43 protein-coding genes and 1 tRNA gene (1 of these 44 running past the window's edge) are annotated in these 57,671 nt (G+C 61.8%); 22 read left to right on the top strand and 22 right to left on the bottom strand.

The features are described from left to right. The 3 genes in view from VKT51_07285 to VKT51_07275 are tightly spaced (each overlapping or abutting the next) and all read right to left on the bottom strand, a layout consistent with a single transcriptional unit that may run on beyond the window. Nucleotides 1-1,269, bottom strand: partial view of a TonB-dependent receptor gene (locus VKT51_07285; protein HLJ83953.1) — the 5' end (the start) only. It extends 2,388 nt beyond the left edge of the window; 1,269 of the gene's 3,657 nt are visible here — the first part of the coding sequence; its start codon is at nt 1,267-1,269; its stop codon lies off the left edge, out of view. Beyond that, a complete protein-coding gene (locus VKT51_07280; protein ID HLJ83952.1) occupies nt 1,270-3,711 on the bottom strand; it encodes an MFS transporter in 2,442 nt (813 codons plus the stop codon). It abuts the gene before it with no gap. Next, nucleotides 3,708-6,761 (bottom strand): efflux RND transporter permease subunit, encoded by a 3,054-nt coding sequence (locus VKT51_07275; GenBank protein HLJ83951.1) that lies wholly within the window; start codon nt 6,759-6,761, stop codon nt 3,708-3,710. The genes VKT51_07280 and VKT51_07275 overlap by 4 nt, the downstream gene beginning before the upstream one ends. A 149-nt stretch (nt 6,762-6,910) precedes the next feature. On the opposite strand from VKT51_07275, the gene VKT51_07270 reads away from it, so the two are divergent. From VKT51_07270 to VKT51_07250, 5 genes are all read left to right on the top strand, one after another. After that, on the top strand, nt 6,911-7,855 hold the full coding sequence (locus tag VKT51_07270) for an aldo/keto reductase (GenBank protein HLJ83950.1): 945 nt from the start codon (nt 6,911-6,913) through the stop codon (nt 7,853-7,855). 4 nt (nt 7,856-7,859) lie between these two features. Then, entirely contained in the window at nt 7,860-9,287 is a 1,428-nt protein-coding gene (locus VKT51_07265) for a pyridoxal-dependent decarboxylase (GenBank protein ID HLJ83949.1), read from the top strand. A 158-nt stretch (nt 9,288-9,445) separates the two neighbouring features. Continuing rightward, nucleotides 9,446-10,117: a metal-dependent transcriptional regulator gene (locus VKT51_07260; protein HLJ83948.1), complete on the top strand. Its 672-nt coding sequence runs from the start codon at nt 9,446-9,448 to the stop codon at nt 10,115-10,117. A gap of 8 nt (nt 10,118-10,125) precedes the next feature. Beyond that, on the top strand, nt 10,126-11,451 hold the full coding sequence (locus tag VKT51_07255) for a divalent metal cation transporter (protein HLJ83947.1): 1,326 nt from the start codon (nt 10,126-10,128) through the stop codon (nt 11,449-11,451). Continuing rightward, nucleotides 11,448-11,585 carry a hypothetical protein gene (locus VKT51_07250; protein ID HLJ83946.1) on the top strand — a complete coding sequence of 46 codons (138 nt, stop codon included), beginning with the start codon at nt 11,448-11,450 and terminating at the stop codon, nt 11,583-11,585. The genes VKT51_07255 and VKT51_07250 overlap by 4 nt, the downstream gene beginning before the upstream one ends. An 11-nt stretch (nt 11,586-11,596) precedes the next feature. On the opposite strand, the gene VKT51_07245 is transcribed toward VKT51_07250, so the two are convergent. After that, nucleotides 11,597-12,364: an SDR family oxidoreductase gene (locus VKT51_07245; GenBank protein ID HLJ83945.1), complete on the bottom strand. Its 768-nt coding sequence runs from the start codon at nt 12,362-12,364 to the stop codon at nt 11,597-11,599. A 170-nt stretch (nt 12,365-12,534) separates the two neighbouring features. On the opposite strand from VKT51_07245, the gene VKT51_07240 reads away from it, so the two are divergent. Both VKT51_07240 and VKT51_07235 read left to right on the top strand, forming a co-directional pair. Beyond that, nucleotides 12,535-15,813 carry an EAL domain-containing protein gene (locus VKT51_07240; GenBank protein HLJ83944.1) on the top strand — a complete coding sequence of 1,093 codons (3,279 nt, stop codon included), beginning with the start codon at nt 12,535-12,537 and terminating at the stop codon, nt 15,811-15,813. Nucleotides 15,814-15,883: 70 nt separating this feature from the next. Continuing rightward, nucleotides 15,884-17,005: a multicopper oxidase family protein gene (locus VKT51_07235; GenBank protein ID HLJ83943.1), complete on the top strand. Its 1,122-nt coding sequence runs from the start codon at nt 15,884-15,886 to the stop codon at nt 17,003-17,005. 478 nt (nt 17,006-17,483) lie between these two features. On the opposite strand, the gene VKT51_07230 is transcribed toward VKT51_07235, so the two are convergent. The 3 genes from VKT51_07230 to VKT51_07220 form a co-directional block, all read right to left on the bottom strand. Next, complete coding sequence (locus tag VKT51_07230; GenBank protein ID HLJ83942.1) at nt 17,484-18,695, bottom strand: hypothetical protein; 1,212 nt, start codon at nt 18,693-18,695, stop codon at nt 17,484-17,486. Nucleotides 18,696-18,770: 75 nt separating this feature from the next. Further along, nucleotides 18,771-20,438 carry a S53 family peptidase gene (locus VKT51_07225; GenBank protein HLJ83941.1) on the bottom strand — a complete coding sequence of 556 codons (1,668 nt, stop codon included), beginning with the start codon at nt 20,436-20,438 and terminating at the stop codon, nt 18,771-18,773. Between the two features lie 118 nt (nt 20,439-20,556). Continuing rightward, nucleotides 20,557-23,352: an adenylate/guanylate cyclase domain-containing protein gene (locus tag VKT51_07220; protein HLJ83940.1), complete on the bottom strand. Its 2,796-nt coding sequence runs from the start codon at nt 23,350-23,352 to the stop codon at nt 20,557-20,559. An 87-nt stretch (nt 23,353-23,439) separates the two neighbouring features. On the opposite strand from VKT51_07220, the gene VKT51_07215 reads away from it, so the two are divergent. Both VKT51_07215 and VKT51_07210 read left to right on the top strand, forming a co-directional pair. Beyond that, a complete protein-coding gene (locus tag VKT51_07215) occupies nt 23,440-23,817 on the top strand; it encodes a VOC family protein (protein ID HLJ83939.1) in 378 nt (125 codons plus the stop codon). Between the two features lie 118 nt (nt 23,818-23,935). Continuing rightward, entirely contained in the window at nt 23,936-25,057 is a 1,122-nt protein-coding gene (locus tag VKT51_07210) for a hypothetical protein (GenBank protein ID HLJ83938.1), read from the top strand. Nucleotides 25,058-25,181: 124 nt separating this feature from the next. Here the strand turns inward: VKT51_07210 and VKT51_07205 are convergent, their stop codons facing one another. The 3 genes from VKT51_07205 to VKT51_07195 form a co-directional block, all read right to left on the bottom strand. Then, on the bottom strand, nt 25,182-28,982 hold the full coding sequence (locus tag VKT51_07205) for a TonB-dependent receptor (GenBank protein ID HLJ83937.1): 3,801 nt from the start codon (nt 28,980-28,982) through the stop codon (nt 25,182-25,184). A 144-nt stretch (nt 28,983-29,126) separates the two neighbouring features. Then, nucleotides 29,127-31,892 (bottom strand): adenylate/guanylate cyclase domain-containing protein, encoded by a 2,766-nt coding sequence (locus tag VKT51_07200; GenBank protein ID HLJ83936.1) that lies wholly within the window; start codon nt 31,890-31,892, stop codon nt 29,127-29,129. An 83-nt stretch (nt 31,893-31,975) separates the two neighbouring features. Continuing rightward, on the bottom strand, nt 31,976-33,202 hold the full coding sequence (locus VKT51_07195; protein ID HLJ83935.1) for an MFS transporter: 1,227 nt from the start codon (nt 33,200-33,202) through the stop codon (nt 31,976-31,978). A gap of 80 nt (nt 33,203-33,282) precedes the next feature. Between VKT51_07195 and VKT51_07190 the strand changes: the two genes are divergently transcribed. The 3 genes from VKT51_07190 (at nt 33,283) to VKT51_07180 (ending at nt 35,583) form a co-directional block, all read left to right on the top strand. Next, nucleotides 33,283-33,960: a helix-turn-helix domain-containing protein gene (locus tag VKT51_07190; GenBank protein ID HLJ83934.1), complete on the top strand. Its 678-nt coding sequence runs from the start codon at nt 33,283-33,285 to the stop codon at nt 33,958-33,960. An 83-nt stretch (nt 33,961-34,043) separates the two neighbouring features. Continuing rightward, entirely contained in the window at nt 34,044-34,787 is a 744-nt protein-coding gene (locus VKT51_07185) for a hypothetical protein (GenBank protein ID HLJ83933.1), read from the top strand. After that, nucleotides 34,780-35,583 (top strand): hypothetical protein, encoded by an 804-nt coding sequence (locus VKT51_07180; protein HLJ83932.1) that lies wholly within the window; start codon nt 34,780-34,782, stop codon nt 35,581-35,583. Before VKT51_07185 ends, VKT51_07180 begins: the two co-directional genes overlap by 8 nt. Here VKT51_07180 and VKT51_07175 read toward each other — a convergent pair. Together VKT51_07175 and VKT51_07170 are read right to left on the bottom strand one after the other, a co-directional pair. Next, the gene (locus tag VKT51_07175) at nt 35,548-35,976 is read right to left on the bottom strand and encodes a VOC family protein (GenBank protein HLJ83931.1); all 429 of its coding nucleotides are present in this window, start codon (nt 35,974-35,976) and stop codon (nt 35,548-35,550) included. The two genes, VKT51_07180 and VKT51_07175, sit on opposite strands and share 36 nt — an antisense overlap. A gap of 22 nt (nt 35,977-35,998) precedes the next feature. Next, nucleotides 35,999-37,012, bottom strand: a complete 1,014-nt coding sequence (locus VKT51_07170) for a beta-propeller fold lactonase family protein (GenBank protein ID HLJ83930.1) — start codon at nt 37,010-37,012, stop codon at nt 35,999-36,001. A gap of 387 nt (nt 37,013-37,399) precedes the next feature. Between VKT51_07170 and VKT51_07165 the strand changes: the two genes are divergently transcribed. Further along, nucleotides 37,400-37,789, top strand: coding sequence for a VOC family protein (locus VKT51_07165; GenBank protein ID HLJ83929.1), 390 nt, complete (start codon nt 37,400-37,402; stop codon nt 37,787-37,789). 185 nt (nt 37,790-37,974) lie between these two features. On the opposite strand, the gene VKT51_07160 is transcribed toward VKT51_07165, so the two are convergent. Next, nucleotides 37,975-38,406 carry a hypothetical protein gene (locus VKT51_07160; GenBank protein HLJ83928.1) on the bottom strand — a complete coding sequence of 144 codons (432 nt, stop codon included), beginning with the start codon at nt 38,404-38,406 and terminating at the stop codon, nt 37,975-37,977. A 105-nt stretch (nt 38,407-38,511) separates the two neighbouring features. Further along, nucleotides 38,512-38,585 (bottom strand) — tRNA-Met (locus VKT51_07155). A gap of 42 nt (nt 38,586-38,627) precedes the next feature. Between VKT51_07155 and add the strand changes: the two genes are divergently transcribed. Further along, a complete protein-coding gene (gene add / locus VKT51_07150; protein ID HLJ83927.1) occupies nt 38,628-39,680 on the top strand; it encodes an adenosine deaminase in 1,053 nt (350 codons plus the stop codon). Here the strand turns inward: add and VKT51_07145 are convergent. The 3 genes from VKT51_07145 to VKT51_07135 form a co-directional block, all read right to left on the bottom strand. After that, the gene (locus tag VKT51_07145; GenBank protein ID HLJ83926.1) at nt 39,666-40,052 is read right to left on the bottom strand and encodes a hypothetical protein; all 387 of its coding nucleotides are present in this window, start codon (nt 40,050-40,052) and stop codon (nt 39,666-39,668) included. The genes add and VKT51_07145 overlap by 15 nt on opposite strands. A gap of 11 nt (nt 40,053-40,063) precedes the next feature. Next, nucleotides 40,064-40,561, bottom strand: a complete 498-nt coding sequence (locus tag VKT51_07140; protein HLJ83925.1) for a hypothetical protein — start codon at nt 40,559-40,561, stop codon at nt 40,064-40,066. A gap of 99 nt (nt 40,562-40,660) precedes the next feature. Further along, nucleotides 40,661-41,206, bottom strand: a complete 546-nt coding sequence (locus tag VKT51_07135) for a hypothetical protein (GenBank protein HLJ83924.1) — start codon at nt 41,204-41,206, stop codon at nt 40,661-40,663. A gap of 228 nt (nt 41,207-41,434) precedes the next feature. Between VKT51_07135 and VKT51_07130 the strand changes: the two genes are divergently transcribed. Then, nucleotides 41,435-42,580 carry a hypothetical protein gene (locus tag VKT51_07130; GenBank protein HLJ83923.1) on the top strand — a complete coding sequence of 382 codons (1,146 nt, stop codon included), beginning with the start codon at nt 41,435-41,437 and terminating at the stop codon, nt 42,578-42,580. A 66-nt stretch (nt 42,581-42,646) separates the two neighbouring features. Here the strand turns inward: VKT51_07130 and VKT51_07125 are convergent, their stop codons facing one another. The 3 genes from VKT51_07125 to VKT51_07115 form a co-directional block, all read right to left on the bottom strand. Next, nucleotides 42,647-44,713 (bottom strand): hypothetical protein, encoded by a 2,067-nt coding sequence (locus VKT51_07125; GenBank protein ID HLJ83922.1) that lies wholly within the window; start codon nt 44,711-44,713, stop codon nt 42,647-42,649. A gap of 265 nt (nt 44,714-44,978) precedes the next feature. Further along, a complete protein-coding gene (locus VKT51_07120) occupies nt 44,979-45,173 on the bottom strand; it encodes a hypothetical protein (GenBank protein ID HLJ83921.1) in 195 nt (64 codons plus the stop codon). Between the two features lie 160 nt (nt 45,174-45,333). After that, on the bottom strand, nt 45,334-45,465 hold the full coding sequence (locus tag VKT51_07115) for a hypothetical protein (GenBank protein ID HLJ83920.1): 132 nt from the start codon (nt 45,463-45,465) through the stop codon (nt 45,334-45,336). A 53-nt stretch (nt 45,466-45,518) separates the two neighbouring features. On the opposite strand from VKT51_07115, the gene VKT51_07110 reads away from it, so the two are divergent. After that, complete coding sequence (locus tag VKT51_07110; GenBank protein ID HLJ83919.1) at nt 45,519-48,290, top strand: LuxR C-terminal-related transcriptional regulator; 2,772 nt, start codon at nt 45,519-45,521, stop codon at nt 48,288-48,290. An 11-nt stretch (nt 48,291-48,301) separates the two neighbouring features. Here the strand turns inward: VKT51_07110 and VKT51_07105 are convergent, their stop codons facing one another. Continuing rightward, a complete protein-coding gene (locus VKT51_07105) occupies nt 48,302-49,021 on the bottom strand; it encodes an HD domain-containing protein (protein HLJ83918.1) in 720 nt (239 codons plus the stop codon). Between the two features lie 60 nt (nt 49,022-49,081). Here VKT51_07105 and VKT51_07100 point away from each other — a divergent pair, with 60 nt between their 5' ends. The 3 genes from VKT51_07100 to VKT51_07090 all read left to right on the top strand — a co-directional run bounded on the left by VKT51_07100 (nt 49,082) and on the right by VKT51_07090 (nt 52,331). Beyond that, nucleotides 49,082-49,654, top strand: coding sequence for a methylated-DNA--[protein]-cysteine S-methyltransferase (locus VKT51_07100; protein ID HLJ83917.1), 573 nt, complete (start codon nt 49,082-49,084; stop codon nt 49,652-49,654). Nucleotides 49,655-49,722: 68 nt separating this feature from the next. After that, on the top strand, nt 49,723-50,457 hold the full coding sequence (locus VKT51_07095) for a metal-dependent transcriptional regulator (GenBank protein ID HLJ83916.1): 735 nt from the start codon (nt 49,723-49,725) through the stop codon (nt 50,455-50,457). Then, a complete protein-coding gene (locus VKT51_07090) occupies nt 50,454-52,331 on the top strand; it encodes a multicopper oxidase domain-containing protein (GenBank protein HLJ83915.1) in 1,878 nt (625 codons plus the stop codon). Before VKT51_07095 ends, VKT51_07090 begins: the two co-directional genes overlap by 4 nt. Before the next feature lie 56 nt (nt 52,332-52,387). Here VKT51_07090 and acs read toward each other — a convergent pair whose 3' ends face one another. After that, a complete protein-coding gene (gene acs, locus VKT51_07085; GenBank protein ID HLJ83914.1) occupies nt 52,388-54,364 on the bottom strand; it encodes an acetate--CoA ligase in 1,977 nt (658 codons plus the stop codon). Between the two features lie 315 nt (nt 54,365-54,679). Between acs and VKT51_07080 the strand changes: the two genes are divergently transcribed. The 3 genes from VKT51_07080 to VKT51_07070 all read left to right on the top strand — a co-directional run. After that, nucleotides 54,680-54,862: a hypothetical protein gene (locus tag VKT51_07080; protein ID HLJ83913.1), complete on the top strand. Its 183-nt coding sequence runs from the start codon at nt 54,680-54,682 to the stop codon at nt 54,860-54,862. Beyond that, nucleotides 54,855-56,252, top strand: a complete 1,398-nt coding sequence (locus tag VKT51_07075) for an amidase (GenBank protein HLJ83912.1) — start codon at nt 54,855-54,857, stop codon at nt 56,250-56,252. Before VKT51_07080 ends, VKT51_07075 begins: the two co-directional genes overlap by 8 nt. A gap of 139 nt (nt 56,253-56,391) precedes the next feature. Beyond that, a partial coding sequence (locus tag VKT51_07070) for a M48 family metalloprotease (protein ID HLJ83911.1) occupies nt 56,392-57,671 on the top strand: 1,280 nt, incomplete at its 3' end.

Here is a 57,671-nt window from a genome sequence, read left to right as displayed (position 1 = left end):
TCCGCCCCAATCAAGAAACGACGAGTAGGTATCGGTGTAGAGCTCTGACGTGTCGTAGAGCAATTGAAAATCGTCCATGCGGCCGTTCGCACGCGGAATGCCGAAGTGGAGATTTGCGATGTTCTCGCGGTCCGCGATGTTCGAGTTGTGGCCCATGACGTAGGGCCCGAGAACGTATCCGCCTGGGCCCGCGGGAAGCGCAGCGAAGAACGCCCGATTGGCGTAGCACCCCGTGAAGTTCGATCCGTTCGGAAGACCGCAGCCTGGCGGACCGACTCCGGTGATCGGGCCGAGCGCTGCGAATTGCAAATCGAACGGTGCGCCGAATTGCGAGGAGAAATCTGCGCCGTTCTGCTCATCTCGATATCTGAAATCTTGGTTGATGATGCTCGTTCCGACGTAGTACGTGAAACGTTTATCGGGCGTGGCTCCGCCGATTTCCAGATTAGCTTTGTTGTACAACGCGGGGTCGCCGATGCCAAGATCGAGGGTTGCCGTTCCGGGATAGGTGCCTTGCTTGACGACCTGATTGATGTAGCCGGAGAGGCCGTTCGATTCGGCCTCCGCCGGCGCACCGCCGGTGTAGACTTGCAGCTCTTGCTGGCCGAGCGACGAGAGATTGGTCGTCGGGATGTGGTCATAGGATCGGTTGAGCGGCACGCCGTCGAGTTCGTAGCCGACTTCGGTGAAATCGCCGCCCCGCAGGAACACCGGCTGGTTCCAGCCTGTCTGGCTCGGAGGAACGAACGCGCCAGGAACCGCGGTGATCGCCGAATACGCGTTATCCAATCCGCCGCCGCCGCCGAGCGATGCGACCTTCGATTGTTGAGATGCGCTGATCGTGTACACGTCGCTAGCGACTCCCGACCGAACCAGACCGCTCGGCGCGTAAACCGTCTCGCCATCGAGAACCTTTAATGGCGGGCCCAGAACGAAACTTATCGATCGAATGTTGTCGGCGGATACGTCGACGCCAAATGCCCGCGCTTCCTCGTACCCAACCTTGTCCACAAATACAAAGTAGCTATCGGGGGCTAGTGACGCAATCGTAAATCGGCCCTGGGCGTCGGTCCGAGCGGTCTCGACCTGCGACGGCGAAGTCGCGGTAACAAGGGCATCTGCAACGGGTCCGCCCTTCGAATCCGTCACGATACCGACGAGCGAGCCAGTGGTTCCCGCGTCCGCTCGCGGCGCCAAGAGTAAGAGCGGCAATGACAATAAAGCGGCTGCGATGATAGCACGAAGCAACGAAATGCGAGGGTTCGTCATTTAACTTCCTTCCCTGACAATCGGTAGGACGTGCGTTGCGGCGCGCCGGGAAACCTCCCCGGCTTCGCGCCGGTTGTCGAGCGTTTGAAGCGCGGCAATCGTTTCTGCAAATTGGTTGGCTTGATGCGCGAGGATGTCTGGCGCGAGCGGGAATTGGGGATGTGTGCGAACGCCGGTCAGCGCATACGTTTCGTCGCGCTGGGCAAGCGATGCTTGCCCTACTACGGATGCTTGTGACGGCTCGAGAATGCCGAGACGAGTCAGCCCGGCAAACGCAGCGCGGACCATCCGGTCCGGCGCCTGCGACAGTTCCGGATCGACAAAAGCGCCGGTAGGCACTGTTTGCAAGCGCACGCGAACGTCGCGGATCGCAGACTCTAGCGACATATCCGACGGTACGTCGGCCAGCCACGCGGCGATCAACTGGCTTGTCGTGATCGGCCGTGCAGCGGCCATGGACGACGCCAGATCGTCGTCTGCGGCAGGCCGCGCGATCCGGAAAAGCACCGACAGCCGCCTGCCGACGAACGGGTCATAGCTGACAGACGATAGATAGACGGTCGCGAGCGGCTTCAGACGCCAGAGCGTGGTGCGCAGGCGGCTCAAGCGTCCGTCTCGCGAATAGCGCCCTTCCGGTGTCAGAAAAAATGTCACACCGCGTCTCATCGTCTGCTCGATGCGCTGCAGATCGGCTTCAAGATCGGCGCGCGTCTGCGCGACGATCTCGTCGCGGTACGGTGCGCGAACATCTTCGATCCTAGCAAGGACGTCGCGGCCGACCGAATAGAGCGATGGATCGCCGAGATCCGAAACTCGTAGTTCCGCCGCCCCCTCACCGAGCGCGACGAGCGCCGAACCTTGGAAGACGTCTCCGAGCAGCAGATCGCCGTGACGGCGCTCGATCGCCGCCGCCAATGCGGCGATGGTGCGCGTACGCAACTCGTTTTCGATCGGCAGACAGCCAAGCGCGCTGAAGAGCCCAGCCCAGTTCGCGGAGCGCAGCACCTTGCGTAACCAGCGCGTGCGCGCCCCCATGAAACCCGGCTCGAACATGCGCCGCGACCCGGCTGCATAGATCGGCTCGTACCAGGGCCCATCGATGATGAGCTGGGCGATGACCGCCGTCGTGTCCAAGTCGTGCTGATGGTTGCAGAGCACGAGCGTCGGACCGCGATCGCGGGGAAGCCGGCCATAATGCCTGATGCGATATGCAAGGCGGAAGTACAGCATCGCAAGGCCGAGCGCGACGAACTGAAAACAGATGCCGAAGCGCTTGCGTTCGCCCACGGCAAGCACGAAGATCGAACCGAGCGCGAAGCTCATGCCGGCCGCGATGAAAAGCGCTTTGTACCCGATCACGGGCACCGCGAATTGGGCGAGCAGCCAGCCGCCGGCCGCTGGGGCTACCACGGCCGGTAGATTCGATGCGATACCCCACACGCCGAGATCGCGGGCCACGTCACGCAGCTGCGGCACGGAATCGATGGCGAGCGCCCAGCCGGTGGAGACGAACGCGCCGTACCCAAGTCCGAACAAGAGCGCGAATGCCATGATCCATTGCACGTTCGGAAAGAGCGCGAAGCCGACAGCCGCGAGCGTCATGGGAATGCCGGCGAGCGCGACGACGTATTTTCGCTTGACGCGATCGGAGAGGATGCCCATCGCCACGCTCGAGACGATCGCGCCGACGAGCGCCATCCCGCCGACGATGCCCGTGCCGGCGGACGGATTCGAATACTTCAGCACGTCGCGAAAGAAGTAGAGCACGAACGTCATGAGGAGCGAGAGGCCGAGTATCGTCCAGCTCCGCGACCAGAACGCGACGATGAAGTCGTACCAGTTCCCGATGCGCGCATGTTCCCCATCGTCGGCGTGCCAGCGTCCTTCGGGTGTCCAAAGAACCGCCGCCACCCCTAAGATCAGCACGAGGGCAGAACCGAGAAACGTCCGCGCTGGATCGGTCAGGCTTGCAAGCGCGAGCCCTGCGACCGACCCTATAAGAGAGGCGGCCCCTTGGAAGCCGCTCGCCAATCCCCAATCATCGCGCGAGACCACTTCGGGTATGAGCGCCTGATATGCAGCGAGGCTGATGCTCTGTCCGAGAACGCCGAGCAGCAGCGCCGCAGTGAATGTCTCGATGGATCCGTGCTGCATCATCCAGATGAGGGCCGCAGCGTTGAGCGCGGCGCCCCCGACGATGAGCGGCTTGCGCGTCGCGCCTCCGCGCCGCAGTCGATCGCTCAACGCGCCGGCGAACGGCGGCACGATCATCGCCATGAACGCGACCAACGTCGCGAGCAGCGCGAGCAACCGCGTATGGTCGCCGGGGTACTGCAAAAGCGCCGCCGGCACGGCGATCGCCATAAGCGCGGTGGTCTGGAGATTGAGCGGGATCCAATAGAAGTTGAGGACGGCCTGCCGCCCGGCGTGCCGTCCGATCACGCGCTGCGCTTCCGATCCCGTCCGAACGCGGCGTAGATGACCGGGATGACGACGAGCGTGAGCAGCAGGGAGCTGGTCAAGCCGCCGATGACGACGATGCCCAAACCTCGGCGCGACGTCACCGCGGGATCAAGGCCGAGCGCGAGCGGCAGCATGCCGAAGATCATCGCGACCGTCGTCATCACGATCGGCCGGAAACGCGTGCGCGCGCTCTCGACGATCGCCGCAATCCGATCCGCGCCGGCAGCGCGCCTCTGATTGGCATAGTCAACGAGCAAGATGCCGTTCTTCGTGACGAGTCCGATGAGCAAGACGGTTCCGATCAGGGAAAATGCGTTGAGCGTCTCATGCGCGAGCGCGAGCGCGCCGATCGCGCCGACAACCGCGAGCGGAACTGCGAGCATGATATAGAGCGGAGCGACGAAACTATCGTAGAGCGATACCATGAGAAGAAAGACGAGCGCCATCCCGAGTCCCAGCGCGAGCCCGAGGCCGAGCACCGTATCGGAGAGATTCTGCTGCGTGCCGACGGAGTTCGGCACGACCGTCACGTTTGACGGCAGATGCAGCGCCGTCAAGTTCTGCGCGAACGCCGCCTCGACGATGGAAAGTGCGAATCCCGGCGCGGTGTTGGCGCTCACGTGGACGACGTCGTGGCGGTCGACTCGATCGATCGTGCGCGGCGCATTCACGTAGCGCATGTCGGAGATCGCGCCGATCGTGGTCGTCGTACCCGCGGCAGTCCGTACCGCGACCGCCTTCAGCCGAGCCAGATCGCGCTGCGCATTTTGGGGATACGTCACGATGACGTCGATCGGGCCGTTCGGCGTCGGGACTTGCGCGGCGCGGAGTCCGCCAAAGGCAGCCCGGATCGCGCCGGCGGCGGCCGCAGCAGGCACAGCGCCTGCGGCTGTGTGGTCGTGCGTGAACGTCACGTCGAGTTGCGGCGACTGGCTGCCGGCAGAGCTGAAAACGTTCGAAGCACCGGACGTGCGAGCAAGCGCGTCGGCCACACGCGGCGCATAAAGCGTCGGATCTTGATCACCGGCGGAGACGAGATAATCGAGCGGCTGCGTATTCCCGGAGTGAGAGTTCGTCACCGGAATGATGACCGGATGTCCCTCGGGTACGGCGCGCAGCGCAGCGGTGCGGAGGAATCCGGCCCAGTCATCGGTCGAATTCATCCGCTTGTCGCGAAGGTGGATGTCGATCTGCCCGACCGCGTCGTCGAATATGCGCTCGCCCGTCGGCGATTGTGCGGTGCCGGCGAGCGATACTTCGGAGCGCAGATCGGATATCTTATCCACCGCGCGCTCGATGCGTCGGACGGCGGCGCTCGTCGTGGCAAGCGGTGTGCCGCCGGCGAAGCGCAGTTGGACGAAGATCTCGCCGCTGTCTTGCGGCGGATCGAAATCGAATCCGACGACGCCCAGGGGTATGAGCGCGAGAGCACCCGCAAGCGTTGCGACTGCGATGAAGACCACGATCCATGGATGCGCGAGCGCGCCAGGCAGCGCCCGGTCGGCATACCAATCGCGGATGCTCTGGAACATGCGCGTGAAGGCGCCGATCGCGCCGCCGAAGCGAGTCTTCGTGTGCAGCGCCCAGTTGCCGGCTAGCGCCGGCGTGATGGTGAATGAGACAAGGAGCGACGACATCGTTGCGACGACGACCACCACCGCGAACTCCGTCAAAAACTTACCCACGATCCCCGGTAAGAATGCGATCGGCAAGAAGACGACGACGTCGACGAGCGTGATGACGATCGCGGCTAAGCCGATTTCTAAACGACCGGTGATCGCCGCTTCGATCGGCGGTTGCCCCAGTTCGCGATGACGCTCGGTATTTTCCAAGACGACGATCGAGTCGTCTACGAGAATGCCGGTGATGAGCGTCATGGCGAGCAGCGACACGGTGTCCAGAGTGAAGTTCATGATCCGCATGACGATGAGGGTCACGCAGAGCGAGGTGGGGATGGCGATGAGAACCGCCACGGCGTTGCGCCACGTCCGCAAGAAGAAGATCATGACGATCGCGACGAGCACGATGCCCTCGACGAGCGTGCGCGCAACGCCCGCGAGCGCGTGCGCGGTGTAGGCCGAGCTGTCGTCGATGACGTGCAGCGTGACGCCAGGGAACTGCTGTTCGAGAGCCGGGATCGCTTGGATCACGCCGTGCGCAGCATCCACCTCGCTCGTCCCTTCGGCCTTGGCGACGCCCAGGACGAAGCTGGGCTTGCCGCCGACGTACGCGAAAACCCGTTGCGGCTCATCGGCATTGCTGACGCGAGCGACATCTCCGATCGTCACGCCCACGCCGGGGATGGGCAGCGAACGTACCGACGCCGGATCAGAAAGATCGCTGCGGATGTTGATGCCGGTCTCGCGGCCCGCCTGAACGAGCGTGCCGCCGGGGGCGCTGACGGCGTTTCCAGCGATGACGTTCGTGATATCGAGCAGCGTGAGCCCCTGCTTTTCGAGCTTCGCCGGATCGACTTCGACACGAACCGATGGGGAGAGCAGACCGTCGGCTAGGACTGTGCTGACGCCTTGGATTTGTTCGATCGCAGGGATGACTTTATTGGTGAGGAGTGCCGAAAGCGCGCCGGGGTCAAGCGCCGTCGATGTCGCGGAGAGCGTCACGACCGGCGCATGACTGGGATCGAAGAGCACAACGCGCGGTTCGGGCACGTCGGCGGGGAGGTTCGGCATCGCCGCTTGCAGCCGGCGCTGGACTTCTGCCAGATCGTCGTCCGCTTTGGATTTAAGGCTAAATACCGCCGTGATCGAGGCGACGCCTTGCTGCGCCGACGACTGGAGATGCTGCAAGCTCGGCGCTCCGGCAAGCTGATCTTCGATCGGCCGGACGATCGTGTCGCGCATCTCGGCCGGGGTTGCCGCGGAATAGTAGACGATGATGGTGGCGGCCGGCAAATCGACGTTCGGCAGTTCTTGCTCGCGCAAGCCGAACGCCGCAATCGTCCCTCCGATCAACGCCAAGAACGCGACGACGGCTGCCAACGTGGGTCGCGTGACGAATAACCGGGTCATCAAAGCGCCGGCGCACCTCTATAGCGCCGCGCGGACTGTTCGCGGACCCTGCGACTCGGTCCCGCGCCCGATGCGAGGAGGTCGCCGACGGCATCGGCAAGTCCACATCCATGATGAAACGACGAATACTAGGAAAGCGCGCCTTGGTCGTGTCGTCGATCGGGCTCGGCTGCATGGGGATGTCCGAATTTTACGGCAGTTCGAACGACGCGGAGTCCATCGCCACGATTCATCGAGCGCTCGAACTGGGGTGCAACTTCCTTGATACGGCCGACATGTACGGACCGTTCACCAACGAACGCCTCGTCGGCCGCGCGATCGCCGATCGGCGCGACAAGGTCGTCCTCGCCACGAAGTTCGGAAACGAACGTAGCGAAGACGGTTCGTGGATCGGCATCAACGGCAAACCCGACTACGTGCGCAAGGCCTGCGATGCGTCTCTGCAACGACTGGGCGTAGACCACATCGATCTCTACTATCAACACCGCGTGGACGCGACCGTGCCGATCGAAGAGACCGTGGGAGCGATGGCGAGCCTTGTCAAAGATGGCAAAGTGCGGCATCTCGGCCTGAGCGAGGCAGCGCCTGCCACCATCCGGCGTGCGCACGCCGTCCATCCGATCACGGCGTTGCAGACGGAATACTCGCTCTTCGCGCGCGACGTCGAAGCGGAAATACTTCCCACCGTTCGGCAGCTCGGCATCGGCTTCGTCGCGTACTCGCCGTTGGGCCGCGGCCTGCTCACGGGCGCGATCAAAGATCCGAAGCAATTCGAAGAAGGCGACTTCCGGGGCAATCATCCGCGCTTTCAAGACGAGAATTTCCGACGCAACATGAGTCTGGTCGCGGCGTTGGAGAGCATCGCGAAACAAAAGGGCGTCACCGCGAGCCAACTGGCGCTGAGCTGGCTCTTGTGTCGCGGCGACGACGTCGTTCCGATACCGGGCACGAGACGGCGCGCGCGGCTCGAAGAGAATTGTGCGGCGGCGGATGTGACGTTGACCAATGCGGAACTCGCCGAAATCGAGGCCGTCGCGCCGGTCGGTGCCGGTGCCGGGGCGCGCTACGCCGACATGAGCCGCGTAAATCTCTAGCGCGGTGCCCCCGCGGCGCAACGACGCGACGCTCGATCTGTCGCCCGACGAGATGCGCGAGCTCGGTCGCGAAGTGATGGAGTGGGCGGTTTCCTATCGCCTGGCGTTGGCCGGCTTGCCCGCCTTACGCCGCTCGCCGCACGACGATATAACGGCCAAATTCTGCGAATCGCTGCCGGCCGGACCGAGCGATCCGCGTGTCGTCATGCGTCGCGTTATCGACGGCGCGCTGCCGTTCATGGGCCGCGCCGATCATCCGCGGTATTTCGCATTCGTGCCGGGTCCGGCGAACTTTGTCGGTATCGCCGCCGACATGCTCGTAGCGGCCGCCAACGTCTTCGCCGGTACGTGGCTCGAGGGGTCGGGGCCGGGAGCTATCGAGCTGCAGACAATATCGTGGTTGGCTCAGCTCGCCGGGATGCCGCCGACGGCCGGCGGCCTTTTCGCGAGTGGCGGATCGATGGCAAATCTCACGGCGCTGCACGCCGCGCGCGACTGCAAGCTCAGCGTGGCGGACCGGCAACGCGCGGTCATTTATTGTTCTGATCAGACGCATTCCTCGATCGGCCGCGGTCTGCGCATCCTTGGATTCTTGCCCGAGCAAGTATGCGAGATCAAGACGGGCGAGGATTTCAAGATCGACCTCGAGCTGCTCGACACAGTCATCGCCGCCGATCGGGCCGCAGGGCGATTGCCGTTCTGCTTAGTCTCCAACGCCGGTACGACGAATACGGGCGCGGTCGATCCGCTCGACCGGCTGGCGACGGTGTGCGAACGCGAGAATCTCTGGCATCACGTGGACGGCGCGCTTGGAGCGGGCGCAATTTTGAGCGAGCGCGGTCGCACGACGCTTCGCGGGCTGGGCCGCGCGGATTCGTTCTCGGTCGACCCGCACAAGTGGATGTTCCAGCCCTACGCCTGCGGGTGCGTCGTGGTTCGGGATAAGCAGAAGCTGAAGCGCGCCTTCAGCGAAGTGCCGGACTATTTGGAAGATGCCGACGCATCGGGCGAGGAGATCAATTTCTGGGAGTATGGACCGGAGCTGACGCGGCCGTTTCGCGCGTTAAAGCTCTGGATGTCGCTCGAAGTCTTCGGCGCGGACGCCTTCGACGCAGCGATCGAACGAGGTTTTGAACTAGCCGAGCTTTCCGAACGAACCGTCCGGGGACTACCCGGCTGGCATGTATGTTCGCCCGCGAGCATGGGTGTCGTGACGTTTTGGTATCAGCCCGCGGACATGACGGATGCTGAAGCAAACCGGCGCAATAGATACGCCGCGCGTGCGTTGACGGATAGCGGATTTGCGGCGGTGCTGACCACGCGCCTTCGCGGGCGGATCGTCGTCCGAATGTGCACGCTCAATCCGCGCACGACCGACGACGACATCGCCGAGACCATCGCACGCCTCGACGCGCTTATCCGCGCCGTGTAGGGCGCGCCTTTATGGCGCGCCGCCCGAAATGTAGGGCGCGCCTTTATGGCGCGCCGCGCGAAATGTAGGGCGCGCCTTTATGGCGCGCCGGCGGACCATAAAGGTCCGCCCCACACAAAAGGTCCGCCCCACCCAATCGCGAACGATAATTGGCAACCATGGTTAACAAACAGGCCGACCGTTCCCGCGATCGAGCGCGCGAAGATTACCTAAAGGCGATCTACCAACTCAGCGACGGCAGCGCCGTGAAAGCCGCCGAGCTCGCGCGGCATCTGCGCGTCTCCCGTGCATCGGTCAGCAAGATACGTCGCGTCTTGGAACACGACGGGCTTATCGGCCGCGCGCGCCGGCGCGCGGACGCGCTCACGCTCACGCGCCGAGGTCTGGGTCTTGCGGTCCGCGTTGTCCGCCGCCATCGGTTGGTTGAGACGTTTCTGTATCGCTCACTTGGTGTTCCGCTCGAACGACTGCATCGCGCTGCAGAGAAACTCGAACATTCGATCTCCGATGACGTCGCCCGCCGCCTCTCGGAATTCTTGGGCAATCCGAAGCGCGATCCGCACGGTCACCCGATTCCTGGAACGGGCAGCGAGAAACGCGAGCGGCGCGAACAATCTCTCGCCATGGTTGCGCCCGGTTCCAAGATCATCGTCATCAGTCTTGACGACGGCGACGAGAAGGTCGTCCGAAGGTTAGATGCGCTCGGCGTGCTCCCCGGGATGCGCGCTACCGTCGTAAGCAGCCGCGCCGGTATCACGTTGCGCGTTGGGAACGAAGACATCATCGTTTCACCGGTCGCAGCCGGACGAGTCCGCTGCGTGGTTCGCTGACAGTGGCCATGGCGGCGTCGACGGCGCGCGAAGAAGAACTGCGGGCGCAAGATCGCCGCCTGGTCCGCCTCGCACGCGCCGCCGGCAAACCACTTCTCGTCCTCCTGCTCCTCGTCGGACCCGGCATATTGGTCATGCTCGGCGAAAACGACGGCCCGAGCATGCTTTCGTATGCGACGACGGGAGCGTCGTACGGGGTTGGATTCTTCGTCCCTTTCATCTGCCTCACGTTCGTCATGGCGTTCGTCGTACAGGAGATGACCGTCCGGCTCGGCATCGCCACACAGCGCGGGCACGCCGAGTTGATCTTCGAGCGCTTCGGCCCGTTCTGGGGCTATTTTGCGATGCTGGATCTGTTCATCGGCAACGCGCTCACGCTCGTGACGGAATTCATCGCGATTCGAGCCGGCGCAGCCTATTTTGGGATTCCGGCGCTGGTCGCGGTGCCGATCGGATTCGTGATCGTGATCGCCGCTCTCGCCGCGCGGCGCTACTTCACATGGGAGCGCGCGGTCCTCATGCTGAGCGCGGCGAACCTGCTCTTCATCCCCGCCGCTTTGATGGCCCATCCGGACGTTGTGGGAATAGTGCGGGCGCTCGGAACCTGGGGGCCGCTGCCCGGCGGAGTCAACGCGGCCTTTATCGTGCTCGTGCTCGCGAACGTCGGCGCCACGGTCACTCCATGGATGATCTTCTTTCAGCAGAGCGCTGTGGTGGATAAGGGACTGACCGTTAAAGACCTGCCGCAAGGCCGGGCAGATACCGCGATCGGTTCTACCCTCGCGGTGTGCGCCGCGATCGCGACGCTTATCGCGGCGACGCCGCTCTTCACGCATCACGTTGACGTCGCAAGCTATTCCGGCGGCGCCGACTTCGCGACAGCCTTACGACCGTATATCGGCTCCGCTGGCGCGGCGCTCTTCTCGCTTGGCATCATCGAAGCGGGGCTCGTCGCCGCCATGACGATTTCGACAAGCTCGGCATACGCATTCGGTGAAGTGCTGCGGCGTGGGCATAGTCTGAATCTCGACTTTGCGAGCGGCAGGCCGTTCTATCTGTCGGCGATCATCTCCGCGGTGGTAGCGGCGGCGCTCGTCCTGATCCCCGGCGCGCCGCTCCTTGCGATGACACTTACCGTCAACGTGATCGCGACGCTGCTCATGGCGCCGGCGCTGCTTTTCTTGCTGCTGCTTGCGAACGACCGTGAGATCATGGGAGGTCTCGCAAACCGCTGGCGCAGCAACCTCGCAGGCGGCATCATCGTGATCGTGATCGCGGCGATGGGAGCGACCTACGGTCTCATAGTCATCTTCCCGAATCTGGTGGCGAGATGATCGAAAAGAAACCCTACCCGCGCCGAAGACTTGGGCCCGGCACGATCGCTTTGCTGTGGGTCCTTCGCCTCTACGTACTCGTCGCGGTGCCGCTCGTCGTCTATGCGTTTTTCAGAGCCCTGCACACGCCATGATATCAGGCAGGTTAGAGTAGTCCGCGGATCAGCCCGCCGTCTACCGCTATCGTTTGACCGGTGACATAGCTCGCAGGAGCACCGCACAGAAATGCGACGAGCGGGGCGAACTCTTCCGGCGTGGCGACGCGGCCGATAGGGATTTCGGTGCTGGCGGCTGCCGCAATCGCCGCGTCGTCGCCGTTCAGTCGCCGCAAGCGGTCGGTGAGCACGCGGCCCGTCGCGATGGAATTGACCGTGATGCCGTGCCGGGCGACCTCGGCCGACAGAGTCTTGAGTGCGGCCACCAACGCGACGCGGAGCGAGTTCGAGAGCGCCAGGTTTGCGATCGGCTGTTTGACCGAGCTTGATGTCAGCGCGACGATACGGCCCCAGCCGCGCGCCTTCATCGGGCCGACGCATGCGTGGACGAGCTGCAGCATGCTGCGCAAGACAAGTCGATACGCGTTATCCCAATCGTCCAGCGAAAGACCTTCGACCGCGCCGGGCTTTGGGCCGCCGCCATTTGCTATGAGAATCTCGGGCGCGCCGTAAGCCTGCTGCACCGCTGCGATAAGCGCATCGACGGAGGCCGCGTCGGCCAGGTCCACCTCGAACGCCTTGGCATCGGCGGCGCCGCGCGATTTCGCGTTTGCGGCGACACGGTCGAGCGCGTCACGCCGCCGCGCGGCGATCGCAAGCCGCACGCCCTCGGCTGCAAGTGCGAGGGCGACGGCCTCTCCCAACCCCGAGCTCGCGCCAGTGACGAGCGCGACGCGATTTCGAATGCCAAGATCCATACGCGCCGCTTACGCGGACAAGCGATGCTTGCCCTACTACAGTGCGGAAAGGGGATGTGACGTCCGTCACGCGTGCATGGCAGATCGGTTCCGTCCGACCACGGCACGAAGCCGAAGGCCGATGAGTTTAAAGAGGGCACTGTCGCGGCGCTCCATTGGACACTAAGAGATTGACCCAGACTGCGCGTGATACCGGTAAGCAGACGTTCCAACTACTCTTTGGGAGCGCCCGCCACGCGGTGTTCGCGTACGATATCCGCAGCGGTGCGATTATCGATGCCAACGATGCCGCCGTCTCGCTCTTCGGCTATGCGCGCCGAAAGCTCTACAGCCTTAAACTCGCCGACATCATCGCGCGCGGCGAGGAAGAATTCATCGGGCAGAGCCTGCAGAAAAAGCGCGCTGGACCCCGAGTCGTGCGCTTCCGGATATCTGACGTCGACGGTCGTGTGACGCGCATCGAGGGATTTGCGACGCCGATCACTTACGCCGGTCGGCACGCGATGCTGATCAGCGTGTCGAACGAGGATGCTCCGGCCAAGAAGCGTGCTCGACAGGCAGTTGATGCGGCATCAATCCCGGCACCGATATTACTTGAGCAGGTCAGGCGTCAGGAAGCGCTTATCGAATTCGCCAAGGCGGCGATCGCAGAGCAATCCGACATCGAATTGAAGCGCCTCGGCGCCCGGCTGCTGCGCGACGGCCTTGCGGTCGACTTCGTTCTCGCGTACGAACATCAATGGCGCGATCGATCGCTGAAGTGTGTGGCCGCCGAAGGTTGGGAAGGCGCGCTCGATTCTATCACATTCGATGTCGCGGGCGATTCGCTGGCGGCCAAATCATTTCGATCGCGTGGGGTCGTCGCAGCCGCCGATCTCGACGCTTCCGATAGGCCGCTTGATTCCGCTTGGTTTCTCGATCGCTACTCGATTCGCGCCGCTATCGGCATCCCGATCCGCTCTGACACGCGAGACTATGGGTCGCTTGTCGGCTACGTCAAGAATGTGAAACGCTTTGATGAAGAAGATGTTCGCTTCGCTTTGACGGTCGCCGGCGTTATCGCAATCGCTACGGAGGGACTTCGCGCGCGCTCGAAGGCGATAGCAACAGCGGATCGACTGACTGAAGTCCTCGCAAGCATCGTCGAACACTTTGTGCACATCGATCGCGAGTGGAAGATCAAATTTGTAAACGTCACCGTGGAGTCGCTTTTCTCCAAGCCCGCCGAGGAGCTCGTCGGTGAGCCGATCGAGAGGTGGTTCCCGTCGTTCTCGCAACCCGAACATCGGCGGCGCTACGAGGACGCGATGCACGATGGCATCCCGTCACAGTTCGAGTTCCGTTCGTTGCTCAATGATCATTGGTACGAAGCACGTGTCCGGCCGACTCCGGATGGGATCGCCGTCTATTTCCTGGACATAACGTCGAGACACGATGCAGAAGAGAAGAGACTCGATCACGAGCGGCGGATCCGCCGCCTGATCGATCACATGCCGGCCATCCTGTGGGTGACCGATCTCGACCTCACGATACAGACTTCGATCGGCGGAGCGCTTCGCAGGCTTGGGGCTGAAGACGATTCTATGGTCGGAAACAATCTTCGACGGATGTTCGACGACCAGGCTGGACCGACGATCAGTTCGCACGAGCGGGCCCTCAAAGGGGAAGCCTGCGACTACATGGATTCATTCGGCGACCGGACATTTGAAAGCCGCGTCGAACCGCTGCGCGATTCGCACGGTGGCATCATCGGGGTAGCCGGCCTTTGCATTGACGTCACCGAACGCATAAGTCTAGAACATACCCTTGCTGAAGCGCAGACGCTGGCTCGCTTCGGCACGTGGACGTACGATCGTGAGAGCGGCGAGCGCACGATTTCGGACGAGCTGCTCCGCATATTCGGCCGAACCGCCGACGAGATGCCGGCGGATTTCACCGCGCTCGGAGATGCCATTCACGCCGACGACGTCGCGTTTGTCGAAAGTGCTGTCCAACATGCGATCCGGGCCGGTATTTCGTGGAACATCGACCACCGCATCAATCATAAGGACGGGAGCGTCCGGCACATACAAAATGTCGGACGATACGACGTCGACGAGACCGGGGCATCAACGCGTGGCTTCGGCAGCGTCTTGGATATCACGGAACGGAAGATAGCCGAGAGCGAGCTCGTGCGCCTCGCCAACTTCGACGTCCTCACGAATCTGCCCAACCGGATGCAAGTCGAGGTGCGACTATCGGAGTCGTTGGGCCGTGCGCTCGAACGCGGCAAACTCGTGGCTTTGTGCTGCCTGGACGTCGATCGGTTCAAGAATATCAACGACACGTTGGGCCACGTCGCCGGAGACACGCTGCTAAAGGAGGTGGGGGATCGACTCTCGTCCATCGTCCGCCGCGGCGATACCGTCGGCCGGTTGGGTTCGGACGAATTCGCGATCGTCTTCGCCGACGTCGCGACCGTAGCGGACCTTACGCTTCTCGCCGACAAGGTGACGCGCGCCTTCTCGGAACCGTTCATCATCGGCGGACGCGAATTATACGTCAACGCGAGCGCCGGATTCAGCATCTATCCCGGCGACGCATGCGACAGCGAGTCACTAATCCGCCAAGCCGACACCGCGGTCCACTCCGCTAAGGAAAGTGGCGGAGGTCAAGCGGTGTTCTTCAGTTCCGACATGCACGACGAGGCCGACTCACGCCTTGAATTCCAAAACAGCCTTTACCGCGCACTGGGTCGAGGTGAATTCCGGCTGCATTTCCAACCCATCGTCGACGCTGCGAGTCGCCGACTCCGCGGCTTCGAAGCTCTGATCCGATGGGAACATCCGACGCTCGGCCTCGTTCCGCCCGACCGATTTATCCCACTCGCCGAGCAGACGGGCCTCATCATTCCGATCGGAGAATGGGTGCTGCGCCAAGCCTGTTCTCAAGCTCTTGGGTGGCACAGCGACCAAGCCGGCTATCCTTGGGTTGCGGTCAACATCTCCGCACGACAGTTCTCGCATCCCGATCTCGTGTCGATCGTCGGCGAAACGCTGCGATCTTCAGGTCTTCCAGCCGATAGACTGACGCTCGAAGTGACGGAGAGCGCGGTTGTGCGAGACATACAAGCCGGCGCCGGCACCATCCGATCGTTGCGATCGATGGGCGTTAAGATCGCGATCGATGATTTCGGTATCGGATATAGCTCGTTCGGCTACCTACGCTCATTTGCGTTCGACACCGTGAAGATAGATAGATCGTTCACGCGCGGGCTGCCGGAAAAGTCGGAGGATGCGGCGATCACGCGAGGCATCATCGCGCTGAGCCAGGCCCTCGGGATGACCGTCACTGCAGAAGGCGTAGAAACCGAGGAACAAGCGACCTTCTTGGCTGCTGCCGGCTGCGACTCGCTTCAGGGTTATTTGATCGGCAGGCCGACGGCGCACGTTTCTGATCCGAACCGGTGATCCGCCAAGGTTGAGACACGCGCGCCATGCAAGTGTCCGCCGAAGACAGTAGTTTCCAGCGCGAGGCCACATGCTAAAGCGACGTGACGTCCTACGACTTGGTGCAGCCGGGGCGCTCGGATTGGCGACGACGAATGTCGGGAAGGCAATGGCCGGCGCGACCGTGCCGGCCGCCTCGTCTGTGGGCGCTGATGCAGAACTCGATCGGCTCACGACGGCCGGCTTGCGCGCGTTGCCGCCGTTGCGGCCGCCGGACTCCGTCAGCCGAAGCGGTCAGACGAAGCGATTCACGCTGACGCTCGCGCCGGCGACGGTTCAACCATTGCCGAAACACCGCATATCTGTTCCCGCCATCAACGGCACGTCGCCCGGGCCGGTGTTGCGCGCCGGCGAAGGTGATGAAGTCGAAATCACCGTGATCAATCGCCTTCCCAGGGCGACCTCGCTGCACTGGCACGGAATACCGATCCCGTTCACCATGGACGGGTCCGGAAGTTTCTCGCAACAAGCGATTCGACCAAATGAGACATTTGTCTATCGGTTCATCGCGCCCCAGGCGGGGACGTACATGTACCATAGTCACATCAACGAGCTGGAATTCGCTTCCGTCAGCGGCATGTTCATCGTCGATCCGCAAGTTGACGGACGCGAGCCGCACTATGCGTCGGACCTACCGATTTTCATCAGTTCGATCCCGTGGGAGAAAGCGCGCGCCGCAGAGGAGCAAACCATACTCGCGGACAGCATGATGATGACCGGTATGGGCGCGAAACCCGGCGCCGATCCATTGCCTGGAGTCGGCGACGCGATGGATCGCATGGACATGGTCGAGTACTGGTGCTTCAACGGTAAGACGTTTCCGGCGACGCAGCCCATCGCCGTGAGATCAGGCGATCTGGTTCGCCTGCGTTTCGGGAATCTCACGAACATGGCGCATCCGATCCACCTACACGGCCATTGGTTTCGACTGATCGCGCAGGACGGCAGCCCGCTCGAACGGCCGCAGACCATGAACACGGTGCCGGTCCACCCTGGCCAGACGGTCGACATCGATTTTCTCGCGAACAATCCAGGTGTCTGGCCGCTGCATTGCCACATCGTCGCGCACATGGTGGACAATCACGATGTGATGAGCGGGCTGATGACCGTCGTCCAGTATGAAGGCTTCGGCTTGCCTGCTATGATGATGTAGCGCTACGCCGCTCCCGAATCCGCTCTACGCATACATGGCTACGTGTCTCGTACGCTGTTCGACACTTTGATTGCGGCGGCTCGCAGAAGGGTAGACAGCGATCGCTGCGGCGGCCAGATCGACAGGGTCGGCCGCGTCGCGATGTGCTCGCGCAAAGGCGAGCTGCGCCTGCGCCTCACTCATCCTACGGCCAAGAGCATACGCGCGAGCTAGCAAAGCAGCAGCCTCTGGTCTGTAGTATGGTGCGACGGCGCCGCAGATTTTGAACGCGACGATTGCGCGCGCGACGTCGCCTCGTGCCTCATACGCTTGCCCGATTGTGATGAGCGCGTCTAGGCGCCGCGGTGAAAGCTCGAGCGCTTCCTGCGAATATCGGATAGCATCTGCAAAACAGTGTTCTTCGTAGGCGCCGATCCCAACCACGCGACTGTCGCAACGGAAAAAGGAGCCCTAACCGGCGTCGAACGCGGGCGTGTCGCTAGTAGAAGAATTGCTGCAGCTGGCTGAACTGCGGCCCGAAGTCCCATCCCAAACGCTTCGCTGGGTCAAGAGCCGGCGCGGGCTCCGCGATCGCGAACTTGAAGCCGGGAATCGTTTCGACGAGAGTTCCTTTTTCGTTATATACGACGATCGCGCCGTCGCGGCTGCCGTCGCATGCATATGCAGGATCTGTCACCAAGAAAAGTCTGTGCACCGGATCCACTGCGATGCCTGCTCCGCTATTGCTTTGGTCTGCGTTCCCGGTGCATGGTAGCTGGACTGCGGCGATGCCGGCGCGCGTCACGAGATTGTAAAACTCCACTTGCGCGTTCAGTTCTGTCGTGGTCGCCTCGATCCCGGTGTTGGGATCGACCGCCATGCCATTCACATAGCCCGCGCCGAACGGGCCGAAGTTGAATCCGGTGAATTGCTTCGCGGCGCCCGTCGTGTAATCGACGAGGATGTTGATCGGGGCTGCCCCGCCTACGGCTCCGCCGTCGGGTGAAAGCGCGAACACCGCTTTTCCTTGGAACGTGTAACTAGCGAGCTGCGGCCCGTCGCCCCCGCCGAACGTATTTGGACTGAGATGGACGACCTTCGCTATCGAATTCGCACCGATGTCAGTCGCGACCAAGACCGGGCGGTCGTTGCTCTTCAGTTGAATCGCGAACAGAACGCTTGTGGTCGAATTGAGAACTTTTGCGCCCTGCTGGATGTCGATGTCAAAGATAGGCGGCGTCCATTTTCCGGTAAAGCCGCCGGCAGTGAACGGGCTGACCACGTCATAGTATCGATTGGCGAAGATAGACCCCTTGGGCTCGACATAACGCGTGACGAGGGCGATATCGCTTGGGAAGATGCCATCGAGTGCATACGTTGTTCGCGCCGGCGTGACTTTGGGGAACGACTGCGTTATCGCGCCGGTTTGCTGATCAAAAGCTTCCACGTGGTTGGCCGTTGACAGAATTCCGGCTCCGTTATCCTGTCCGATATCAAAGCCGAAGATCTGCCCACCATCTTGCGATGTCAGCACGACGCCGAGCCGACCGGAATGATCCGGTCTCGGCCCGAACGCCATTGCGCGAGTCGTATTGGGGATCGGCGGCGCCGCCGCGGCGTGTGGAGCGGTGCCGTTGCACGCCGACAGGACGCAGCACGTCGCGATAAGCAGACACGCGGGAACTCCGCGCTTGACTAGATGCCGGTTCATCGTTTCAGCCCCTTCCAAGAGACACATGAGATCGTACACCCAATCGGTGAAAAGGGGCTGAATCGCGTCGCCGGTTTATCTTCGAAACAGCTTGACGAAATTGTTGACGAGCATCGCGCCGATGCCCGACATCTGGTCATAGCCCGGGCCGGCATGATACGGCGGAATGCTGCCGGACGTTATGTCGCGGAAGTTGGCCGTCGTGCCGTTGCCGTACCCATGAGCCAACCAAGTCTTATAGAGCGTTACGTTAAAATCGCCGGCTCGCGCTCCTTCCACTTGATTGATCTCGGTGAGCGAGGCGCCGAAGATCGGCGATGACATCGAGGTGCCGCCGATCGGTCCCGACCAGAATCCTCCATAGAAATACGATCCGCCGGTTCCCGGGTCCGCGTCAAACGCCAAGTCGGGGAGATTGCGTCCGCCTTTGATGACGTGCGGCACGTTCTGCTGCCACGTCGGAACTGCGAAGAGCTTCGAAATGCCGCCGCCCGTGCTATTCCAACCGATTTCCCCGGTTTCGTTGCCATTGCCGTCGACTGAGAGCGTGGTGCCGCCAATGGCTTCGCCGTGCGGAATGTCGACGGGCGTTCCAACCGCGACGCCCGAGCAGCCATCCCAGGACGACCCCGTGTCCCCGGCCGACGAGTGGAATGTGATGCCGAGGGCGTTACCCTGTTTGGCGACAGTATTCAGCGACGCCGGATAGCCTTTGTGGATCGCCGTCTCGCAGTACCCGTAACTCGAGTTGAGGGTGTCGACTTTGTCGTCACTCACGACTTGGTTGAAGATGTCGATGAAATTCGCGTTGGTCGGCTCATCGTACGTCACCTCGTAGACGTAGAGCGCCGTGCCGGGCGCGAGTGACGTGATCTGCTCGACATCCAGCGTCGTCTCGATCGAATCTGGACCATCACCGGGCGGCGGTCCGCCATCGACGAGCACGCGCGTGGTCTGGGGGCCGGTGCGTTTGATGCGGAAGTACGCGAGAAACGAGTTAAGATCGCTATTGAGGAAGTCGGCATCCGTCGCGACGCCAGACGCGTGACCGGCGCCTGTGAAGCCCTTCGAGGACGGTAAATCGTACGACCGAGTGAAGACGAGCGGTCCGTAACCCCCGTCCGGCCCGAAAACGGGTGCCGTGTCGGGGCTGACTGCCGGAGCGATCAAGCGCCGACCCGCTCTTGGGCTGAATGCGATAGTCGGGCGCATGCGACCGACGGCGTCCAAGCCCTGAACGCTGAAGACGAGATCGCCGATCTCGGCCGGCACGATGCCGGGAAGTACGTTTGTATACGTGATCCGGCCGTCTGCGGTGAGAACACGGTGGATATCCGTGCTGAAATAGCGCGCCGCGATCGGCGCGGGCGCGACCGCATCCACGACGGTGCGGTTCGCAAAAATATGCGTGATCGTGAACCCGCCGCGCCGCAGCGATGCGATGACGCTTCCGTACTCTGCCGGTGTTGCCGCAAAGTAATTCGAAAACTGCTCGGGCGTGAGGAAGTGATGAAAGAGAGGAGAAGCCGGATCTGCTTGCGCCTGCGTCAGCGACTCGAGCTCTGCGTCGCGATGGTAGTTCAACACGACTGCGACGCGCACGCGTGTGCTTTCCGATGCTCGACCATAGTCACGGACGCCGGTGACCGTTCCGATCTCGATCGGAGAAGTCGACGCAGCGGCGACCGCGGTGCCGAGCGCAAACGTCACGATCGCGCCGAAAATCGAAAAGCGAGCAAGCATGAAGTTCATCCTCAAAGAGCGAGCGATTGATGCGATGTCCGTTACGTTTGCGCGAAACAGCGACCTCCGAGCGTGCTGATTTAGGACTTTGGGCCGGGGAATTCTAGTAGGTTCCGAATCAAAGTAAGTCCTCACACGTCGACATAGCAAGTCCGACAGCGCGATCTTCCGTCCAAGCAGCGCCTTCGGCCGCTAGCCGCTCGATCTCAGAATCGTCCAAAGTTCTTCGAAGCTCGATCATGAGCTTCTCAAGACACCACTTCTCGGTGTACTCTCGTTCGTAGCTCAGCGCACGCAAACGCGCGTCGACATAAGCGAGAAGCCGTGCGCCCTCGCGCGCATCGCCGCGGATGGCAGCGAGCTGCGCGAAATGCTGCAGCACGATCGCGATGCCGAGCGCGTGCTGCTCCTGCAGCGCACACTTCAGGCCCTCACGCGCGGCGCGAAGCGCCGCATCATAATCACCGGAGGCGATATTATACGCTGCGAGATTCGTATTGCTGATGGCGAGGTAGAACATGTTGTGCGTGCCGAGCGTGACGTCGCGGGCCTCTTCAGCCATAGCGGTCGCGCTGTCGAGGTTTCCTTCAAAAAAGTCGAGCTCAGCAATGTTGCCAAGGACGACCGCGGAGCCGGCATCATCCTCCAAGGACTTGAATATCTCGAGCGCTTGTGCGAATACTTTGCGCGCCTCGGCGGATTCATGGCCAGGAGATCGATAGAATAGTCCCTGCAGATTGAGGCACGCCGCTACGCATCGGGTGTTGCCGCAGTCGCGGCTCGCGAGCAGTGCATGTTCGCACTCGCGTTCTGCTTCCTCGATCCGGCCCATCTGATGGAGAGCGAATGCCGCATAAAATTGCGACCACGCCGCGCGCCTTGGCTCAGCAAACGTTTCATAGAGCGCGAGCGCGCGCATCGCACATTCGTATTTGGGCTTTGCGTGGACTATGCCGGCGAGCGCGAGCCAGAGCCGAGCCGCTTCCTTCGGGTTAGACGATTCATCCAGGCGCGCTTGCGCGCGACCGATCCAATAGCGGCCCTCAGCCATGAGTCCACCTGTGGTCCACAGCCGTTCGAGACTTCCCGCGATAGCGGCGCCAAGTGGCACGTCGTGCTCGTCAGTTATCGACCACTCGAGCGCCGCCCGGAAGTTGTCTCGCTCGACTTCGAGAAGGGCAAGCGGCAATGGGCTCGGGACCCTGAGGTGCGTCTGGTCTGCGAACTCCGCCAGCCTCTTGAAATAGGCGGCGTGGCTTGCGGCCAGCCGCTCGCGTTCGCCTAAAGCATTTAGTTTTGCCAACGAGTACGCGCGCGTCGATTCGAGCAGCCGATAGCGCTCCTCTTCTCCCAACGTGTCCGCGACGATCAGCGACTTGTCCGTCAATGACGACAGCAGATCGAGGATCTCGACTTCATCGACGGTTCCGTCGGCGCAAATCGTCGCCGCGGCATCCAGCCCAAAACCGCCCGCGAATATCGCCACCCGTGCGAGCAGTGTCTGCTCGGATTCGGTCAGAAGATCATAGCTCCAATCGATCAAGGCCATGAGCGTCTTCTGGCGCGGCAGCGCTGTTCTGTTCCCGCCGGTAAGGAGTTTGAACCGATCGTCCAGTCGCTTTGCGAGATTGGGAATCGTCAGCACTTTGACGCGCGCCGCGGCAAGCTCGATGGCAAGCGGAATACCGTCCAACCGTCTGCAGATATCCGCGACGACGGGCGCCGTGTCGTCCGTGAGTGAAAAGCGCGAGTCCGCCGCGCTTGCGCGTTCGACAAAGAGCGCGATCGCTCCGTACTGATGCGCCTCTCCGGCTCGCATTTCGCCGAAGTTTGCCGGAACGGCAAGCGATGGTAGTCTATGGACGACTTCTCCATCGATGCCCAGCGCCTGCCGCGACGTCGTGAGAATGCTCACGCCGGCGCAACCGCGCACTATCGCCGCGGAAAGGCGAGCCGCGGCTTCTACGAGGTGTTCGCAATTGTCCAGCACGAGAATGAGGTTCTTGCGCTTGAGTCGTTCGACGACGGCTTCATCGACGCGCCGGTCCTGCGCTTGCGACATGCCGAGCGCCTGAGCGACCACGCTTGCGACGAGTTCCGGATCGCTGATGGGCGCCAAGTCGGCGAACCAAACTCCGTCCGGGTACCGATCGATGAGGTCCGCTGCCACTTGCAAGGCAAGTCTGGTCTTTCCCACGCCGCCAGAACCGAGCAGCGTCACCAGTCGATGCTTCGTGATCAGCGCCTTGATCTCGTCGACGTCCTGCTCGCGACCGATGAGGCGCGTCAGCTGCACCGGCAAGTTGTTCGGCCGCGCGTCGAGCGACGAGAGCGGTGGAAAATCGGCCGCCAAACCTGCGATATCGAGCTGCCAGACGTGTTCCGGTTCCGTGAGATCCTTGAGCCGTCGCTGTCCGAGATCAGTGAGCCATACGCCGCTCGGCAGCGATATCTCAGCCGACTCGCGCATCGCGCCGGAGAGAAGCACTTGACCGCCGTGGCCGATCGACATGAGCCGCGCCGTCCGATTCACGGCAGGTCCGAAGTAATCGCCGTCGCGCTCGGAGGCTTGGCCGACATGCAGACCGATTCTGACGCGAATGCCGTCGACAGCCGCAAAGTCTGCGCCCGCGAGTTCGCGCTGGATCTCAATCGCGGCGGTCACAGCGTCGCGCGCTGAAGAAAACGCGGCGCAAAACGCGTCACCGGCCGTTTTGAAAACATAACCGGTGCCGCCCTCTATCGCACCGCGCACAATCGTATCGTGGAGCTTGACGGCAGCGTCCATGGCGTCTCGGTGCTTGTCCCAACGCTGCGTCGAGCCTTCGATGTCGGTGAAGAGAAAAGCGACCAAGCCCGAGGGTAAACTGTCCTCTCGAAGTCTAGACGACACAGCTCGCTTCGACTCGGTCATGTCGCGCGCCATTCGCTCGAGAGAGGAGAATGTCCGCGCCGGACGGTACGCTGTTCAACCCTTCAGCCGGACACAAAAGGTGCAACCATGGCAACTGCGAGCAAGATCGGAATTCGAGGCGTCGACACGACGATGTATCTGGTCAAAGACGTCGACCGCGCGACGAAATTCTATACTGACGTGTTAGGATTTGCTCCTACGCTCAGCTTCGGCGTCGGAGCCGAGTGGACGTTTCCGACCGGCGAAACATTCGGCATCGTCAAACCGCCTACCGCGCCTTGGGAGAAGTCGGGTGGCGTGCACTTCGGCGTCGACGATATCAAAGCTGCGGTCGCGGCCTGCAAGGCAAGCGGCATCACGTTCGAGGACGACGCGAAGATCTATGAGACGCCCGGGTGCTTTCTCGCGTTCGCGCACGATAGCGAGGGCAACGAGTTCATTCTCCATGAATTGAAGCCGCGCTAAGAGGAGGCTTTCGTGTCCGGTTCGGCCGGCTTGCGACAATAGCGGCGCCGCGCAACCTGCATACAATGCGGGTCGCGCGGTTTTGTTTCTTCATCGATCTTAGAGGAGGAGACTGGAAATGATCAGCGGTTCGCGGTTTGTGGCGGTGGGCGCCTCAATCACTTTAGTCGGAGCCCTTTTCTTGCACGGCGACACTTCGCGAGCGGCGCGTACCGTGCGCCCGGATATCACATGTTCGAGCCCGTCGCCATGCATCGAGTATGACAACACCAGCACGGGCACGGCGATCAAAGGCAATTCGACGGCCGGAAACGGCATCGTCGGAACGACGTTCTTCAATAGTACGTCGGTGAGCAACGGATTGGCAGGCGTGACCGGCTCCGATTCGAGCACCTCCGGAGCGTTCGACAAGGGTGTGTTCGGCACGACAAAAATCGGCGCGGGCGTCAAAGGCACGGCCGTCACGGGCGTGGGCATTTGGGGCAAGGTGACCGGTGCTGGCACCGCGGTGCGGGCGGAGACATCGAACGCTAACGCGACGCTCTTCGACGGCAGGGGCGTGGGCAGTGCGCAGGTATTGCGAGTCGATGCAAACGGCGACGAATTTGCATCCGGCGCGATATTCGGCGGCCAGTCGTTCAACTCGGTTGAGGGCGTCGACGGCGAGGGGACGTTCGAAGGCACGATCGGACAAGGGTTGTCAAGCAGCGGGACCGATCTCTACGCCACGGGTGTTGCCGGTGCACTGATTCTCGACGGCGTCAATAGCGGCAACGTCCAAGTGCTCAAGATCGACGATTCAGGAAACGAGACGATCACGGGCCAGATCATCACCGCAGGCATCTGCTCGTCTGGCTGCGTGAACGCGCATCAGCCGGGCAAGCGAGTGATCTCCTACATGCCGCGCGAAGCAGAACCGACCATGGAAGATGTCGGTGAAGGCCAACTCGTCAACGGGCGCGGTTATGTTTCGATCGCGTCGGACTTCGCAAGCGTCGTCGACCGCACGCGTCAATACTTCGTGTTCCTCACGCCGAATGGCGATAGCCGCGGCTTGTACGTCAGCGACCGTACGCCGACCGGGTTTACCGTCCGGGAAAACGGCAGCGGTCGATCCACGCTCTCGTTCGACTACCGCATCGTCGCCAAACCCTACGGCGAGTCGATGCCGCGGCTGCCGAGCATGAACTTCGCGGCGCAGCCGAAGCTCCCGCGTCCCGTGGGACTAAACAACCACTAGGGCGGAAAGCGAGGCAACCGTCATACTCGTTGAAAAAATCGCGCCGATTGGAACTGTGGTCAGCAGTTTCATCGGCGCGGCGCTCATCCTCTGGGGCTTCGACCTGCTAATCCATCTCGGGTAGTTACATCTTCACCTGTAGTTGGAAGTAGAGCTGCAACGGTTGCGGCAAGTTGGCCGAGTTGACGTCGCCGTACGCGGGTGCGTACGGAACTGTGAAGTATTTGTTGAGTGGAACGCCGTTCGCGTTGATGTCGTTCGGACTTGCGCCGTTATAGAAGTTGGAGATGAAGAACTTGTTGTACGAGTAGCCGCAAGCCACGTTATTGGGCGGATAGGCCTTCGTCCACGGCTCGCTCGATCCGCCGAAACATGCATTTGCCAGGTTCACGATCGACAGGTTGGCGGTCGTGCGCGGGCTGATGTCGTACGACATCTGCAGCCCGAGGTTGAACTGCCAGGGCTGACGGTACTGTCCGAAACCGTTGAATTTGCCGGTGTACGGACTCGGAACCCATAGATAACCTGGCGACGAACCGCTTGCACCAACCGCCGCGTGACTGCACGACGTGTAATCGGCGGTGAGAGGGTTGGGCGCGCCCGTGATGCCTTCGCTGCCCTGATTCGCCGAGCACGTGCGAGGATCGAGTCCTTGGAAATCCGCGGGCGTGCCGTACGGGGCGCCCTCGTTGAGCGAGAACGCCGGCGTGATCGCGAACTTTCGGACTCGCTCGTTGAGCACGAGCGCGAACGTGTTCGGCGAGACGTACGGGAAGTCGAGGCCAGGCGTGTACCAGCCGAACTTGTCGAGCAGCGGCTGCTGCGCCACATTGTAGTACGGGTTGAGGATCGATGTAGCGCCGCATGTCGGATCCGGTGTACCGTCACCGCTGTTCGCATAGCACGGCGACCCGCCGCCTGCTTTGGTCAGAGCGTTGAAATTGCGGATGTCCTCGTTGTACGGGTCCACCGCGTTGATGGGTACGCCGGCGTAGTTGCTCCACTTCTCGGCTGCGTTCGTGTACGTGTACGCGAGGTAGCCTGAGAGGCCGCTCTTGTTGAAGTCGCCTTTCGTCAATTCCAACTCCACGCCGTCCACGCGTTCCGTACCGCCCGTGAACGATGGGGAGACGCCGAACAGCGTGGGAATGCTGACCGTCTCATAGAGCTGGTCCGTCGCCCACCGGTAGTACGGCGTGAACTTGAAGCCGAGGTCCGTGCCGGGGAAGTTGTGTTCGATGGACGCGTCATAGTTGTTCGAGAACTGCGCCTTCGCCGCGTGGAACGGCGTGTTGTAGCCGAACTGCATGAACCCGACGAGCTGGGCGGCGAGATTCGGCTCCAGGCTGTTATACTCGATCTCGTAGTTCTGCGGCTCTTGCGCAAAGCGGCCTGCCGACAGACGCAGCACGGTGTTCGGGTTGAGCGAGTACGTCAGCCCGAAACGCGGTTGGAAGTACGTCTGCGTGTAGTTCGACGGCACAGCGTCGGTGAGCAGGATGTGACCGTTTTTGCCATCCGGGTGAACCGTCTGTACGCCGTTGACCATTGGACAGTTGAACGAGACGTACGGGCTGACGCTGTGGAGAAATTGCGGCGGTTCGGGCACGATCGCCGGTTGAAATGTCGTGGGATCGTAACAGAACTCCGCGCGTGCGGATGCGTACCAGAAGTCCTTCGCAGGCGATGACACCGGTGTGATGATGTACTCGTCGCGATCGAGGCGCAGGCTGGAAGTGATATCGAGTCGTCCGTTGGGTTTCCACTCGTCGCTGATCGAAAAATTGGCGAGTTCGGGCTTGACCGAGTTGATCTCCGCCTGGTTGCCGGTGAACGTCAGGCGCCACGCAGCGTTTGCCGCGCACGCCGGCGCCGGAATCGGATTGGGCCCGCCGCTGGAGCAGGTGAGGTTCATCGGATTGGTCGGATCACCGTCCGGCGATCCGGTCGGGTCTTCGAAATCGCCCTGCGTGATCGGATCGTTGCACGGAGCGACTTGCCCCGCGGTGACCTGGTCGACGCCGTTTGCAAGGGAGCCGTCCATCTGCGCATAGCATTGTGAGCCGTTCGTGAGATTGCTCACCTGCTGGAACGCTGTGTTGAAATCGTTGAAGTTGTAGTAGCGAAGCGTGCGCGACTCTGAATAGTTGAGCGTGGCGGTGAGCTCGTGGATCGGCGAGATCTGGTTGGCATACTGCAGTTGAGCCCCGCGCGTGTGCGCGCCGACCTCGTAATCGAAGTTCGTGCCGCCGAGGTTCACGGAACCGAACGGACCGGTGATGCCGTCCTGTACTGCGCCGCTCCGATTCGTGTCAGAGTAGAAGATGTAGCCGAAGCCTCGCAAGTACGACGTGGCGTTCAGGTTCGCCTGATACTGCGCTTTGACCACGCTTGCCAATTCCCAACGTCCGTCGCGATAGCCGATGGGCAATTGGGAATTGCCGGTCGGAAAAGACGAGGTGATCGGGCAACCGTTTGGAATCGGCAGCGGGAAATCGCCGATGCCGGTCTGGTTCAGACAGCGGCCGCTCGGCGAACCCGGGAATCCGTATCCGATCACAGGCGCGTTGGCGAGTCGGAGAAACTGCGTGCCCGCACCGTAGGTGTAGAAATCCGGCCACTGCGGGGTGTAGGCGTAACCGATATTCTCGAGAGCCGGCAGCAGCGTACCAGCATCGAGCGCGCTGCTGTAGTATTGTCCGAACTGCGACGAATTCGAATACAGGAGTTGGATATCGTCGCGGCCGTTGTCGCGTTTGTGCGGCACGCCGAAATGGAGATTGAGGACTCCTTCGCGTCCCATCAGGTTCGATAAGAAATCGGTCTGCGGGCTTACCACACCTAAGCAGCCGGGGTCGCTGTTGATGAAGCTCGTGGCCGGGTTCGTGTAGAGATTCGGGTTTTTCGGATCGCATGTCGGGTACACGGCGGGCCAGAACGGCAGATTCGTCGTGATGTTGCTCGGGTATGTCGAAGGGAACTCGTCCATCAGCGACGCGCCGTTGTCGTTCGTGAGATAACGCAGCCCTTGATTGTATCCGCTCAACCCGGCGTAGTAGGAGAAGAGCCGATTGTCCGTGGCGCCGCCATATTCAAAGGAGAGGTCGTTGTAGAACGTCGGTGACCCCATGCGGCCCGAGAAGTCGAAGAATCCAGGTACCGTGCCGGAGCGCACGACTTGATTGATGAAGCCGGCGAGGCCGGTCGCGTCGGAGCTCGCGGCGCCGCCGCCCGTGTAGATCTGCAGTTCCTCTTGGCCGAGCGTGGAGAGCGAGGACGACGGATAGTTGTCGAATGAGCGGTTCATCGGCACGCCGTCGTACTCGTAGCCGATCTGATCGTAGTAGCCGCCGCGGATATACACAGTCTGGTTCACGCCGTTCTGATTGGGCGGCACAAACGCGCCAGGCATCGAGGCGATCGCCGAATACGCGTTGTTCAGTCCGCCGCCGCCGCCCAAGGTGGCCGCCGCGCGCGTCATCGCCGTATTGACTGAATAGACGTCCGTGGTGGTGCCCGGCCGAACCGGGCTGATCGACGACCGCGCGATGGCTTGGATCGTGCCGATCGTTTTCGGCGCGAAGTCCAAACGGACCGCGATATTCTGGCTCTGGTCGGAGAGGATGCTGATGCCGAGGATCCGCGAGCTCGCGAAGCCGTCTTTGCTGACCGTTACGGTGTACGTGTCCGGTATGAGCGAGAGAAACTCGAAGTGGCCGGCTCTATCGGTGGCTCCTGTCGCGGACTCCGACGGGCTCGTGACGCTCACCGCGGCCGAGGCGATCGGTGCGCCGGTCTTCGAATCCACGACCGTGCCGCCCAATGAGCCCGTGGTGCCGGCGTTCGCCGCTTGCACGAACACCGTTACGGTGAACAGCGCAAAGCTCGCAACGACGAAAAATAGACGCCAAAGCGAAATCCGCATAAGAGCCTCCACGAGATGACGGTGACTGGCGGTCACATTGGACGGCGATGCGGTCAATCATTTCGCCAATACTTGCGAATAATGACCAGGCGCGTCAAAGAATGGCGGAGTCGAGGATATCGCGCTATCGATCCGCGCCCCGCTTCAAATCTGTTGCGCCGCTTCTGTTGCCCGATCTTCCGACCACGACGCACCTTCGGCCGCCAGGCTCTCGATCTCGGCATCGCTGAGCCGCCTGCGCAGCGCGGCCATGAGCTTGTCATGGCCCCATTTCTCGATAGATTCTCGTTGTAACCCGAGCGCTCGGTATTGAACGTTGACATAGCCGATGAGGCGCGCGGCTAGCCGTTCTTGCTCGCCAAGGGCACCGACCAGCCCGACATTTTGCAGGCCGATTGCGGTGAGAAAGGGACTTTCCGTTTTCCTCGACAGCCGCAGCGCCTTGCGGGCGGCAGCGCGCGCGCCATCGATATCCCCCACGGCAACGCGGCAAACGGTGACGTTGAGATGACCGATGGCCTCGTCTTTTATCCCCCCGGACATTTGCAGAACCTCTTCCATCAAGGTCAGCGCTTCCGTAAATCGACCGTCTATGAACTCCAACACAGAGAGGTTGCCAAGCGACGTCACAATGCCGCTCTGGTAGTCCAGGCCGCGTGCGATAGCCAGAGACTTCGATTGTGCGTCACGACCCGCCGCGATGTCGCCGCGCGACTCGTAGACCGCACCAAGCAGGCTGCGGCTGGCCGCCTCTCCGAGTTTATCTCCTTGTTCGATCATGCCCGCGAGCGCGACCGAAGCAGCTTCGTGCGTATCATCGAGGCGGCCCATTTGGAAGAGCGCCGACGCTTGGCGGTACATGCTCCAAGCTTCTCCGTGACTGTCTCCCGACGTGCGGCAAAGTGCAAGCGATCGCTGAGCGCATTCGTACGCATACGCGCCGTCATGAATGGCCGCGAGCCCTCGCCATAACCGGGCCGCCAATCGAGGTTGAGTCGACTCGTCAATCTGCGCCTGCGCGCGTTCAATCCAAAAACGTCCTTCAGCCGCGATTCCGCTGGTCCACAGCCGTGTGAGCGACCCGGCGATCAATGCGCCTGCCGCCGCGTCGTGGCCCGCGGTGAGTGTCCACTCCATCGCCGCGCGGAGATTGTCGAGATCTGGTTCCACACTCGCCACCCATGCCGCGTTCGATCCTGTTCCGGAGCGCTTTTCCGCATCGAGTGACAGGTCGCGGAAGTACTCCGAATGTTTGCGAGCGAGTCGTTCGCGATCGCCGTCTTGAGCGAGCTTTTCGAGTGCATAAGCGCGCGTCGACTCAAGCATTCGGTAGCGTTCGCGCTCGCCGGTCGTATCGGCGATGATAAGCGACTTGTCGACAAGCGACGCCAGCAGTTCAAAGATGTCGTCTGCCTCGAGTTGGTCGCCGCCGCACACCGTAGTCGCCGCCTCGAGGCTAAAGCTGCCGGCGAAGATGCCGACGCGATTGAACATGGTCTGCTCCGGCAGCGTGAGCAAGCCAAAGCTCCAATCGATGAGCGCCGCCAGCGTCTTCTGACGTGGGAGCGCGGTGCGGCTTCCGCCGGTGAGCAGCCTAAAGCGGTCGTCGATGCGCCGGGCGAGGTTGGGGATGGAGAGGACTCTCACACGCGCAGCCGCGAGCTCGATCGCGAGCGGAATGCCGTCAAGTCTGCGGCAGATCTCGGCCACGATCGGCGCAGTATCTTCGCTGAGCACGAACCGCGTGTCGGCGGATTTCGCGCGATCGACGAAGAGCGCCAAAGCGCCGTACTTCAGTGTATCGGCGAGCCGCACGTCGACGGAATGGTCCGGGACCGCAAGCGATGATAACCGGTGCACGACTTCACCGTTGAGGCCAAGCGCTTGTCGCGATGTTGCGAGTATTTTGACGTTCGGGGCTGCCGAAAGGATAGCGTCCGCCAGCGTCGCCGCCGCGAATAGCACATGTTCGCAATTGTCGAGGATGAGGAGCAGATGTTTGTGCTTCAGCCACTGCGGAATGACCTCGTCGACGCGCTGATTGCCGCGCTGCGGCATGCCGAGGGCACCGGCGACCACCCCCGCCACAAGTTCCGGATCTCTGAGGGGCGCGAGATCGGCGAACCATACACCGTCGGGAAAGTAATCCAGTAAGTCGGCTCCGGCTTGGAGCGCCAATCGCGTCTTTCCAACGCCGCCGGCGCCGAACAGCGTGAGTAATCGGTGCCGGTCCATGAGAGACTTTGCTTCTTCGAGATCCTCTTCGCGCCCGACGAAACTCGTCGCCTGGATCGGGAGGTTGTTGGGTCGTGCATCCAGCGAGTTGAGCGGCGGGAACTCGACGGGCTGACTATCGACGGCCAGCTGCCAGACGTGTTCGGGGCGCGTGAGGTCTTTGAGTCGATGCGAACCGAGGTCGATCAGTCTCGCATTTGACGGAACGTGACCGCGGAGGCTCTCCACGACAGCGCCGGAAACAAGTACTTGGCCGCCATGGCCTATCGACATCAACCGGGCGACGCGATTCACCGTCGGCCCGAAATAGTCGGCATTGCGCTCCTCGGCGAAACCGGCGTGCAGACCCATGCGGATGCGAAGGCCGTCTACACTCGAGAAGTCCTCTTCAGCGAGATCGCATTGCGCGTCGATCGCGGCCGCGACCGCGTCCGCTGAAGACTGAAAGACGGTGCAAAACGCGTCACCGATGAGTTTGAAGACGGAACCATTGTGGCGCGCGATCGCGGCGCTCAAGATCTGCTCGTGACGTGCGAGAGCTGCCTGCATCGCACGTGGGTGCAATTCCCAACGCCGCGTGGAGCCTTCAATATCCGAAAAGAGAAATGTCACCTCACCTGTAGGCAAGGTACGGAGACCCGGAGTCTTCGATTGAGGCCGGCCCGCGCGCCGCATGGGCGCCGACATTCGGTTGCGGCCCAGTTGGAACCTAGATTACGCCGAGAGCACAGGCGTTTCCGAGGAGTGGGGCCGCCCGGTCACTCGATATCTCTCACCGGTTTGTGCAGTGCGGCCAATATGGTGACCGCGAGCATCAACGCGGCAGAACCGGCGAACATCCCAGCGACGCTCCATGCAACGGCGATGCCCGCAAAGGCAAGCGAGAGGGGTTGCAGGCCGACGGCGGCTAGCATGATGACGCTCATGGTCCGCCCGAGCATGTCGCGATCAACGCGCTGCTGGAACCATGCGACGAGGTGGACATTGAGATAGCCCGACGCGGCGCCCATAGCGAACAGCACAGCACTGAGGGACCACACTTGCGTCACAACGCCGAGCAACGCAGTGCCGAGCGCCACCATAAAACTCACTGCAAGCATCAAGACGCCGCGCCTGTGCGGCGTATGTATGCCGGCCGCGACTGCGCCCGCGAGACCACCGGCGGCAACGGAGGCGACGAAAACACTAAACGCGATTGGCGAGCCGAAATGCTGTTTCGCGATCCACGCAAGTCCGATCGAAACCGGACCAGCAACGCAGAAGTTGAGCGCCGCTGCGACAAACAGCAGCGAGCGCATCGCGACATCGGCGTTGATGTAACGCAATCCCTCAGCGATCGAGTTGAGGATGCCGCTGCGCGCTTTGCCGGCTTGCGACATCGGCGGATCGGGAATCCGCCACAACGCTGCGATGACGAAGAGAAAACTGAATGCGTCAATGAAGAACGCCCACGCAGTTCCCAAGAGTTTGACGAGCAGTCCGGCCGGCGCCGGTCCGATGATCATAGCCAGCTGCTGCGTACTCTGGGTGATGGAACTGGCGGCTGGAAGCTGCTCTCTTTCGAGGATGGAGGGCACAAGTGTCTGAGACGCGGGGGCGGCGAAGGCGTCCGCAATCCCGAAGGCAAGCGCAAGGAGGTAGATCTGCCAGAGTGCGACGACATGCAGAGCGACGAGCGCGCCTATCGCTGCGACACATACGGCTCGCACTGATGTCGTGACAAGCAGTATCCGGCGCGCAGAAAGACGATCGGAGAGCACGCCGCCCACGAGCATAAGGACGGCCGTGGGAATCGCACCGGTCATCATGACGGTGCCGAGTGCGACGCCCGAGGTGGTGAGCTGGAGGACGAGCCACGGCAGCGCCACGAGATAACACTGATCCCCCAGACCGGAGATCGCGCGACCGGCCCACAATAGCCGGAAATAGCGATTGTGAAGCGGAGAAGTCGCCTTGGTAGAATCGGCAAGAACGGCTGTCACCATAGTCGAATGTAAATGTAAACCTACATTCACTTTTTGTCAAGACCCGCGTTTCGGCCGGCATGCCGATGTGAGAAGGGAGCATGGCTAAGAAGCCTCTAGCGCCTCAGCAGGCGCGCAGCCGCAAGTCTCTCGAGGGACTGATGAAGGCTGCCCGAGATATCCTAAATGAAAAGGGGCTCGAGGGTGCGACGGTCCCCAAGGTCGCCGCGCGCGCAGGCCTGTCGCCGGGTTCGGTCTATCGACGCTTCCCCAACAAGGACGCCCTCATGCGCGCGGTCGTCCTGCAGACGCTTGAGTCACTCGACGCGGCCACCGCATCCGCGCTGACGTCGGACAAGGCCGAACGTTTGTCGCTCCCGGAGTTCGCGGAAACGATGGTGCGCCAAAGTCTGGCGACCCAGCGCCGCAACGCCAAGATGCTGGGCGCGATGCATCAAATCATCACGTCGCACTCGAGCGCGGCGTTCAAGAAGAAGACGGTCGACCTCAGCGTTCGATCGGTGCAGCGCGTGGCGGACTTCCTGTTGTCGAAGAAGGCTGAGATGAACCATCCCGATCCGCGCCAGGCGGCCATGTTCGCCATAATGCTCGTCGGGTTCACGCTGCAGGAGATCATCGTGTTCGACGCGTTGCCCGGCGTGCCGGATCCGCGGCTGCCCAAGACCGACGACGAGTTGGTTGCGGAATTGACGCGGGCGTTTCTCCGCTATCTCGGCGCGGAGCGCAAATCGAAAGGCAGGCGGGCTAGTAAAAGCTGATGTTAGACCTGCATACCTCTTTGGAAATCTGCGCGGATTCGATGCGCCAGTCGTAGAAAACGCCCCCAAATGGGCTGCGTGACGTGAACGGCGCTCGTTCGGCGCTTTTCCGGGTCACTGCGACGGCACTTGCTATCGTAGTCGTCGTCTTTGCGCTCGCGGCAGCGCTCGGGGCTCTGCGGCTCGCGGTTCAGCCCGCGGCCTTCGACGGCAAGATCGTCGGAGAAATCGCAGCACGCGTGCCAGTTACCCTCGAGCCGGTCCTCATCTCGTTTCTTCTCGCCGCGGCGCTTGGTTTCGTGCTGTCGCTTCCCACAGCTCGCGCATTCCGGGGAGCGGTGACGGTGATTGCCACATTGCTGCAGTCGCTTCCCGTTTTCGCGTCGGCAATCGGCGCGGTGTTCGTTTCGGTGCTAACAATCGAGTCTTGTGCGGTGCCGTGCCCGGTTGGCCGCCAGCTTGGGTATCTTGTCGCGCCTGTCGTCGTCCTCACGATGTATCAATTGCCGTTTCTCGTGGATTTCTTCGACAGACGTAGAGCACGCGGCACGAACGACGGAGCGCGACCGTCGTCGACGGTCCGCGGACTTGCGGTGCTGTTCGCCGACAGATTGCCGAGTCTGATCAGCGCGGCGATGATTGGAGAGTACTTTTATCGCTGGAAGGGGGAGGGCTATTTGCTTGGCGTCCCAGAGCCTTTTGACAGGCGGGATGCGTTTGTATTCACAGTCGTCCTCATCGTCAATGCCCTTGTGGTGTTGGCGATACGGTGCATAGTCGAGCTGATAGTGCAGCGTGGTAAGATGGCAAAGGACGTCAATGGGTAGGCGGCGCGCAGCAGCGGCTGTGGTTGCGGCCATCGCCGTCGTCTTCACCATCGTTGCCGCTACGCAGGTCAGATTCGACCCGTTCTTCATCGACCCCAAATGGGAAGGCACGCCTTTACCGCCGTGTTTTGTCGATGCGTCGAAATGCTACGGGCACGTGCTCGGCTCGGATGAAGTCGGTCGCGACTTACTCGCGCGCTTGGTGTTTGGCGGTATGGTGAGCCTATTGGTCCCACTCATCGCCGTCGCTGTCGAGGTCATGCTCGGCGCCGGCATCGCGATTTCGGCGCGCGCGGGGCCGTATTTTGGGTTCGTCGTTCGGCGATTCGAAGCGGCCATATCGTGTTTCCCACCGTGGGCCTTCGTGATCGCGATGATCGCGATCGGAGCTCAGCGCTCCCCGACACTGCCGCTCTTCGTGCTCGCAGTGCTCATGGGTCTTGTCTTCTCGCCGCGGATTGCGAGACTCGCGAGAAGCGAGCACGGTAAGCGCGGCGCGCTGGCCGCATCGCTCGATCAGGCCGTGTATGATCTCACGCGATTGATCATCTTGCTTGCCACTCTCGATTTCTCCCGTTTGGGAACACAGCCGCCAACCGCATCGTGGGGAAGCATGCTGACAAACCTTCCGGAGAACATCGGCATCGCATGGTGGGCAGCGGTTTTCCCTGCCTTAGCGCTATTTAGTGCCGTGCTGGTGATTGAGATACTTCGTCGCTTGCTCTTTGACAGCGCGACACATGCCGTGTCCGACGCCGGACTATCCTTCGCAAACGTTTCCGCTAGTCGAAGCTGATGCCGGCCTTCTGAACTTCCTGGTAAGGAAGCAACCAGACCAGCGATTCGTCGTGCAGGTCGACCACTTGGATGTGGTGCCCCACGGATCGCGGAAATCGCAGCGAAAGCGCTTGCCTAATTTGATGTGATACTTCTTGGTCAACTTTTCACGCACTGCCGCGATTTGCGCTTCGTCGCGAACTATCAACCCGAAGTGGCGCGTTGCGTCCGGTCGTACTTCGGCGACTTCAAATATCGCCAAGAATTGGTGCTCGCCGATCTTGAAGAAGGCGTCGCCTTCGCCCTCGTCAAGTTTCTTGAGATTGAAGACATCTTCGTAGAAGGCGACGGCCTTTTCGATGTCGTCGACCTCGATCGCGATATGGTTGATCCCGTAAACGTGAACGCTCATTGCGGCTGCTCATGCCGAATCGCTAGTGGAACGAAATTCCGTTCGGAAAATCCAATAACGTATTCGTGCCGCCGATCGTCGTCGCCGGTGGCGCGTTTCCGTCGGCTCCGGGCGCGTAGGTGGTCACGGTGCTGTTCCCTTCGTTGGAGACGAAGATCGTGCCGGCAGGGTTGACTGCGATGCCGGACGGCTTGTCCATAGCGGTGTTGCTCCCCGAGATCGTGCGCACGGGCTTCACATTGCCGTTCGCGGTGGGGGCAAATACGGTGACACTGGCCGCGGTGAGATTGGTGATGTAGATTCGGCCGCTGCTGTCCACCGCGCCGCCGTCGGGAACAAGCAATCCTGTGTTCACGCCGATGATGGTGCGGATAGGAGTGGCATTGCCATTCGCGTTCTTTGCGAATACTTCGATCGAGTTGTGACCGCGATTGACCACCACCATGTCATCGTTCGCAAGGATCATGACTCTGATCGGATGGAGCAGGTGGGTACTCGGACCGGTTATGGTCCGGATCGGTGCGACGTTGCCAGTCGCGTTGGCTGCGTACACGGTGACCGTATTGAGGTTGTAGTTCACGACGTAGATATCACCGACCGAATCGGTGGCAATGCCCGCCGGAAGGCTCATAAGCGTGTTGCCTCCCGATATCACCTGGCTCGGCGCATGATTGCCCTTCGCCCCCGCCGGGTAGACGGTCACCGCACTGGTGATCCAGTTCGTCACGTAGATCTTGCCGCTCGTCGCCACGAACACGTCGGTTGGATCGTCCAGCTGCGTGTTCGACCCGCTTAGCGTTGCTGACGGCACGATGTCGCCATTGCCCGCTTTCGGATACGCGGTAATCTCGTTCGAGCTCCCGCTGTTGACGTACATAAATCCGGTTCCGAGTGCGGGCGTCGCGCCGCGCGCGCCGACTTGCCGCAACGCGTCCGATTGCGATTGAGCGCCGTTCATGACGGAAGGTTGACCTTGACATGCACCGACAGACAGTGCCGCAAGCATGGTTAAAGCCGCCACGTTTATACGTCTCATGATTGCTCCGTCTTCGCGCTCGTGAGTGATTGCCACGGCCTTCGAACGGATTGATACGGCTCCCCTGCGTCAATCGTAACCAACCGCTACACGCTGCTGTGGGCCGAAAGTCCCCAAGCCATCTTCAATCGGCCGCGTCAGAGAGATCGAATTACCACCAAAGCCCTCAGTAGGACGAAAGCTGTAGGTGCAGTTCCCGTTAGACACGACCGCGTGGGCCATCGCTATAAATGTGGTTTGGTCGGCGGTGTCGCGGAGTCCCGAAGGCTCAGATGAGACAGCGCAGAACGCTTCGCGCGTGTTTCGTTGGGTTTGCTGTCGGCGAAGTAGGCGCGCAATCAGATCGCGAACAACCGCAACTTGGTTCGTTATGAGGAGGTACGGGACGTGAAAGTGCAACTTGGTGCGGTCTGGCATTTCAGCCTTGGCGTCAGAGACCCGGAGAAGAGCGCGCAGTTTTGGCTCAAGAACTTCGATCTTCAGGAAATGTTCCGGTCCGACGAGGCCATCGGGCTGACGAACGATGCGATTATTATCGGGTTCTTCAAAGGCACACCACACCCGGAGACGATCGACCACATGTCGTTTCGCCTCGATAGTATGCGCTCGCTGCGCGAAGCGCTCGAGACGTTGAAGAAAAACGGCGTAGAACTGGAGGATCCAGGCGATGAGATCGGACCAACAGCGTCGGGCTCGCCGCATATGGCCTTGTGGTTTCACGATCCGGACGGGTATCGTTGGGAGCTCTCGGTTCAGAACGGTGCCCGCGAGCACTAACGGCGCAGTGCTAACGAGTGCGATACGCACTAAAGTGGCGCTTGTCCACAATTCTTCCTTGTGCTGTAAGCCCGCAAGGTCGGCCGATCGCTAGTAAGCCGCTCGATGCGGCGTCTCTCTCGACTCGGCTATCTCGCGACTTTGAAGATCGCGGGAGATTCCAGCCATTCCAGAAGGGTGGGTCATTACGCTGGGGGAGGCGCGTCATAGGTTCCTCTCCACGACCGCGTGTACGCTTCGCCCTGCCAGCTCTCGAAAGAGGCGTGGGGCGACTCGGCTCGCGGATGGATGGTCGAACCGCTCCACTTGCCGTCCAGGGTCTTGACCGTTACAACCAGCCGCTCTTCCATGATCCCATCGACTAGCGCCACCACTTCAGCCACCTCTTCAAAGTCGTGGTGACTGTGCCACTTGTCAAACGAAACGGTGAATTCGCTATCAGCAGTGCTGACCCAGAGATCGCCGTGATCCTTAACGGGCGCCGGAACTTGGACCACGTAGAACCTTTCCGTTTCCTCGACCTCGACACGACAGAACGTACGCAGATTCGGCCGCTCGACAAGAAGCCGCTCGATAGCAGAAAATGATTCGGGACTTGGCGTGTGATGTTCGTTCACCGGACACCTCGGAGCAAAGTCGAAGAACATGCGTTAAGATGCTTCGTTGCCAAAAAGAAGAACGCGCCATTCCTCATCGTGTAAGGGATTGCGCGTCCCGATTTCTTGCGGGGGCGTGATTTGAACACGCGACCTTCGGGTTATGAGCCCGACGAGCTACCGGACTGCTCCACCCCGCGTTCGATAGGTACCACGACAAGTACCACCGTACCTCCCGCGGCGTGAGTGACGCGCCGCGTGTGGACGACAAAAGTCAGAGCGTTGATCTTCGTCGTTGGATCATCGGCTTGCCTAAGCCCGAGCTGCACGTGCATCTCGAAGGCACGATATCGCCGGCGCTGTATGCGCAGATCGCGCGGCGAAACGGCTTGGACGTCAGCGGTAACCCGGATCAGCTATTCTGTTGCGACGATTTCGATTCGTTCCTCACAGCGTTTCTTCGCGTTGTTCGAGCACTGCAGAAGCCGAAAGATTTCGAAGAAGTGGTGAGAGCATATCTTGCATCTGCTTCGGTGCAAGGTATAACGCACGCAGAGATAATGTGGTCGCCTGCCACGCAACGCAAATTCTTTCCCGATCTCGATCTTCTCGCGACGGGTCGTGCGATCCATGTAGCCATGACCGAAGCTCGAGGCAAGTCCGGCATCTCGTCGTTGATCATCATCGACATGGTGCGCAATCTCGGCGAAGCTGACGCCCTGCTCGATATCGATCTCGCGTTGCATTTGAGAGATTACGGGGTTGTCGGCGTCGGACTAGGGGGCGACGAATCTCGGTTTCCGGCGCGCGATTTCCAACGCGTCTACGAACGTGCGAAGGAAGTCGGTTTGCGCCGCACCGTCCACGCGGGAGAAGCCGCAGGCGTGGAGAGTATCGTGGATGCCGTCGAATTACTACTCGCGGAGCGGATCGGCCATGGTATCGCGGCACGCGGGCACGAAGAGATCACAAAGATGCTTCGCCAGAAGAACGTTACCGTCGACGCCTGTCCGACGAGCAACGCGATCACGCGGGCGCTCCCTGCACGCGAAAAACACCCGCTGCCCGATTGGCTCGCAGCCGGCGTCTCCGTTACTCTGAGTTCAGACGATCCGGCGTTCTTCGCAACGACGCTCGTAGAAGAATACCAGCGCGCATCGGAAATGCCCCTCTGCCGCGATGAACTCGCGACGATCGCAAAAAATGGCTTCGCCGCCTCGTTTGCAGGCGGCGAAGAGAAGCGGCGTTGGCTGGATGCCGTCGATGACTACGTCGCTCGATCAGCCATTCCCTGATTGCGGCGCAATCCGAAACGCTGCGATCTTGCCATCGGCATCGAGCCGGACCATCACCGTCCACGTGCCTTTGGTGAACTTGGCGTCGAAGTCGTATTCCGACTTGAGCGAATCCGACGCGGTCGGCGTGAGGCCTTCGTAGTCACCCAGTGCGTGCAGCTTGTCGGAGAGGTCCCCGACTTGCGCGCGCGTCACGGTCGGCACGAGCTGGGCATTCATATCTGAGGTGAGTCCGGCGACATCATCGGCGTAGACTGCTTTCGTTGCCGAGTCCGCGAGTTTTTGCGCGCGATCGGCGGGCGAATTGGCGGCGCATGCGCCCATCATCAGAACTGCCGCCGCGAGGGCAGCGGCCGTCAGAGTGCGCCGCATATCACCCGTAATCAGATCGTGCCCCAGCCGTACGAGACGACGGCGACGGTTCGTGCAGACGATTTATCGGTGACGGTTCCGTTCGCCGGCGCAACAGCGGCGACGCGTGCCGGAGCGCTATACGTGGGCGCCGACAGCGTGCTCGATTTCAACATCGCGATCTTGCTGTTCTGCGAGTCGATGATCGAGTGCTGGTACGCAACCTCGCGTTTCAGCTCGACGTTTGCCGCTGCGAGATTGTCGTTGGCCTTCTTTTCCGCTGCATAGGCCGCTTGGGCGTCGTTTCGCTGCGCGGCAAGAGCCGCTTGCGTCTGCGCGTCTTGCGCATACTTCTCGTGGACTTGACGATTATGATTGATGATGATCAGCGTTCCCGCAGCCGCACCGATGCCGAACAAGATGTTACGCGTGCTGGCGCCGCCATCGGCGCGCACGGCTGCCGCAGGCATGGTGCTTACGAGAAGCCCGGCAACCAGAACGCCGGCAATGGTTCGTTTTGCAATTGACATGAGAATCGTACCTCCGCATTGGGGTAACGGTATACCCGTACCCTGCGTTTCGCCAAGTCAAACGGCGCACGCTTGCTTCGTCCCGCCTCGTGACCACCGTCACTGCCCGGAATTGACCGCCCCGCCCACGATCTGCAACTCGGCTGACGTGATGCCGAATCGCGCTGCCGCCTTCCGGACAGCACTCTCGTATGCGTTCAGCGATGCGCGCGCATCGTCGGCAGAATTCCCGTAACCTCCGACGTATATCCGCAGTCCCTGGTTCGTGCTTTGGTTATAGGGCGCAGTTGCGGCAAGCGATGAGACGCCGACGACGCTCAGGTCGGGCCCATAATCCACTTCGAGCATCACGCGATTCTGGGTCGTGTATTGCGGCGGCGGCGCTTGCTGGTGCACGCTCGTTATGTGACCAAGCGGCAGCCCGGTTATCCGCGCGATTTCGGCCGCATGCGCCTGCGCGTCACGCAGAGCGACGAGATATGGATCGGCCGTCGTCGATGGAGACGGTGCGGCCATTCCAGGCGTGTCGTTCATGACATTGACGTTGCCGGCGACGCCATTTTGGTCCGAAGCCTCGGACGCTGCTTGCGAGATAGCCGTGGCAAGTTGCGACGTCTGCGAAAAGCTGGGCGGGGTCTTGATCATGATCGTTTCGCTAATGCTCGCGCCCCGCCGATAAGCCTGGGGCGACGAGCAGGCGCCCAATGCGACTAGGACTGCCGCGCAGATTGCAACCCTTAACGAGCCTGCCATAGGGCCGAGTTTCCCTACTTTGACGCTGTTCTCCGTGCCGCGTCGATTGTTTCATCATTCTTTCAGGGATGCTGGATACGTTGTGGTCCACCCCACAATTTCAGATTGGAGCAACCGTCCGTGATGAACACTCATTCGAAGTCCCATGCTTCGCTGTACGGGTCGGCGATTCTCGTCATGGCCGCCGGGCTGCTGAACGCGAGCGTAGCGACCGCGGCACCGTTGCAGCGAGCGCCCGGCTTGCGTCTCGGCCCGGCCCTCACCGGCGTCCGGACCATCGCATCGACCGTTCCGGCGAACGGCGACGTCAATCCTTACGGTCTCGTGGTCATTCCCGTCTCGCACGGCTCGCTTGTCGCGGGCAATCTCCTCATCAGCAATTTCAACGACTCGCAAAATCTCCAGGGCACAGGCACCACGGTCATGGAGATCTCGCCGAGCGGTCGCGTGAGCGTGTTCTCGCAGATCGCCGCGCACCAGATACCGGGATCGTGCCCCGGCGGCATCGGTCTCACGACTGCGCTCGCGGTGTCACGTAGCGGATTCGTGTTCGTGGGCAGCCTGCCCACCACGAACGGCATGGCGAACACGGCGCGCGCTGGCTGCATCCTCGTGCTGAACAGTCTCGGACAAGTCGTCGAAACGTTCGATGGTTCGTTGATCAACGGACCGTGGGATATGACAGAGACTGACGACGGCACGAACGTGGCGCTCTTCGTCACCAACGTGTTGAACGGTACTGTAGCGGCACACGGGAACGTGGTCAACGGCGGCACGGTTGTTCGTCTGAACGTCTACGCTCCAGCCGGCTCTATGCCGTTTCTCGAATCGCTGACGGTCATCGGGTCCGGCTTCTCAGAACGCACCGACCCGGCCGCGCTTGTCATCGGCCCGACCGGAGTCGGATTGAGCGCCGACGGCTCAAAGCTCTACGTCGCAGACAGTCTCAACAATCGCATCGCCACGATTTCCGAGCCGATGACTCGATCGACGACCGCGGGGATCGGTAATACGTTCACGTCGGGATTTTCCCTCAACGACCCGCTTGGTCTGACCGTTGCAGCGAATGGCGAAATCCTCACCGTGAACGGGAACAACGGGTATCTCGTGCGGACCAGCGCGAACGGTTCCCAGCTAGCACGGGTGTTGCTCGACGACACCGGTAGCCCGCCCGGTGCCGGAGCGCTCTTCGGTCTTGCACCCGGTCCAAACGGCAGCGTCTACTTCGTGGACGACGCGACGAACACGTTAAACCGATTCCACTGATAGCGGCGATAAACAAAAAAGGCCGACATGCGTCGGCCTTTTTCAACGTTGCGTTACCCGCAATCATCACGCGCCCTTTTCGGCGCCGATGTAACGGATCCACTTGAGGAAGAGCGCGGGCTTCGTCGAGAGGCTGTTCGGATCGCCGTAGACAGCGTAGAACTCATTCTTCGAAGAAAGATAGTGGTAGGCAACGCTGATGTTCGCGGCGTCGAGCGGCGTGAAGTCGGGTGGCGCAAACGACACCGGCAGATTCGGTCCTATTACCCTGCGTGCTCCGATATCAAAGGCAGAGTTGCGGCTGAATTGCCAGTCGAGGCTTGCGCGCTCGAGCCATTGCAGACCCGAGCGCTCGCCTGGATACGAGGTCACGTATTGATTCTCGTCCGTCTCAAGCGACGCAGTGATATTATGGATGAACGGCTGCGTGGTGACGTACGTCCAGTTGTTCAAGGCGCCATGATAGTACGCGCCGGCGAGATGCTGTACGAAGGTCGGCGTCGTCGTCAGAACCTTAAATCCCAAATATTCGCCGTTTGTGTTGAAGGGCAAGACGAGATTCTGCGTCGTCAGGATCCCGACGGCTCCCGTGAACACCTGGAGACGGATCAGATCTCGGAAATCAACCGTGGCGCTCTGGCTTGCGTTGACCTGCGCGACTTCGCCGGTGTGCGTGTGGAAGTCCGAGGTGAACTCGTTGATCGACACGTCGTGGACCGGTGCGCTCGGCGAGAAATTCCACGTCTGCGTATAGTTCGTCTCGAGTCCTGCCGTGTCCGACTGCGCGACGAATCCATCGGCCGGCAAGTACTGCGCGCCCACCGACTGATAGGTGAGGATGGCGGTTGTCGTGGCGCCGGCGTAACCAGTTCCCGCCTCAAAGTAGTTCGCGAGTGAAGGATCGGTTGTGAGATTACCACGGTCCTCACCGTCGTTGGCGTAGGCGAAGAACCCCGACTGCTTGTCGTGATAGCCGGTGTACAACGTATCGACGCGATCGTGAAGCCCGGGCAAATCGACGCCGACTTGCTGGAAGAACGCTCCATACGTCGCTTCGGTGGTGCGCCTGAGATAGTTGAGTGCAGCCGCCTGATCGGAGCGTGAGAATCCAATGGCGTCGTAGCCGGCGTAGGACAAGGCGCCCTGGGTTCCCTCAACCGCATAACCGGCGCGAAACGTCGGAATAGCAGGCGTGTACAGTGCCGCAGGGCAGGTGATGCAGCCGATCGTGTCGTTGAAATACTGCGTGAGCTGGGTAAAGAACGGCCGCACTTCGTTGAATTGCCGCTGAAACGCATTAGGTGAGATCGTCTGCTGATCCACTTCCACGTTGGAGTAGTCTGGGTGGGCGGTCGCGATCACCGACGCGTTCGCAGAAACCGGCAGCGACAGATCGGCACCCATCCGCGAGGTATCCCCGCCCTGCGCCGCGGTCGTGAGCTCGCCGAGTCCGTACAGTTCGAGGCGCGGTTTCGTTCGAACCGTTGCCGCAGCCGCTGCAGCGGAACCGTGGATGTCGGTCATCGTTCCGAAGTACGGTGAATCATTGAGCGAGCGCTGACCCACGACGTAGGACCACACGGCCTCACCGCCGGTTGCGACCGTGACGCGGGCGAATTGCGCACGCCAGCGCGTTGAGCCGCCTGCGCGCATCACCGCGAACGGGATGCGCATGGTCACGGTATAGCCCGTCGATGTGACCTTCGCCGCTGCGTGCCACTGCGGTTCGTACGCCGTGTTCTCGCTTGACGTCTGATACCGAGCGCCTCGCGGATTCGCGCTGAACGAGTAGGCGAAACCGCCGGTGCCTTGCGGGTTGAGATAGACGGTGACATTGTCTTCACTCGTCACGCCGGGACCATTCGTCACCTGCGCCGCGGTGAGCGTGGACCGCTGTTCCACGAGGAATGCCACATCGATCGCATCGCGATCTTGCGCGATGTACACGGTCGTCGGTTCGGTCACCGCACGACGATAGTTGAAGTCATAGGTAAGCGATATCTTGGCCGCCCCGGACCACGTTGCGTCCACGTCGCCGCCCATCGAAGGGATTTGCGCAAGCACCGGCACGCTGACGCTCGGCAGGCTGTCTGCGGACGCGACGGAGGCATCGAGAGCAGCTATCGCACACATCGCGATTGCAAATCTTAAAAAATTAGTTGTCATGCCAAATCGATGTTCTTCGTCGAAGCGTCAATCCTGCCAAGATCGCCTCCACGTCACGAGTATGTCATCCATTCGATGCTTGCGCTCGCCGAATTCGCACCTATGCCGTATAACAGCGGGCTATTGCCCGGGCCAAACGAGAAGTGGGCCGATTGGATATCGGCCCACTTTGTTCTCGCCCGGTCCGACTCGCGTCGGCTCCTTCCGTCGCGTCCTCTCGTCGGCCGATTCGTCAGACGTAGAGGATCACGACCGCTCTGCCTTGTCGGATCTGGAAATACCGATGCAGCACCTTGCTCGGTCCGACGCTGCCTGCCCAGTCGATGGTGTCGCCGACGTTGGGGATAGGTCCCTCATACGCAATCTTGAGCAGTTCGTTCGGAGGCGACGTGTCGGCCGGACGGCTATTCGTGATCAGAAGTTGCACGGAGCACCCGAGCGGCAGCTATTCATCGTTCCCTTTCCAGTCGGCGGCGAGGAAGAGGTGTCCAGGCAGCAGTCGAAGTCAAATCGCACGTTCGGCATGTTGATGATCGAGCTCACGACTTATAGTGGGGTCGCATTCAATGCATGAAATGCGGATGGGCTCAATGCGGCGACTGAGGCGTGATATCCATTGCGTGAACGACGGTGTGTCCGGTACCGGCAGCGTACGTCGGCATAGCGCGCCACGACGCCAAGCCGAAGAACAATACGAACAATGCGATCCATCTCGCCATGTTGAGATCTACCTTTCTGCGGCCGCGAATTGGCCGCACCGACGTCAAGCATAATGCATTCGAACGTCGCGCAAACCCGTAATCTCCACAGTCGTAAGGCGGATGGACGTACCGCGCGGCCGCCATTTGTCGGACGCTCCGTCATACTCGACCGCCTGACGGCAAGCGACGCTCGAATGTTGGTTCTGGTCGGCGAACCTGGAATCGGCAAGACCCGGTTGCTCGCCGAGCTTCACGCCGCGACCGGTTCCCGCGATGACCGGTGCGTATCGATCAGCTGTCTCCAAGCGAACCAGGCAATCCCATTTGAACCGCTCACGGCGTTGGCGCGCGGAATATGGCGCCGCTGCCGCGTCACCGAAGCACAACTGCGGAACTTTGTCGATTCACGTGGTATCGATCGCGTCTGGTATTTTCGCGAACTCATCGAAGCGGCAGTCCGCGACGCGCCGCTGACGCTGCAGATCGACGACGCGCAGTGGGCCGATGCAGAATCAATTGAAGCTATCCTCTGCACGGTTGATCGGCTGGGCGACTCGGCGCTTCAGTGGCACATCGCGATGCGCAGCGGGTATTCGCAGTTGCACCGCCGCTTTGAGAAATTGGCTTCTCACGGAACCGCGCGCATCGAACGCTTAGAACCGCTCACCAAGGACGAGACAATCGAACTCGCGCGCGCGATCTTGCCCGCGGAAGTGCAGGCGGGCCTCAATCCGCAGGCCCTCTGGGCTGACAGCGGCGGCAACCCGCTCTATGTAGAGCACTGCGCGCATGCCGCGACGGCTGAGCGGCGGCTTGCACGCGGTTCATTGCACCAACTATTCGAAGATAGAATCGGAGGCGTCTCGAGCGCTGCGACCGATATCTGTTCGTGGCTCGCAGTTGCCGGACGGCCGATTCCTCCGGCGACGCTCGCGGCGTTGACCGGCCTATCTGTCTCCGGTGCCGAACTACTTCTCGAGGAGCTCGAAGACGCGGGGCTTGTTGCGCTCGGTGAATGCGGCGCCGAATTTAGACATGCCTTGATCCGCGATGCATGCTATGGTCTGCTCGATGATGCAGCACGGCGCCAGCGTCACGAAGCGCTCGTCCCCTACGCAGAGAACGACTGGCATCGCGTCAACCACTTGGACGGCTGCGGTCGATTGGTGGAATCAGCTGCCGCATACAACGCGCTGGGCTGGCGTCACATCGACAGTGCCGAACCCGAGCGAGCTCACTCGGCATTTCTCAGCGCGCTGCAGCGAGTGCCCGCGGCAGACGCGATCGCAGCCGAAGCTCGCGCCGGTCGCGCGGTCGCACTTGTCTGGTTGGGTAGGACGGCAGAGGCGATGCGTGCGTGGCAAGATTTTCAGCTTGCCCGGTCTTCGCCGTCGGATACGCTATTCGTCACCGCTAACGTCCGGCTGGCCGAAGCGGCATGGGAAAACGGCGAAGATGTCGAGACGGCGTTGCCGGTTTTGCAAACCGCATTGGAATCTGCCGCGGACCTTGCACCGCACTTGCTTCCGCGTATACTACTGCTTCTTGGGGCAATACACGAGCGCCGCGGCGACCTGTCCACGGCTCAGGCGTTCCTAGAACGCGGACTTTCCGCCGCCGAATCTGTTGCGAACTCGCGCGACGCGCTGCGGTTACGTTCATGGTTGGCCGTCGTAAGGGCACGTCGTGGGGACACCTCAGGCGGAATCGCCTCGCTTGAGGCTGTCGTCGAACGCGCCGAAGCGCTCCAGTATCCCAACGACGTCGCGCAGGCCTGCGTCAAGCTGTGCTACCTCGCCGACATGACCGGCGACAACGAGCAATATGCCGCCTGGTGCCGGCGCGGTTTGCGCGACAACGGCCCCGCTTCGATTTATCTGCGCGGTCTCTTGATGACGAATCTCGCAAGCGTCGAGACCGATGTCGGAAACTTGCGCGAAGCGCTGTCGTACTCAATCGCCGCCGAACGTCTCACGTCGACCATCGGCGGCTATCTCGTCATTCGCGCCCTCTGCCAGCAGGCTATCCTGCATGCCACCATGGGCTCATTCGCAGCCGCCGACGAATGTCTGGCGCGCTCTAAGCCACACGTGCGACGTTCATCCGAGTCGTGGCGGCGTGCTCTGAAATATGCCCGCGCGGTCGTGGATGAGTTGCGCGGCGACATTGTCTCTGCGCGTGCTCTGTACGCCTCGACCCAGGCGGGATTAGATGGCGTTGCGCGCACCGAAGTGTTCGATCTGCGGTCGCTGGCGGGAATGGTGCGCACGGCCTGCCGCGTCGGCGACCTCGATGACGCCACGTCCTGTCTCGCAACGCTGCGCGGTGCCGGCAATCCGGGATGGGCGATCGCGAATTCGTTGCTCGCAGAGTCAGAAGGGCACGTTGCGATAGCGCTCGGCGATGTCGATGAGGGCTGCGCGAAGCTGACGGAGGCGCGAAAAACCGCGCGCTACCGCGTCCGCGACCTTGAGCTCGCCGCGACGGTAGCAGAAGTGCAGAAGGACCGCCGCGAGCTCGCCAACTGCATCGCTGCGCTCCAGCGGATCGAAGCATTCGGCGTCGCGGCGGAATTTCGGACGCGCGCTCGCGCGCTCGGGATGCGACCGGGCAGCATGCGGCCGCGCGCCGGTCTGCTGACCGATCGGGAGATCGACGTGGCGCGCTACGTCGCCTGCGGCAAGTCGAATGGCGAGATCGCTCGGTTGATCAACGTGACGCGCCGGACCGTGGAGTTCCACGTGGCCAACATATTCCGCAAGCTCGACCTGAATTCGCGCGTCGAATTGACCGCGCTTATGGCCACCGGAGCAGTCTCCGGCGCTCAATTGAGCGGGAAGTAAGCTCGCGCGCCTCAGGCCGTATAGCCGGCGAACGGATCCGCTTTGACCTCGTCACAGAAGCTCGGCAGTTTGAAGCCCGGCACTTTGCAGTAGCCGACGTCCGCCACGAAGGAATGCGCCGACGCGAAGGGTTTGCGTTTCGCGACCGCAGCGGCGGCGGCGAGAAACGCGTCGATGAAGTGCGTGCGCGGCGCGGCCTCGAGCACGCGCACGACGTCGGCACGCGCGAGAATGTCGAGCGACCCGCCGAAGTCGGCGCCGACCCCGGCATTCACGAGCATGACCTCGGGTTGCTTGTGCCGCGCGATGCCGCCGTTGTCATGGAGCGCGATCGCATCCCACGCCGTATCTGCGCGTGCATTCGTGACTCCGTGGCTTGCGAGCAAGGTGCGCGCGACGTTGGCACCGTCAACTTCGAAGGGATCCGAGGCGCTCATATATTTCGGACAGAGCCCCGTGTCATGGAGGATCGACGCGACATAGACGAGTTCGACGTCGTGATCGATATGCTTTGCCTTTGCGATCAGCTCGGCGAAGAGATACGTCCGCAACGAATGGTTGAGCAGCGCCGTGGATTCGACGGATCGCGCGAGAGCAAGCGCATCTTTCGCGAGCGAAGTATCGGGGATTGCGATGCCGGCGATCTGCTTGGAGGAGACCGCGGCGTGAGCTTCCGTCCGGACCGCCGCGGAGATCGCGACGAGCGCACCAAGGAACGTTGACCGTTGCATCTCTCACCTCTGCCTAGCAAAGACGGGTTAGGTCCGATTTCGCGACGAATGAAGAACGTCATGCGCGAGCAACCCAGCGTCGAGAACGGACTCACCGGCGCGACCTCGACCGCTCTTTTCGATTCGCCGGTCGGACCGCTTTTTGCGCGAACCGACGCTGGCGTGCTGATCGAGCTTGCGTTCGCGCGCCGCGCCCGGCGCGAACGCTTGTTTAACGGCCCCGGGGCGGATCATGACCCCGTCATGAACGCCTTACGAACGCAGATGGCCGAATACTTCGCCGGCAAACGTCGGGTTTTCGACATCCCGATCCGATTGATCGGTCCGACGTTTCACCTTCGCGTCTGGAATGCGCTTCTCGATATCCCGTATGGCACTACTATGGCATACGGCGAGATCGCATGCCGAATTGGTGAGCCTGACGCGGCGCGGGCGGTCGGAGCGGCGAACGGCGCCAATCCGATCGTCATCATCGTCCCATGTCACCGCGTGATCGGCGCGAATGGCCGGCTCGTCGGCTTCGGCGGCGGTCTCGACCGCAAACAATTCCTGCTCGACCTCGAGTCGGGCCGGCCGACGCTGGGTCTGGGGCCTCCCATCGGCGACATTGGCATGTCACCGTCTGCAAGGTAAGTCCGGCTAACCGTCCGAATTAGGCGAGCCTAACATCGCGCGTAAGTCGCGTCGAATAGGATCTTGCCATGACGCATTCCGCCCTTAAGTCGGCGCCTGACACGCCGCCCGACGAAAACGAAGTCAGCCCAAACGTCGAGATGTACCTGAAATCCATTGTCAGATTGCACGACGGCAGCGGCCCGGTGGCCACGTCCGCGATAGCCCATGAGTTAGCCGTGTCCGCGGCGTCCGCTTCGGCGATGCTCAAGCGTCTTGACGCAGAGGGTTACGTCGTACACGACGGGCGACACGGCGTGCGGCCCACCGTGTCGGGCGCCCGCATCGGCGCGCTGACGCTGCGTCGTCAGCGGCTTGCCGAACGCCTGTTAGTGGATCATTTCGGCGTCGCGTGGGAACTGGCGAGTGCGGAAGCGTGCCGCCTCGAGCACGCCATCTCGCCGATGGTCGAACATCACCTCGCGCACTTCTTGAAAGAACCGACGACCTGTCCGCACGGACACCCGATCCCGCGCGCCGACGGATCGCTGTGGCATCACGACCGCGCGATCGACCTCATCGACCTGCCGCTCGACGTGCCGGCCAAGGTCTTGGAAGTGAAACACGAGGTTCCCGAATTGCTGCGTTACTTGGGTGAGATCGGACTACGCCCGGGCGTTGCGGTGACGTTGAAGAAGCTGGAGCGAGCGATCGGCCTCATCACGATCGACGTCGCGGGCAAGAAACACACGGTCAGCGTGCCGCTCGCCAACGACGTGCTCGTGCGCGACCCGGTCAGTACGAAGGCGAAAGCAGTCCGGTGATTGCGAAAAAACTTCGCCAGATCGCATCGCTCGTCGCGATGCTCATCGCGTGGTCGGCGTGCGGCGCCATGAGCGCGCGTGCGGACCAACCCCAGCCCGCGGCGGGGCCATCGCAAGCGATGATCGACGCGGCGGAAGAGCAAGCCTCAAAAGACTACGCGCTGCTGCCGGCGTTGCCTCCGGTGGCGCCCGGAAAGCTCAAGACGTTCCGCATCATCGCCGAGGTGAAGCCGTGGGTCGTCGCGCCGGGCATCACGGTTTCGGCATGGACGTACAACGGCACGGCGCCCGGTCCAACTCTCCACGTTCGCGCCGGCGATCGCGTCCGCATCATCTTCACCAACCACCTGCCCGAAGCCACCACGATCCATTTGCACGGCATCGAAGATTCACCGGACATGGACGGGGTGCCCGGCTTCAGCCAAGCGCCGGTTCAACCGGGCGAGACGTTTACGTACGAGTTCACCGCGACCGATCCGGGCACGTACATATATCACACGCATTTCGACGACTTCAATCAATTGGACCGCGGCATGTACGGTGCGATCGTCGTGGACGATGCCGCGACGTCGAAATACAATCGCGACTACTTGATGCTGCTCTCATCGTGGCGCGTGTTCAGCGGGTCCGAAAACTACTTCAGCATCAACGGCAAGAGTTATCCCTTGACCAAACCGTACCGCGTCCACAGCGGCGACCGTGTGCGCATCCGCATCATCAACATCAGCGGTACCGAATTCCACACCATGCACGTCCACGGCCACAAGTTCACGGTAGTGGACGTCGATGGCCAACCCGTGCCGACCGCGGCGCAACAGCAGATGGTGACGGTGCTCGTCGGCCCAGGCGAGACGCGCGATATCGCCTTCACCGCTAATGCGAAACCCGGCACGTGGATGGTGCACTGTCATGTGGTCGATCACATGATGAACGCCGGCACGGGGCCGGGAGGTCTGATCACGGCCATCCAGTACGACTCGGCGCCGGATAAGTTTCCTTCACTCGCCATGGCCGACATGATGACGCCGTCAACGGGCGGCGGCGGCGACGAAGGCGGCGGGGCGCCGGCGGGGCCACCGCTCGCGTTCGGCACCACGTTGCTGCTCGGCACGATCGCGGGGCTCACGATCTTCTTCGGCTTGCCATTTGCGGCGATGAAGCGCATCTCGAAGAATGGTGTGGCGTTTCTGAACGCGATCGCGATCGGCGTGCTCTACTTCTTGCTCTTCGACATCTTGCGGCAGGCCGGCAGTCCGATTCAGGCGGCGCTTGCAAATATGCGGCTGGGCGCACCAGCTGCTCCGTTCATCTCACTATCCGCGATCTACGTCGGCGGACTGCTCGTCGGATTGCTCGGGCTCGTCGCATTGTCGGCGTGGCTGCTGCGCAGAGCGCGCACGGCCGGCCCCGACGGCGCGATGAGCCCGATGGCGCTCGCGACGGCGATCGCCATCGGGATCGGATCACACAATTTCAGCGAGGGACTTGCGATCGGCCAGTCGGCAGCGACGGGCGCGGTCCAACTCGCAGTCTTGCTGATCATCGGTTTCGCGCTGCACAACATGACGGAGGGGTTCGGCATCGCCGCGCCGCTTGCGGGAACCGGCGCAGCCGGCCTCGGTTCGATTGTGAGGCTCGGGTTGATCGGCGGGGCGCCGACGTTTCTCGGCACGCTCGTCGGCTACCATTTCGTATCGCCGATATTGAGCGTCGTGTTCTTGACGCTTGCAGCCGGGGCGATCATGTATGTCATCGGGGAGATGACGAAAGTCGGCGGCAAGATCGGCCACAAAGAAACCGCCGCTGCGGGGTTATTTGTCGGCTTCGTCGCGGGATTCGCGACCGACCTCATCCTTAGCGCCGCCGGCGCATAGCAGCCCGAAGGGGCCGACGTCAGTCGGCCCACGCTAGTCGGCCCACGCTACGTTTGTCAGTCCTCCGGCGGCGCCGTGCGTGCCATTTCGGCGATCGTCTTCACGACGTTCGCGTCGGCGAGCGTGGTGGTATCTCCGAGCGGCCGATTCTCCATCACGTCGCGGAGCAGCCGGCGCATGATCTTGCCGGAACGAGTCTTGGGAAGATCGGGCGTGAACGTGATGTATTTCGGACGCGCGAACGCCCCGATTTTTGATGCGACGTGCTTGCGCAGTTCGTCCGCTTCGGCGGGCGACCCGATCCCGCCGCCCTTCAGCGTCACAAACGCAGCGACAGCCTCTCCAGTGATGTCGTCCTTTTTCGAAACCACCGCAGCTTCGGCGACTTTGGGATGATCGACAAACGCGCTCTCCACCTCGGTCGTCGAGATCCGGTGGCCCGATACGTTCATCACGTCATCAACACGGCCGAGGAGCCAGTAGAAACCATCCGCGTCGCGCTTGCACCCGTCGGCCGGGAAATAGTAGCCTTGCTTTGCGAAGCGGCTCCAATAGGTCTTGATGTAGCGATCGTGATCGCCCCACAGCGTGCGCAGCATCGCGGGCCACGGCCGCGTGATCACCGCATACCCGCCCCCGCCGAGCGGCACCGACGCGCCATTTGTGTCGACCACGTCCGCAAACACGCCGGGATACGGCAGCGACGCGGAACCTGGCTTCGTGTTGGTGATGCCAGGCAACGGCGAGATCATGATCATGCCGGTTTCGGTCTGCCACCACTTGTCGACGACCGGGCAGCGATCGCCGCCGATATAGTGGCGGTACCAGATCCAGGCTTCCGGATTGATGGGTTCGCCGACCGAACCTAGCAAGCGCAGCGACGAAAGATCGTGCGCTTCGACGTACGACGGTCCCCATTTCATGAACGTGCGGATCGCGGTGGGCGCCGTGTAGAGAATCGAGACTTTGTACTTCTCGATGACCGCCCAGAAGCGGTCCTTATCGGGATAGTCTGGCGTGCCCTCAAAAAGCACGCTCGTCGCGCGATTCGCGAGTGGACCGTAGACGACGTACGAGTGGCCGGTGACCCAGCCGATGTCGGCCGTGCACCAGAAGACATCGGTCGCTTCGCGCAAGTCGAATACGTTCTTGTGCGTTGACGCCACGCCCGTGAGATAGCCGCCGGTGGTGTGCATGATGCCCTTCGGCTTTGCGGTCGTTCCACTAGAGTAGAGGATGTAGAGCGGATCCTCCGCCTCCATGTGCTCGGGCGCGCATTCCGCCGCTTGGCCGGCGACGATATCGTGATACCAGACATCGCGGCCGTCCATCCATGGAACCGGATCGCCGACGCGCTTAAGAACGATCACGTTCTTGACGCTCGGTGCGCCGGCAAGCGCATCGTCCACGATCTGCTTGAGCGCGATCTTGCCGCCGCGTCGCCACCCAAGGTCTTGCGTGATCACAGCGACGCACTCGCCGTCGATGATGCGATCGCGCAGGCTGTCCGCTGAAAATCCTCCGAACACGACGGAGTGGATCGCGCCGATGCGCGAGCACGCGAGCAGCGCAACCGGCAGCTCCGGCACCATGCCCATGTAGATCGCCACGCGGTCGCCGCGCTTCACGCCGAGCTCGCGTAAAGCGTTTGCCAGGCGGCACGTCTCGGCGAGAAGATCTGCGTACGTGATGCGGCGTTCGTCGCCCGGCTCGCCTTCCCAGTAATAGGCGACCTGCGAACCATGACCATCGCGTACGTGTCTGTCGAGACAATTGAACGACGCGTTGATCGTGCCGCCGTCGAACCAGCGCGCGCGCTTCTCGCCGGGTTCCCAATCCAGCACGCTTTCCCACGGCGAGAACCACTCGAGCCGGCGCGCCTCGCCTGCCCAGAAAGCCTCGGGGTCTTTCATCGCGCGTTCGTAGATCGTAGGATCGTTGCACACGGCTTTAGCCGCAAAGCCGGGCGGTGGCGGGAACGCGCGGTTCTCCGCGAAGAGCGCTTCGATTGCTTGCGGCGAGTCGTCCGGCATTGATGGCTCCTCGATCGTCGTAGCTGCGTTGACCGGCTGAATGCGAGATGCGGCCGTTTGCCGATTCCCGCGCGAAACCATGCAGGCGTTCCGCATCGAAAAAGGAGTGGCGGCAGCACGCCTAACTCGCCGCGGACGGAGGACACACTTGTGCCAACACGCCGCTTTGTTATTGTCTCCAGTCTCGCTGCGACAGCCCTTATCGCGGGAGGTCTGGCCGCGTCGTCGCGTCGGCACTCGGACGACGTCGGCGACTTCGCCGCCGCTCCGGCTGAAGCGGCGCCCCCTCCGGGTCCATCGGCAACGGCTAAATGCATGGCCAAGCATCTCCAAGCATCGTTACCGGCCGCGAAGCTGGATGACGCGATGACCGCAAAGATCGCCGGCGATATCGACGGTTTCTTGGATTCGAGCAAATCGTTCCGCAATCGCGGCTTGCGCAACAGCGATGAACCAGACTTCGTGTTCTCGCCGCTCGGAGCGTCAAATCATGGTTGAAAGCGCGATGGCATTCGCCGACATCGGCGAACTCGGAGCGGCGCTTCGTGCGCGCCGTGTCTCTGCAGTGGAATTGGCTCAGTTCTTCATCGCGCGGCTCGAACTCGTCGGACCGAAGCTGAACAGCGTCGTGACGATCTTGCGTGATCGCGCGCTCGCCGAAGCGCGCGCGGCCGACGCCGATCTCGCGGCCGAACACGATCGCGGGCCTTTGCATGGCATTCCGTACGGCGTCAAGGACCTTCTCGCCGCCCGAGGCGGCCCGACGACGTGGGGCGCCGCGCCGTACCGATCGCAGGTGATCGATGAAGATGCGACGGTCGTTGCGCGGCTGCACGACGCGGGTGCCGTGCTCCTCGCCAAGCTCGCCATGATCGAACTGGCAGGCGGCATGGGCTATAACCAAGCCGACGCGTCCTTTACCGGTCCGTGCAAAACGCCGTGGAACACCGAATATTGGAGCGGCGGGTCGTCGAGCGGTCCTGGTGCATGCGTCAGCGCAGGACTCGTGCCGTTCGCGATCGGGTCCGAGACCGACGGCTCGATCACAAATCCATCGTCGTATTGCGGCATCACTGGCCTACGCCCGACGTACGGCCTCGTCAGCCGGCACGGCGCGATGGCGCTCTCTTGGACTATGGACAAGCTCGGCCCGATGTGCAGAAACGCGATCGATGCGGGAATCGTGTTGAACGCGATCAAGGGACCGGATCAAAACGACGCGACGTCGCTGCCGAATCGGATGACCGCCATGGTCATGCCTTCAGGCCCTCTGCGCTTTGCGACGGTGAAAGGCGCCGAGGACAAGTGCCAGCCGGAAGTGCGCAAGAACTACCACGCCGCGCTGGATGCAATCGCTGCGGGAGCCAAAGTCACCGAAATATCGCTGCCCGACTTTCCATACAACGACATGGTCGGCATTATCATCGCGGCCGAAGGCGGCGCGGCGTTTCGCGACATCATCGATGACGGTCGCTGCAAGGCGCTCTCCGATCCCGACGGCCGCAGGGGCGGCTACTCGAATCTCGTGGCGCCCGCGGTAGACTACGTGGATGCGATGCGGTTGCGTGCCCCCATGCGGCGCGCATTCGAGAAGATCTTCGACGACGTCGACGTGCTCGTCTCGCCGACGTTTTCCACGGTCGCGCCGCCGATCGCTCAGTCGTTCGACAAGTCGTATCCGGGGTTCTCGGACGGTCCGCTCATAACGGCGTGCAATCTCGTCGGTATCCCGGCCGTCGCCGCGCCGTCGGGATTTGGCCTGCACGGACTTCCGACGAGCGTGATGTTCGTCGGTCCGGCGCTCTCCGAACCGCGACTCGTGAGCGTGGCCGCATCGTTGCAAACGAAAACGGATTGGCACCGCCGTCACCCGCCGCTCATCTCGTGATTTGAAGGGGCCGACGCTAGTCGGCCCAAGCGAAAACAACGTGGGCCGACTAGCGTCGGCCCCTTCATTAGAAGTCAATCCCTTCATTAGAAGGCGTCATCGTAGTAGGGCAAGCATTGCTTGCCCCGAAGGCCTCCGCATGCGTTTCATCGCCCTGATTCTCATCGGCGCAAGCATCTGGATGACGGCGTATTGCTCAACGCCGGCGCCGGCGGCGGCGATGAGCACGGCAGCGGAGATCGCGCTCGGCAAGCAGCAGAACGCCGAAGTCGATGCGCAAAGCGTGATCGTGACCGATCCGTTTCTCACGCAGTGGGTTCAGCACATCGGCGGCAATCTCGCGAAGTACCGGGCTCGCACAGACATCACATATCAGTTTGAGATCATCGACTCGAACGAGATCAATTCATTCGCGTTGCCCGGCGGTTTCGTCCACGTTGACATGGGACTGCTGAATTTTGTCTCAGCGGACGATGAATTGGCCTCCGTGCTCGGTCACGAGATGGGGCACATCGAGCGACGGCACGTGATCACGCTCAACCAACGGGGCAATCTGCTCAGCATCCTCGTGGGCGTTCTTTCGGTGCTCTCGCCGATCGGCTATGCGCTGGGCGGATACGGCGGCGACCTCGCGTTCGCGAAGTTCTCGCGCGAAGACGAACTGCAGGCCGACCAATACGGTCTGCTGCTGATGTCGCGGGCCGGCTACGACCCGCAGTCCAGTGCCGACACCCTCGCCAAACTGGGAGCCACCGAAGGCAACGCCGATACGGACAAATACTTCGAGGATCACCCGGGAGCAAAAGACCGCGTTTCGCACGTGCTCGGCTATCCTGAACTGAGCCAGACCAACGAGCCGCAGATCCTCGCGCAGGCGCTGCACGATGCAGACGAAGGGCGTTACTCGTACGCGCTCGTGAAGTTGAACCGCGCACTTGCTCTGGCTCCCAACGACGCGCTCGCCGCCGACGGCAGGTCGAAAGCCCAGACAGCCGTCTCGGCCAATTTCGCGAGTGACAATCGTTCCATCGTCGCGCTGGCGGGCACTGCGAGCGATCCGGCGATCGCGGCCGCCGCCGCGCAGCTGAGCATCGCCGACAGCATCAACGCCGACGACCGGGCGTTGCTCGCCGATCGCGCGGCGTCGGGCGGACACGAGATCGAGACATTCGTCAACCAGTTGAACATCCTCACCGGTGCCGTGCCCAATCTCGGCCAGCCAAAAGTGAAGGGCAACAACCTCGATAAAGCCACCGACGGACTCAATCGGCTCAATCGGGACGTCAACGGCACGATCGATCAGACATCAGACGTCATGGGCACCTCGCAAGGGTTGATCGACGATATCCGCGGCACGCTCGGCGAACTCGCGTCGCCGCTGCGCGCGGCACCGCTGGATGCGAAATATCGCGCCTTCCT

The organism is Candidatus Eremiobacteraceae bacterium (genome assembly GCA_035295225.1).
Lineage (GTDB): Bacteria > Vulcanimicrobiota > Vulcanimicrobiia > Eremiobacterales > Eremiobacteraceae > JABCYQ01.
This window is presented reverse-complemented; position numbering and strand designations above follow the sequence as displayed.

Bases quoted from the DNA above. Each gene is read 5' to 3' on its own strand.
- VKT51_07275 (HLJ83951.1), bottom strand. From the start codon at position 6,761: ATGACCCGGTTATTCGTCACGCGACCCACGTTGGCAGCCGTCGTCGCG.
- VKT51_07260 (HLJ83948.1), top strand. From the start codon at position 9,446: ATGGTTAACAAACAGGCCGACCGTTCCCGCGATCGAGCGCGCGAAGAT.
- VKT51_07255 (HLJ83947.1), top strand. From the start codon at position 10,126: ATGGCGGCGTCGACGGCGCGCGAAGAAGAACTGCGGGCGCAAGATCGC.
- VKT51_07250 (HLJ83946.1), top strand. From the start codon at position 11,448: ATGATCGAAAAGAAACCCTACCCGCGCCGAAGACTTGGGCCCGGCACG.
- VKT51_07245 (HLJ83945.1), bottom strand. From the start codon at position 12,364: ATGGATCTTGGCATTCGAAATCGCGTCGCGCTCGTCACTGGCGCGAGC.
- VKT51_07235 (HLJ83943.1), top strand. From the start codon at position 15,884: ATGCTAAAGCGACGTGACGTCCTACGACTTGGTGCAGCCGGGGCGCTC.
- VKT51_07230 (HLJ83942.1), bottom strand. From the start codon at position 18,695: ATGAACCGGCATCTAGTCAAGCGCGGAGTTCCCGCGTGTCTGCTTATC.
- VKT51_07225 (HLJ83941.1), bottom strand. From the start codon at position 20,438: ATGCTTGCTCGCTTTTCGATTTTCGGCGCGATCGTGACGTTTGCGCTC.
- VKT51_07220 (HLJ83940.1), bottom strand. From the start codon at position 23,352: ATGACCGAGTCGAAGCGAGCTGTGTCGTCTAGACTTCGAGAGGACAGT.
- VKT51_07215 (HLJ83939.1), top strand. From the start codon at position 23,440: ATGGCAACTGCGAGCAAGATCGGAATTCGAGGCGTCGACACGACGATG.
- VKT51_07210 (HLJ83938.1), top strand. From the start codon at position 23,936: ATGATCAGCGGTTCGCGGTTTGTGGCGGTGGGCGCCTCAATCACTTTA.
- VKT51_07205 (HLJ83937.1), bottom strand. From the start codon at position 28,982: ATGCGGATTTCGCTTTGGCGTCTATTTTTCGTCGTTGCGAGCTTTGCG.
- VKT51_07200 (HLJ83936.1), bottom strand. From the start codon at position 31,892: ATGCGGCGCGCGGGCCGGCCTCAATCGAAGACTCCGGGTCTCCGTACC.
- VKT51_07195 (HLJ83935.1), bottom strand. From the start codon at position 33,202: ATGGTGACAGCCGTTCTTGCCGATTCTACCAAGGCGACTTCTCCGCTT.
- VKT51_07190 (HLJ83934.1), top strand. From the start codon at position 33,283: ATGGCTAAGAAGCCTCTAGCGCCTCAGCAGGCGCGCAGCCGCAAGTCT.
- VKT51_07180 (HLJ83932.1), top strand. From the start codon at position 34,780: ATGGGTAGGCGGCGCGCAGCAGCGGCTGTGGTTGCGGCCATCGCCGTC.
- VKT51_07175 (HLJ83931.1), bottom strand. From the start codon at position 35,976: ATGAGCGTTCACGTTTACGGGATCAACCATATCGCGATCGAGGTCGAC.
- VKT51_07170 (HLJ83930.1), bottom strand. From the start codon at position 37,012: ATGAGACGTATAAACGTGGCGGCTTTAACCATGCTTGCGGCACTGTCT.
- VKT51_07145 (HLJ83926.1), bottom strand. From the start codon at position 40,052: ATGCGGCGCACTCTGACGGCCGCTGCCCTCGCGGCGGCAGTTCTGATG.
- VKT51_07140 (HLJ83925.1), bottom strand. From the start codon at position 40,561: ATGTCAATTGCAAAACGAACCATTGCCGGCGTTCTGGTTGCCGGGCTT.
- VKT51_07135 (HLJ83924.1), bottom strand. From the start codon at position 41,206: ATGATCAAGACCCCGCCCAGCTTTTCGCAGACGTCGCAACTTGCCACG.
- VKT51_07125 (HLJ83922.1), bottom strand. From the start codon at position 44,713: ATGTGTGCGATAGCTGCTCTCGATGCCTCCGTCGCGTCCGCAGACAGC.
- VKT51_07115 (HLJ83920.1), bottom strand. From the start codon at position 45,465: ATGGCGAGATGGATCGCATTGTTCGTATTGTTCTTCGGCTTGGCGTCG.
- VKT51_07110 (HLJ83919.1), top strand. From the start codon at position 45,519: ATGCATTCGAACGTCGCGCAAACCCGTAATCTCCACAGTCGTAAGGCG.
- VKT51_07105 (HLJ83918.1), bottom strand. From the start codon at position 49,021: ATGCAACGGTCAACGTTCCTTGGTGCGCTCGTCGCGATCTCCGCGGCG.
- VKT51_07100 (HLJ83917.1), top strand. From the start codon at position 49,082: ATGCGCGAGCAACCCAGCGTCGAGAACGGACTCACCGGCGCGACCTCG.
- VKT51_07095 (HLJ83916.1), top strand. From the start codon at position 49,723: ATGACGCATTCCGCCCTTAAGTCGGCGCCTGACACGCCGCCCGACGAA.
- acs (HLJ83914.1), bottom strand. From the start codon at position 54,364: ATGCCGGACGACTCGCCGCAAGCAATCGAAGCGCTCTTCGCGGAGAAC.
- VKT51_07080 (HLJ83913.1), top strand. From the start codon at position 54,680: ATGGCCAAGCATCTCCAAGCATCGTTACCGGCCGCGAAGCTGGATGAC.
- VKT51_07075 (HLJ83912.1), top strand. From the start codon at position 54,855: ATGGTTGAAAGCGCGATGGCATTCGCCGACATCGGCGAACTCGGAGCG.